Genomic DNA, 57671 nt, shown 5'->3' with positions numbered 1-57671 from the left:
GACATGCGCTTCATGCCCATACTTTAGGATTTATACATCCCACTACCAAGAAGGAATTATATTTTGAAAGCCCAATGCCGAAAGATATGGCGGATGCTGTAAAAAAATGGAGAAATTATTTAGAAAACTAAAAATATATTGAGAATTTTTTTATATTTGTTGAATTGAAATCAAGATTTGTTATGAGAAAACTATATGCTATCGTATGTTTAGCTCTTTTGTCAAATGCATACAAAGCACAAGAAACTTTACCGTACTATCAACAATATCTTTTAGACGGTGAGTTTTTGTTCAACCCGGCACAATACGGAAAGACCGACTATGTGCAGCTTAATCTTAACTATCAGCAGCAATTTTCGAAGTTCAGTGAGTCTCCAAACGTTCAGTCGGTAGGGATCAACGCGAACATTTTTGATAGAGTGGGAGCAGGTTTATCTGTATTCAGAGACAGCAACGGCCCTATTTCTGCAGGTGGTATTACAGCGGGTGCTTCATATTTTATTCCTCTTAGCAGCGACGGAGACAGAAAAGATCAGTTCTCTTTCGGTACAAGCGTTAGCTTCTACAACATGAATTTTGATTATTCAAAGATTAACACGCAGGATGCTTCAGATCCATTATTGCAGGGAAGTGAAAGTAATATCTTCATGGCTTATGCAAACTTCGGAGCACAGGCAACTTACAAAAATATTTTCGCAGGAGTTTCTGTTAACGATATTGCTCTTACCAATGATGAAGCGATCGTAAACGGACGTGAGCCTTCTCCAATTAAGTTCTTCTTAAACTTAGGGTATGACTGGCATGTAGGTGATAACATCTATTTCACACCTTCAGCTTTAATCAACCTGAACACAAACTCTACAAGAACGATTGATTATAACTTAATGGCAACGTTCTTTAACGATATCAATGCTTTCTCTTTCGGGGTAAGCTACAGATCTGTTCAGAACAGATTCGACAGTCAGCAATTACAAATCGCTCCGGTTGTAAAAGTAAGATTCAACAAATTCATGATTGGAGCTACTTACAACTTAGGTTTGTCTGATATTCAGGAATATGGAGGAAACAGCTTCATGATCGGGTTAGGATATAACTTCGATAACTTCATTAACCACAGAGGTTATAGATATTAATTGATTTAATTTAAATAAATTTGAGCTCTGAATTTTTTCAGGGCTTTTTTTTATGATTTACATTCACATTCCGTTTTGCAGGCAAAAGTGCAGCTATTGCAATTTCCACTTTTCAACATCTTTAAATTTTAAGGATGAAATGCTGGCTGCGATGAAGAAAGAAATCTTTCTCCGAAAAAATGAATTGCAAAACAAAAACTTACAGTCACTCTATTTTGGTGGCGGAACACCTTCCATTCTTTCGTCGGATGAAATCAAATCTTTAATTGATGAGGTATTAAAACATTTTACTTTTGAAAAGGATATCGAAATTACTTTAGAAGCGAATCCTGATGATCTGGATAAAAACTTCCTGAAAGGACTGTCGGAATCTCCGATAAACAGATTATCAATCGGGACCCAAAGTTTTTTTGAAGAAGATCTGAAATTAATGAATCGGGCACACACTGCAAACGAAGCCGAAGATTCCATCAAAAGAGCGCAGGATTTTGGTTTTGAAAATTTAAGCATTGATTTAATTTACGGTTCGCCAACTTCCAATCTGGAAATCTGGAAAGAGAATTTAAATAAAACCATTGCGCTTGAAGTTCCGCACATTTCTTCTTATGCTTTAACGGTTGAGCCAAAAACCGCTTTAGAAAACTGGATCTCAAAAGGAAAAGTAAAAAGCCCGAAGGAAGAAGAACAGAACAGAGAATTTTACTACTTATCGGATTTTCTGAAAGATAATGGTTTTGAACATTATGAAGTTTCCAATTTTGCCAAACCCGGATTTTACTCAAGACACAATTCTTCCTACTGGAAATATAAAGAATATCTTGGAATTGGTCCTTCTGCACATTCTTATAACGGCTTCGATGTGAGAAGCTGGAATGTCGCGAACAATCAGCAGTATATCAAAAAATTAAACTCAAATCTACTGGCAAAGGAAGAAGAATTCCTCTCGCAAAACGATCAGTTTAATGAAATGATCATGATCGGCTTGCGAACAATATGGGGCGTTGATCTGGGAAGCTTAAAGGAAAAATTTAATGACAGCATTTTAGAACATTTTCAGAATGAAATCAAATCAAAGCTTGAAGAAGGAATTCTGGTAACAGAAAATAACCACCTGAAAATTCCGGAAAAACACTGGTTTATGGCAGACGGAATTGCTTCGGATCTGTTCATCGTCTAAAATGGAAATCTAAAGTCGGGAGTCGGAAGAACGGTTTGTGAAAAACTTGTAACATCCATCTTCCTGCATCCAACAATTTCACTATTTTTGTATAAAATTTCAGCTCAATTTTGAAAACTAAAAAGCAGGATTATTCGCATCTTTCCCCAAAACAGCCTATCGGAATTTTCGATAGCGGAGTGGGCGGACTTACGGTTGCCAAAGAAATAAAAAGACTTCTTCCAAACGAAGATCTGATCTATTTTGGTGACACCAAACATCTTCCGTATGGTGAAAAATCGAAGGAAGCGATTATCGAATATTCTACAAAGATCACCAATTTTCTGTTGGAGCAAAACTGTAAAGCCATTGTTATTGCCTGCAATACGGCAACGGCAAATGCGCTGAATGAAGTGATGCAGTCTGTTGCAGGAAAAGTTCCTGTGATTGACGTAATTAATCCGGTTGCAGAAAAAGTTTCCTATGAAATCCATAACAATGTGGGCGTCATTGCAACGAAAGCTACTGTGAATTCGGGGTTGTATAAAAAAAGCATCAGAAAGCACAATAAATGGATCAAGGTGGATGAACTGGCAACACCTTTATTGGTTCCTGCTATTGAGGAAGGTTTTAAAAATCACCCGATTACCCACGCAATTATATACAATTATCTGAGCAATAGTAAATTAAAAAATATTGAGACTTTAATTTTGGGTTGTACGCATTATCCGTTACTGATAGATGAAATCAAGCAATATTACGGAAACCGTGTCCGTGTGATTGATTCTCCGAATATTGTCGCCAATCATTTAAAAATCATTCTGGATAAGTATCATCTGCTGAATGAGCAGAATCCGAAACCGAATTACCATTTCTATCTTTCGGATTTAACGAAAAACTTCGAAAAAATCTCAAAAAAATTCTTCGGGAAAACCATCGATTTGGAATTAAAAGTATTATAAAAAACAAAAGCTGTCTCAATTTGAAACAGCTTTTTCTATAGAAGATTCTTTAACGCAAAGATTTATTTTTCAAAGTTTATTTTTAGTGAGCTAAGAATTAATCAATTGAAAATTGATTTTATAAAGCATACTTCATAAGCGACTTTGTCGCCACTCTTTGCTCTCTTAAATAATTTCGGGGATTATATTAATCTTTGCATTTAAATAAATTAAATTTCCAAAATTACGTGCTGTCTTTCCAGTCTTCTTTTCGGGGTATGAACCGGCTGGTTTTTATCTTCTTCAGACTTTACGCCAATCACTACTGCAAAAACACTTTCGTATTTTTCGTTCTTTAAAATCGCATCATATTTTTCGGTTTCAATTCCTTCCATCGGAGTAGAATCTATTCCCATATCTGCACACGCAGAAAGCAAAACGCCCAATGAAAGATAAACCTGATGTTTCAGCCACGATCTGATCTCCGCTTCTCCTTTCGGTTTTACAAAAGTTTTATAATAAGTTACCGAACCTTCCGGAAGATTTTCTTCAATCTGCTTTTCAAAATCTTCAGGATTTTTAAGTGCCTGAAAAACGATAAGCTGACTTCCGTCCAGAACTTTTTCTTTGTTAAAATAAGAGGCTTCGGCAAGCTTTGATTTTGTTTCCGGTTCCGATACAAACACAAAATTCCATGGCTGACTGTTAATGGAAGATGGACTTAAATGCAGAATTTCTTTAAGCTGCTGAATCTGCTCTTCACTTATTGTACCTTGAGGATTATACTTTTTTACGGTATATCTCGATTTCATTTTTTCTAAAAAGCTCATAATTTTTATACTATATTTTTTATAGTTGCAAAATTAATGTATGTTTGATATATTTGCAATAACGGTCTAAAATGATAGTATGAAAAAAATGTATTCCATAGATAATAAAGAATATCCGTGCTGTACAACAGTTACCATGAGATTTATCGGCGGAAAATGGAAAGCTGTGATTTTGTTTTATCTGATTGATGGGGCAAAAAGATACAACGAGCTAAGAAAATTAATTCCCACAATTACAGAAAGAACGTTAAGTTTACAGTTGAAACAGCTTGAAGAAGATCATATTATCGACAGAAAGGTGTACACAGAAAAGCCGCCTTTAATGGTGGAATACACTTTAACGGATTTTGGGAAAACGTTGCTTCCTCTTTTAAAAGAAATTGCAAAATGGGGTGAAAGTGCGGTTGTTTCTTCTGAAAAAGTAAAAATTATTTAAAACAAAAAATCAGGAAAATTATTCCTGATTCTGTATTTCTGTAGTCTCTTCTTTATTCGGTTCAAAAAAGCTGAAGCTTACATTGCCGTATTTTCGGGTGTCGATTAAATTCGGGTGATCAAATTTCATTCGGCTCTGGTGTTCTATCACTAGAATTCCGTTTTCCTTCAGGTATTTATTGTTTAAAACCAGAGAAATAATTTCCTGATATTTCTTTTCTTCCATTTCGAAAGGAGCATCAGAGAAAACAATTTCAAAAGATTTTTTGTTTCTGAATTTCTTCAGCCAGTCGAAAACATCACCCCGCTGAACATTCACCTGCAGACTGAATCCAAGTTCAGAAGCGGTAGAATTAAGAAAAGACGTATGTTTCGGATTCATTTCTACGGACGTAATATCCTGACATCCTCTTGAGGCAAATTCAAACGAAATAGAACCGATTCCCGCAAAAAGATCCAGCACGGAAACCGACTGCATATCGTAGGTGTTTTCCAGAATACTGAAAAGTGCTTCTTTGGCAAAATCCGTAGTCGGTCTTACATCAAAATTCTTCGGAGCGGCGATTTTTTTGGCTTTCCATTTGCCGGATATGATTCTGTACATAATTGATAGATTTTAGATTGTAGGTAAAAGATTGCAGATAAACTAAAACCTGCTATCTGATCTTCTGCAACCTAATTTAATATAAAATTTTTAGAAGGAATATTATCAAATACAATTTTCAGATTCTTTACGAATTTCTGAAGCTCCGAAATAAACGTCTCATTTTCAGTAGTTTCTCCGTACGCGTAGAAATTGGTCTCATTGATTCCGAAACCGATCTTGCTTAACGTAAACATCACGAAATAAAGAAAATCCACTTCAGAATTAACGTCCAGATTGTTGTATAAAATAATTTTTTTGTTGTCTATCGCGAAAAACTCACATTGGTTATGATACAGGTTGATGTGAATTTCTTTGCTGTTTTTATTATTGATGGAATTTAAAAACTTTTCACCGGAAAAATTAAACTGAACAGGCAGTGCGAGTTCTTTAATCTTTTTGTAAAAATGCTTCGGGAATGTATAATAAAACTGAATTTTAAACTTTTCATTAATCGAAAGCATCAGTTCTTCTTTTTCTTTATCCACAGGAGCGTTGAAAGCGATAAGATCGAATCCGGCTTCATGCTCGGAAAAACCTTCCGGCATTAGCGTGAAATGATTGAGTGCGGAAATCACATGGATCTCATCAAATCTCTGCAGAAGAAGCACTTTATCCAGCATATCCGAAATAAAGTTTTCCGGAGATTCTTCATCCACGAAATACGATTTCTCTTCCACAATGCTCTTATTTTTAGCAATCTGGTAGATTAATCCGTCTTTGGTAAAAAGTAAATTAAGTATATTCATAATTTGATTCCTGCAAATTTAGTGAAATTCTACCATTACCGCACCCGATTGATGATGAAGTATTTCCTTATTATAAAAATCCACATTTGTCTGGCTTTCCAATGTATCGAATACCATTTTCTGCAAAACTCCGTCTCCGATTCCGTGTACGATTTCCAGCCTTTTCAGATTGTGTTTTCTGCAAAAATTGATGGTTTCCACCAGCCTTTCCTTCTGGATGAAAAGTCTTTCAAAACTGGTGTAATCATTTGGATTTTTAACTAAATTATGAAAATGAAGATCAAGAACCAAATGATTTTTCTGATGTGCTTTGGAAATTACCTTTTTCGGCTCCGCTTTTTTTACAATGGGAGTATTTTCATAAAAATCCGAAATTTTCGGAACAAGTTTCTCCTTTGGATATTGATGCGTAAAACCGTACTCATCTTTAAAAACCACGATATTTCCCTTCACGGAAGTAACCACCCCGCTCAAATCTTCATCTACCACAGAAACTTTATCACCAATTTTCATAGTACTGTCATTGCGAGGAACGAAGCAATCTCTTATTATTCTTAACTCCTCAATTTTTTTCTTAATGGTTTAAAAATTATTTTAAAATTTAGGTCCCAATTCAATAACTTCCAAATCCTTTATTTCCGTATCATCGATTACAAAACGCATCATCGTCCGCATTTTATGCCATCCCTGCTTTCCGCACGCTCCCGGATTCAGGTGGAGAAGATTGTTTTTTTCATCAAACATTGCCTTCAAAATGTGTGAATGTCCCGAAATAAAAAGTTTCGGAGCTTTTTCAGCAATCTCCTGCTTTGCCAACGGTGTGTATTTTCCCGGATAACCGCCGATGTGGATCATCAGAACTTCTACTTTTTCGCACATAAAACGACTCACTTCCGGAAATTCAGAACGGATTTTAGCATTGTCGATATTTCCGTAAACTCCTTTCAGCGGTTTTATCTTTTCAAGCTGCTCAATTACATCCATGCTTCCGAAATCTCCGCCATGCCAGATTTCATCCGCCTGACCTGCATATTCTAAAATGCGGTCGTCGATGTATGAATGAGAGTCGGAAAGAAGCAGGATTTTCGTCATTATTTAAAATTCTCTGCAAAGATAAGATTTGAAATTATTTTTTCTTAGGATTTACAAACATCTTTAATGTTAACTGTTCTTCTGTGAGATTTGAAATGATATAGTTTCCTTTTAAACTTACATTTGTGGTGAAATTGATATGAATGACAGAGTCTGAAATCTTTTCCCAACTTCCTTTTATCTTTTTAAATTTAAACTTCGGTTTTTTATCTCCTGAATAACAAATATTTTCAACCCAGTTGGCAATAACTTTTCCATCTTTACTAAGTCTAAAGTTTAATGTGTTCTTATCAGAATATTTGCTTTTTTCATAAACAGCATTTAGGTGTTCCGTATTCTTAAATTTCCATGTTTGAAATAAGTATGGATTATCGACCGTATTTTGACTTTTAATCAAATTAAAAGGAAGTAATGCTAGTAGGAAAATATAAACTGAAGTTTTCATCACAATAAAAAAAAGTATTTTAACCGAAAATAAAGAATCTTTTTTTGAATTGATGAATCTTTACATTTAAATTTGAAAAGAGTTTAAACCGCTTTATTTACTACATTTGAAAAAAATTAAAAATGAAGCAGAAACTTTCTTTTTTCCTTCTTCTTTTATCGGTTGGGATTGCGAATGCGCAGGTTGAAGAGAAAAAACTGGACGAATTGGTCCAGAACACTTTAAAAACTTTCGATGTTCCGGGAATGTCGGTTGGTGTCATCAAAGACGGAAAGGTAATTTATTCCAAAGGTTTTGGGGTACGTTCTTTAACTTCCAAACAACCGATGGACGATACTACATTGGTCGGAATCGCCTCCAATTCCAAAGGTTTTACCTGCACCGCTTTGGCAATTTTAGCAGACGAAGGAAAACTGAGCTGGGACGATAGAGTTTCAAAATACATTCCGGAATTTCAGATGTACGATCCGTATGTTTCGCAGAATGTTACCATTAAAGATCTGGTGACACACAGAGCCGGATTAGGTTTGGGACAGGGAGATTTGATGTTCTTTCCGGAAGGCGGAAATTTAACGGTAAACGACATCGTTCACAACGTAAGATATTTAAAGCCTGAAAATCCTTTCAGAACAACTTTAGACTACAATAACATCATGTTTATCGTAGCCGGAGAAGTAATCCACAGAGTTTCAGGATTAAGCTGGGCAGAATTTATCGAGCAGCGCATTATGAAACCTGTAGGAATGACATCCAGTTTCGGAAGCTATAACAGAGCCAAAGCCGTTGCCAACAAAATTGACGCTCATGCACCGGTAGACGGAAAAGCCATCGCCGTTCCTCACGACTGGAACGAAACAGCCAACGCAGCCGGAGGAATTATGAGTAATATTAAAGACATGACGACTTGGGCAGAATTCCTGTTGAATAATTTCACAACGAAAGACGGTAAAAAATTAGTTTCAGATAAAAATGTTCAGCAGTTGTGGAGTTTACAGATTCCGAGCGGAGTGGCGGCGAAAAATCCTTATGATACCAGTTTCTACGGATACGGAATAGGTTGGTTTTTAAGCGATGTGAAAGGTCATAAACAAGTTCAGCATACAGGAGGACTAATCGGAACGGTAACGCAGTTTACGCTGATTCCGGATATGAAACTGGGAATTGTTGTCTTAACGAATCAGCAGTCGGGAGCGGCTTTCAACACGATTACCAATACCGTGAAAGATTCTTATCTGGGAATTGCAGACCGCAACTGGCTGAAAACCTACGGCGACCGGATGAAAAAAATGGAAGAAAGTTTTGATAAGCAGAAAAAAGAGGCTTTTGCAAAATCTGAAACATTTAAAAAAGATAAAAATTTACAGCCAAAACCGGAGCAGTTTGTAGGAATGTACAACGACCAATGGTTTGGTGATGTGGAAATTGCGCAGCAGGGAAGTATCTACAGAATCTCATGCAAAAGTTCTCCACGTTTAAAAGGTGAACTGCTTCCGTATTCCAACAATTCATTCATCATCAAATGGGACGACAGAAGCTACGATGCCGATGCGTATATTATTTTTGATTATGATGAAACCGGAAAAGCACAATCCGCAAGATTAAAACCAATCTCAGACGTTACAGATTTCAGTTTTGATTTTGATGATCTGGATCTGAGAAGAAAATAATTCAGGAAAAATCATTCAATATGATTGTCAATAGGAACGGGCTTTAGCCCGTCTTTTTGTTTGAAGTGGAGAAAAAGGCTTTAGCAAAATTATTGATTAAGTTTATTTAGGCTTTTTTATAAAGGTTCAAAAAGTTTTTAACACTTAAGTCACAGAAGATTAAATAAAAAAAATGCGAATATTTTAGAACACATTAGTTTTTAAAAATCTTTGATTTTTTTTTCTTTTGAGGACTTTACATATTCTAATTGATTGTCCGTCTATTAACCTAAAGCTTCGACAGGCTCAGCTTGACATCGCTAAAAATCAAGCGTTTAGTATTAAAGGTGTCACACTGAGCTTGTCGAAGTGCCTGTTATAAATAGTTGATTTTCATATCAGTGCATAGTAATAGGCTGTTTAACGGATATTCAATTATTCTAATAACGCTTTAAAATCTTTTGCGACTTTTGTGGTTAAATTCACCATTCACAAATTCACTTATCTACATTCTAAAACCACCCCGTCAAAAATTCTTTCGAATTTTCGCCACCCCTCCAGAGGAGGGGAATTTTTTACAGACGATTTATTTAATCTTTCCCGGATCGTAGAAAAACAGCAGTTTCTTTTTGGCTCCGTCGAATTCCGACCACGAATTGCAGTCGATCTCGAAACCGGCAACACCGCAGGTTGGAAAATGGAAAATATCTTCGGAAATAGAATTCGCAAAATTGGAAATTCCGTTGTTGTGAGAGAAGAAGGCAACCGATTCGTGGCTGTCGTCCAGATCGTAGATTACGGATTCGAAATTGCTTTCGGAAGGATTATAAAGTTTCTCATTCGTATTAATGCTGATCTGGTAAGTCTGGTTGAAAATTTTGCACGTATTCAGTGCGCGTACTGCGGGGCTCGATACAAAGTAATCGATCGCTACGTTATTGTTTTTCATGAATCGGGACATATGCATTGCTTCTTCTAAACCCTTGTCTGCCAATGGTCTGTCAAAGTCTTCCGTTTCTTCCGGCCAGTCGCTTTTAGCATGTCTTACGAGGATGAGTTTCTTCATAATTTTGTTTTTGAATAATTAAAATTATAAAAAAATTAGCGGATTAAAACATTGATTTATAAAAAAAACTGTGTTTGGAATAAAATCATTAAAATTTACTAAATTTGCAAACCTATGGGACAAATCCTTGCAATAGATTACGGAAAAGCTCGTTGCGGCATCGCTGCAACGGATGATATGCAGATTATTGCGAGTGGTCTGGAGACGGTGCAGACTTCATTAATTATTGATTTTCTGACGAAATATTTCGGTGAAAATCGGGTGGATGAAGTGGTAATCGGTCTTCCGACAGATTTAAAAGGGAATGTATCCGAAGTGGAAACAGATATTTTAAAATTCATCGAAGTTTTTCAGAAAGAATTTCCGATGATAAAAGTACACCGCTTCGATGAGAGATTTACCTCCAAAATGGCTTCGTTTTTTATCTCCCAAAGCGGAAAGAATAAAAAGAAAAGACAGGAAAAAGGATTAATAGATAAAGTAAGCGCAACCATCATATTGCAGAATTTTTTAGAACAAAGAACAAGATGATTTTACCGATAAGAGCCTTTGGTGACCCAGTTTTAAGAAAAGTAGGGAAGGATATAGACAAAGATTATCCTGAGCTACAGGAATTGATAGGCAACATGTTCGAAACCATGTACAGCGCCAACGGAATTGGTTTGGCTGCTCCACAGATCGGACTGGATATCCGTCTTTTTGTGATCGACGTAAGTCCTTTGGCAGAAGATGAAGATTATGAGGATATTAAGGATGAACTGGCAGAATTCAAGAAAGTATTCATTAATGCCAGAATTCTTGAAGAATCCGGCGAAGAGTGGAAATTCAACGAGGGATGTCTTTCTATTCCGGATGTAAGAGAGGATGTAAAAAGAAAAGGAACCATCGTGATCGAATATTATGACGAAAATTTTGTAAAACATACAGAAACTTTTTCCGATATTAGAGCCCGCGTAATTCAGCATGAGTACGATCACATAGAAGGAATTTTGTTTACAGACCATTTAAGCGCCTTGAAGAAGAAGCTTGTAAAAGGAAAACTGTCTAAAATTACTCAGGGTGATGTAAGCATCGGTTACAAGATGAGATTTCCAAAATAAAGTTTGAATTAAAATAAAAAGAATATTAAATAGCAGAAGGCGGAATGCCGATTGCAGAATTTACAAAAAATAAAATTATGCTGTTAGAAAAAATAATTTCAATTTCAGGAAAACCAGGACTTTTCAAATTAGTTTCACAATTAAGAAACGGATTTATTATTGAAGACGTTACCACGAAGAAAAAAGTAAGCATTGGAAACTCCAGTCAGGTAAGTTTGTTGGATAACATCGCGATGTTTACCTTTGATAAAGAAGTTCCGTTGTTCGAAGTTTTTGAAAATATTGCTAAAAACTACGATTACAAAGAAGCGATCCACCATAAAGCAACAGATGCTGAACTGAAAGAATTCATGACGGCTTCTCTTCCAAACTACGATACCGAAAGAGTATATGCTTCAGACATCAAAAAACTGGCGCAGTGGTACAACATCCTTCAGAAAGCGGGATACATTACGCCGGAAAGCTTCGTAAAAGCAGAGCCTGAAACTTTAGAAGGTGAAGCAGCAACGGAAGAAGTAAGCGTAGAAAAAGAAGCGCCTAAAAAAGCGCCAAAAGCAGAAAAACCAGCAGCACCAAAAGTAAAAGCAACTTCTGCCGCAAAATCTGCTCCTAAAAGCACCCACAGAAAGCAGGGATAATTCATTTACTTGAATTTAAAATATAAAACCTCGTCAGAAATGATGAGGTTTTTTGTTGTTACGATGTAGTGAAAAATGTTTCATTAAAAATTCAGTATAAATACGGATTGCCGTAAACGTTGATAATTTCTTATTATTACATTTATGAAATTAAATTCAAATAGATTATAGTACTATTTGATTCACTAAAATTCAAAAGAATTACAATTTGTATGAATAGAATATTACTAATTGGAAATGGATTTGATTTAGCTAATGGAATGAAAACTAGCTACACTGATTTTCTTAATGATTATTGGAAAAACAGTTTTTTAGAATATCAAATGAAAAAAAAGTCATTTGAGCCTTATGAATGCGATAATTTTTTTATTTCAGCAACAAACTATTTTTTGGATAGAAATTGTGAAAATTATCATGATGTAAAAGAATATCTCAAAAATACAAGATCTAATTTTAAAATTAAAAATAAATTTCTTCAACTAATTAGTGAAAAGTTACAATTAAAAAATTGGGTAGACATAGAACAAGAATTTTATTCTAATTTACTCTCCTTACTAAACTCAAAAGAGATTAACGAAGATAATCTGATTAAGGAACTTAATAATAATCTTGATAATATTAAGAGGTATTTAGAAAGATATTTACTGAATATATCTCAATCTTTTACTATTATTACTGAAATTCAAAATTATATTTCTCAGGAGATTTCTTCCCAAATAGTATTTTCAGAGATATCTGAAGATGCAAAAAATAAGTTGTTTGAGCAGGCTTGGAATTCTGTGCAATATGCTTTTAGAAATCAATTGCCAGCTTTACGTAAATCCTCTTTAGAACCTTTGCCTCCATCGGTTCTAAAATTTTTAAGTACTGAAAATATACGCAACAGAAATTTATTTTTCAAAAGTTTGCATGACAATAGTAATAATATTTTAGATGATATTTCGCAGACTGTTTTTGTTAATTTCAATTATACAAAAACAGAGGATTACTATATTTCTCCTGAAAATCATGTAATCCATATTCATGGTGAGCTTGATAATAATGCAAACCCAATAATTTTCGGTTATGGAGATGAATATGATGAAAACTATTCAGAGATTGAAAATTGTGGTAATGATAGATTTTTAGAAAATATGAAATCAATAAATTATTCTCAAACGGGAAATTATAAAAACCTACTTAGTACTTTGAATGAAGACTTTTATCAAGTATGCATTTTAGGGCATTCTTGTGGAAAATCTGATAGAACATTACTAAAGACAATGTTTGAACATGAAAATTGTGCATCAATAAAGATTTATTATAGAGAGTTTGAAAGAGATGGAAATTTATATGACAACTACTTAGATATTTATAAAAGTATTTCGAGAAACTTTGATGATAAGACAAAATTAAGAGATAGAGTTGTGAATAAAACTTTGTGTAAACCAATTGTTCCTATAGATATCCAGAAAAGAAATTTATCATAAGAAGTTAAATGAAAAGATAACAAAAAAATAAATAATAGTAACGAATGACAAATTTTTTACAACAAGAATTTAAAATCCATCCAGTAGGGCAAGGGTTATTTTACAGTGGTAAGATCACCCATGATAATAAGGTTAAGTTTCGAATGGTTTTTGATTGTGGAAGCATAAATAAGAAAGATTGTAACCAAGAAGTATATATTTATCGTGATAGTGATTTTTTAGACGAAAAAATTATTGACCTCTTAATAATATCTCATTTCGATGGGGATCATATTAATATGATTGAAAATTTATTGCATGAAAATATAAAGATAAAGAAATTGGTGATGCCGTTTTTAACTTTTGAAGAACGGTTATTTTTAGTATTGCGATACTTTAGTGATGAATCTCCCAAAGTAGAAGATGATTTTTTTATAAGATTTGCGTTAGATCCGCTTAATACCATTAGTGATAATCTTGATGATGATTCGCAGGTCTTTGTAATTGAGTCCGGTCCTAATGAGCCAATTAATGATGATGGCTTTATTCAATCAGAAAATAATGATTCGAAGAATAGATTTAAATTTGGTTTTAAAGACGCAGAAAAAATTAGTCCTAATAGAGATGTATTCACTTCTAACACAGAAATGGGAATTTTTAAAACCAATGATTCAAAAAAAGGTATTTTGTTTAATGGGATGCTGAAATTGATGGAGTTCATTTTTTATAGAAAAAAAGTACATGATGACGAAAAATTTTGGTATGATAAAATTACCGATATTTTTTATGAGGATTTTAAAATAGATAGGAACTTGCCAGATCAAGAATTATTGAATGTAACGTTAAATGAGATCAAGAAGATTAAATCTTCAAGTAAAATAAAAGAAATATTCACAAAAGCAAAGAAAGCAGTGGGGAATATCAAGGGAGATCTCAAGAATCTAAATACAACCGCACTTTGTATGTTACATAAAAATTTACCTGATATTTTTGAGTTGGGACACAATGCGGGTAGAAATTTTTATCATAATATAATCGTAAACTCAATTCATAAATTTGAATCTTCAAGAATAGAAAATACTGTTTTGAAATATTCTGATTACTACTGGAATTTTCATGAATATGATCGATCAAGTATTTTCCCAAATGTATTATTGACTTCTGATATTTTCTTATTGAAAAAAAATGATGTAGATCAATTTATGAGACACTATAAAAATTATTGGAATAATTTTTGGCTCTTCCAGATTCCTCATCACGGATCGGAAAAAAGCAGTGATGATTTACTTTATTCAAATTTGGTGCATACTAATCATTGTTTTATAAATTATGGTATTGGTAACAGAGATAAACACCCTAATACTAAGGTCATCCAAGATTTAGTTAAAACAGGAAATTCCTCAAAGATTATACCTGTAAATCAAATTGTAGGTTTGTGTTTTGCCTTATCACTATAGATAATTGAAACTCTGATTATGTAATTAATAGAATATAGTTATTTAGAAAAAAAGTAAAATCATATATTTTAAACGAAAAAATATAACCAAAAACTCCTGAAAACTCAGGAGTTTTTACATTTTGATTGAGGAAATAATGAATTTTAACTTTTTAAAAGCTGCTCAATATCAATATCCAAAGCAGTACAAATTTTCAGTAAAGTAGAAAATAGAAAATCTTCTTTTCCATTCTCAATGTCACTAATTTTAGATCGATCAATTTTACCTGCTAAATCTGCCAATTGTTGCTGAGATAAATTTTTTTCTTTTCGTTTATCTCTCAAATTTTTACCTACTGTTTTATAGATATTCAAAAATTTATCATCCATGCTAAAAAAAAATATTGTGGTTTTATTGCCACAATTAAAAATTGTTACTATATTTGTATCAGCGAATTAGCAAAAGCCTCAAAAGCCTTATTGAAAAGACGCATTCCGAGCCGACAACAAAAAGTTCAGCACTTTTTCGTCGGTAAAAATGGGGTCTTTGGATAGGTTTCAGGTACAAATTTTCAAAATACACAGATGATGAAAAAGAAGATCTCAACCCTGCTGTTTTCAGCACCTCCCGAATAAACGGAGTTCTGCTGCAATACCAACAACAGCGCTACACCGAGACTGCCCGCAAAAGCAGGAAGTCGGAGTACAGTTTTACCCAAAAACCTTTACCCTTCGAAATTCCTTTACGCCTAAAGGAAAGCCGAAGTACGCTAAAAATCCCCCTTAAAAGTACTGGCTTTCTTTTAATTTTCCAAATTATTTTCATCCCGAAAGGAATTTAAAAAATGCAGAAGGTTTCTCTGCCAAAGATCGGGAAGCGCTGTTGTTCCATTTGGCAAACTTTTGTCATCAAAACAAACGGATTTTAGTATTTTTTAAAGAGCTTGTTTAAGCTTTTTTATAAATAAGAATATTCTTGTTGGAAAACGCTAAGGCGCAAAGTTTTTTTATACATATCAAATATTTTAAGGCGCAAGAAAATCAAAGATTTTCAATAAAGGATTGGTGTTTAAGCTTTTTATAAATAAAAATATTCTTGTTGGAAAACGCGAAGGCGCAAAGTTTTTTTATTCATATCAAATCTTTAAGGCGCAAGAAAATCAAAGATTTTCGATAAAGGAGTGATGTTAATTTTATCGCAGATAAAATCCTTGCGTCTTAAAATAAGGCTGTATTTAATGAATATTTTGCGCCTTTGCGATGGTTTTAACTATTAAGGTAAATTTTAAGAATAAGAATCTATATAAATATTGGAAAAACGCTAAGGCGCAAGATTTGATAAAAGTCCTATTCTTTTAAGACGCAAAGAGAAAATCAAAGATTTTCTTTTATAATGTTGATGATAAATTTTATCGCAGATAAAATCCTTGCGTCTTGAAGCATACTATTTTAAAACAACTTCGCGCCTTTGCGAAAATCCAACCTATTAAAAACCAACCTGTTGAAATTCATAAAAAACGATAATCCAAAACAGACTCATGAAAAAGAAAAAAACAGATTTCGAAGCCAAATTCTGGTCAGGAACGAGAAAACATACCGCCATAAGTTTACTGGAAACCTTTTTCCAGTTCAATGATCTTGCTGCAACGAAAGAAACCCTCAATGAAATGGTACAATCTTCAGTACAGAAAAACACCCGAATCGCAAAAGAACCCGCCGAAATTTTCCATTTGTATCAATCGTTGCGGTCATTCATTCTCGTCTCTCATCACATCGCTAAAAAAGCTAAAAAAGGGAAGTTTAAAAATTCAACGGAAATCAGTTTTCCCAAAACAGCAATGAGCCTTTCAGAAAAAGAACAACGGAATCCGCTGCGCGTATTTCAGAACGCTTTTAAAGTCTGCACTTTGCCGGATTTCGATGATTTTCTGTCGGCAACAGCTTATTTCTCGTTGGGAAATTTCAGTTGTGACACGGAAAACAAGATCATTATTCCTTACTTCCAGCTCATAAAATTACTGGAAGCCGCCCCGCTGATTGTGGAAAATTGCCAAAAAAGATGAAGGGATAAGGTTGGCTGAGCGGAGTCGGTTGGCTGAGCGGAGCCGAAGCCAACCGCAGACTGTAATGACTTGTAATGTTGGCTTCGGCTCCGCTCAGCCAACTGCAATGGTCTGTAAAATAAAACGAAGAATCAAAATGGAACGAGTAAAACCGTTGGCTTCGGCTCCGCTCAGCCAACTATGATGGTCAGTAGAATAAAACGAAGAATTAGAATGGGATGAGCAAAACCGTTGGCTTCGACTTCGCTCAGCCAACTATGATGGTTTGTAAAATAAACTCAAAATCATAATGGGATGAGCAAAACTGTTGGCTGAGCGGAGTCGAAGCCAACCAGAAATATTTGTATAACGAAACCAAAAATAAAACGGAACGAGCAACACCGTTGGCTGAGCGGAGCCGAAGCCAACAACCACCCTCATTTATTTCAGGACAAAAGAACTTTCACAAAGATTTCCCGTAAATTTGTAAGACTTGAATTCTCAATTATGAATACCAAACAGGAAAAACTGGAAGCTTTCGGAAGATTATTAGACATTATGGACGATCTGCGCGAAAAATGTCCGTGGGATCAGAAACAGACGCTGGAATCGCTCCGCCATTTAACGTTGGAAGAAACTTACGAACTTTCGGATGCCATTTTGCAGAATGATCTGCAGGAAATAAAAAAAGAATTGGGAGATGTGCTGCTTCATCTGGTTTTTTATGCTAAAATAGGTTCTGAAAAAGGCAGTTTCGATATTGCGGATGTCATTAATTCTTTGAACGAAAAATTAATTTTCCGCCATCCTCACATTTACGGAGACACGGAAGTGAAAGATGAAGAGGAAGTAAAACAGAACTGGGAAAAACTCAAACTGAAAGAAGGCAACAAATCTATTCTGGGCGGCGTTCCGAAAAGTCTGCCGAGTCTGGTAAAAGCCTACAGAATTCAGGATAAAGTAAAAGGAATCGGTTTCGAATTTCATGATGCTGAAGATGCGTGGAAAAAAGTGGATGAAGAAATTCAGGAGTTTCATGCGGAAACCGATCTGGATAAAAAAGAGCAGGAATTGGGTGATGTATTTTTCTCATTAATCAATTATGCCCGAATTTCAGGAATCAATCCCGATTCTGCACTCGAAAGAACCAATCTTAAATTCATTTCAAGGTTTCAGAAAATGGAAACTTTAGCTTCGGAACAGAATCTGAATCTTGCCGATCTTTCTCTGGAAGAAATGGATGTTTTGTGGGAAAAAGCTAAACGTTTACAGTAAATGAAGGTACAGAACCCGGTGCAGAACAGATTTCAGTATCTCTTAGAGTTTAAGCAGACGGAAAGGAAATGGCATTTTCCTTTTCTTGCCGCGCTGTGCATCGGAAGCTGCCTTTTTATCGGATATTTTTTAGGAAAACCGAATTACGGCGCGCTTTCGAGTTTGGGCGCTTTAACGATTTTATATTTTACTTCGGCGCCGATTACACAGAGAATGATTCATCTCGCGATATGTGCTTTCGGAATTGTTTTCTCTTTTACGGTAAGTTCTTTTTTCGGGTTTAATATTTATTTTGCCGCGCTGTCGGTTGCCGTTATTTCTTTTCTGGCGCATTTTATTTCTTCGTATTTTAAAATTCCGCCGCCGGGAAATTTTTTCTTCATCATGGTTGCAGCAATGGCGAGTACCTATAAGTTTGATCTGGAAATGATTCCGACAAGAGTAGGGCTGGTTGCAATGGGAGCGATACTTTCCTGTTCCTTTGCTTTTCTGTACTCCGTTTTTATTGAAAAAAGCAAAGTGGTAACCGTACCGAGAAGAAGTTTCAACAAAAGAAGATATACAAAATTTGTAGAAAGCACCATTATCGGATTTTTTATGGCACTTACTTTAATCATCGGTCATCTTCTGGAATTTAAAAACACTTACTGGATTTCCATTGCGGCAGTCGCCATTATGCAGGGAAGGAATTTTGAGCACGTCCGACAGAGAAATATGCACAGAATTCTGGGAACTTTCATTGGAATTGGTTTGGCATGGGTGATTCTTTTGTTTAATCCAGAAAAGATCGTCATGATCGTTATCATCACCGTTTTACAGTTTATTATTGAATTGTTAATTGTAAGAAACTATGGTTTTGCGGTGGTTTTCATCACGCCTTTAACGATTCTTCTGGCGGAAACGGCAAGTGAAATTCATCATGATGTGGAAATTTTAATGAAGGCAAGATTATTGGATACCATTATCGGAAGTCTTATTGGTTTGGCGGCAGGATTTTTCCTCCATCATCAGCAGATTATTAATAAATTAGAGAAAAATATAAGGTTCTCTTATTTTCAGTTTAAAAAATTAAAAAAATAAATATGTTGCGCATCGTCGTTTTATCGTCATTTTTACTGTTGAGCTGTAATCCCAAAGCTCAGGAAGCTCCCAAAACCGATGATCTGAAGGTTGAATTTTCTTTGCCTAAAAAACTAAAGGAAGTTTCCGGTATTACTTTGTCTCAGGATAGCAATACAATCTGGGCAATTGAAGATCAGGGAAATAAAAACGTTATTTACGGAGTAGACCGAAAAGGAAACCTTACGAGTGATGTTCTGGTAGAAAACACAGAAAATCACGACTGGGAAGATATTACCAAAGATGCAGCCGGAAATATCTACATCGGCGACTTTGGAAATAATGAAAACGACAGGCAGAATTTATCGATTTTAAAAGTTGATTTAAAAGATGCCTCCCAAAAATCCACAAAAGTTACCCAAACCACAACATTTCATTACGAAGGACAGACGGAATTTCCGCCAAAGAAATCCAACTGGCTATACGATTGCGAGGCTTTCGTAGAGATCAATGGAAATTTCTACCTTTTCACCAAAAACAGAAGCAAAGGTTTCGACGGCACTTTTTTAGTTTTTCAGGTTCCTAACAAAGCAGGAGATTTTGAAGCAAAACTGATCGGGAAATTAAAACTTGACGGAGGATACAGCGATGCCGCCATTACTTCTGCAGCGATTAACAGCACGAAAGATAAACTTGTTCTCCTGAACCATAAAAATATCCAGATCCTCACTGGTTTTTCAGCAGATGATTTCAGCAAGACCAAGATTGAAAAAGTTTCACTCAACCACAATTCTCAAAAAGAAGCCGTTGTATTTGCTGCTGATAAAACACTGCTTATCGCCGATGAAAAGGATGGGAAAGAAGGCGGAAATGTGTATCAATTTAGTTTAAAATAAATGAATTTAGACGGATACGTCATGCAGAATGATGTCATACTTAAAGGATCTCATCAACGCATTTTCAATAATGAACACTATATTTTAATTGCCTGTTTTTATCAAAAAGACTTCGACAGGCTCAGTCTGACACAGCCATAAAACAACAGTTAGTATTAGGAATGTCATGCTGAGCCTGTCGAAGCATCTTTCAAATTATAATGAAGTAAAAGATCTTTGCTCCTTTAGGAGCAGAATCTGTGTAGAAATAAGAATAAGTCTATCAATCAATCCGTAGGATTGATATCTGTAATACGATAAATGTTCTAAAGATAGCGTTCCTACGGAACGCTGAATCTACTCCTAATATGATTTCTACACAGATTCTGGCATTTTACTGCAAACTTTAATAACAAAATCCGCAGAAACTTTCTGCGGATTTTTATCTCTATAATTGTATAATTTTTAAAACGTCATTCCCACACCTCCGGAAATTCTTCCTCCGTCGCTTCCGTAGAAATAGTTCAGTCTTGCAGAGAACATTTCTACAATACTCAGCCAGAAACCTGCGCCTACAGACTGATGCCATTTTTTAGAGTCTTCGTTGTCATTCCACACTCTTCCGACATCATATCCCAGTAAAACGCCCATGTTTGCCGGAACAATATTGTTTTTTACCCTTCCGAAATCCCAACGGATCTCCGAGTTATTGGTAAAATAGGATTTTCCTGAGAATCGGTCGTTTCTGAAAGCTCTCATTCCGTTGTTTCCACCGATGGCTGCAGCCTGATAAAAATCAAAATTGTTATTGTTGATCCACATTCCGTTGCTGGAGTTCGCAAATACAAAATTTCCGCGGCTGTCTAACCTGTGATCTATGGAAAGCGTTCCTTTTAAGATCAGAAAATTTCTTTTGGTATCGGCAAGATTGGTTTTCCAGTCTGCATTTACTTTAAATTCCATTCCCATGGTCGGGAAAGCATTGTTATCCAGATTTTTATAGCTGAAGGTGTAATTTCCTCCTGCAAACTGCTGATTATCGAAAACTTCAGGTCTTACGTCGGGTGAAAGATCCACGAAACGGTCGCCGTTTCGCTGTACTTTATTATTTTCAAAAGTCAACTGAAACTGGTTGAAAACATTCGTCCAGCTTTTTTTGGAAACGGAAGGTGCAAAATTAATCTTTGAAATTCTTGCCCTGTTGAATCTTCTGTCTTCTGCTTCCTTATCGTAAAAACTTTCGTTAGATAATCCGAAGAAATTTTCGGCGAAACGCGGTGTGGTAAATCCTGCATCGAGATTAAAATCCCAGCTTCCGATGGCTTTTTTAAAGATCCCCTTATAATAGGCATTAAAACCTCCGGTTGCCGTATAATAATTAACTTTCAGGCTGTGCTTTTGGGTAAAAGGAGAGCGGATAAAATTGTTGACCGTGTAATTAACCAACGCACCGAGAATCACTCCGTCATCCGGATTGAAATCTGCATTCGGATATCCTGCTACAAAGTTGTATTTCGGATGTTTGTAGTTGTAAGTATTGATGTCGTAATCGTCGGAAATGTTTTTTGTCGCACTGTTTGTATTGTACGTGTTTTTCTGCGATTTAAAATCGTAGATCTTTACTTTGTTTCCATTGGCAACATTGTACGTATCGTGATTGTATCCTCCGATAAGACGGATATTCATTTTAGGTCTTCCGTCTCCGGAAACTTCGTAGATATCATCATCTTCCAGTCCGTAAATCCACAGTTCCTTTGTTTTGGAATCGTCATATGTTTTTTCGAAAACCAGTTCCGGATTTTCTTTGTTTTTGTCTAATTTATATTGCTTTACATTAACGGTGTTTGCCGTTTTTGTAATCACAAATTTATCAGGATTCACCGTTCCGGCAAGAGGAACTTTTTCCTGAAGTACATCATAATATTGCGAAGCGTAGGTTGCTAATTTTGTCTTTCTAAGTTTCAGTTTTCGCTGAATATCTGCAATGGTTTCATCCTGAACTTCTTTCGGAAGATTGGCAAATGTTTCATCAATATCTTTATCCGATAAATGTTCCTGAATGTATTTCGCCTGTGCAATCCAGTCTTCCTGAGTAGAACCTTTCAGGAATACCAGATCCAGAGGATAAGGTTCCATAGCAAGCCATTTTACACTTTTAATATCATCTTTAAAGGTTTTCATGTGGCGGATTGCCGGAATATTCATAATGATTTTAAAAGCAGCACCGTCGTATTTACTGAAAGCCTGATCTCTGTCTTTGGCAATCGGTTTGTAAATTACCTTATCACCTTCTTTGTATTCCGCCCATTTCCACTGATCAGAATGTCTGTCCCAATCGCCGATCAGCATATCAAAAATTCTTGCCCTGATGTAGGTTTCTTTGTCTACCGAGTATTTATAATTTTTACCGAAATTCTTTAAGACATCATCTGTGGAAAGAATATCCGTTGCGTTATCTAGTGAAGCGAGTGTTTTAGGATCGGATGAAAAACGTTCTTCCACCATATAAAATTCGTCCCCGTAGTTCAGATTGTATTCTCCCAGAGCTTTTTGCTTAGGAATGTAAAACAACCGCGGATTGCTGTGGAAAAGATCAATCTTATCTGCCATATTTCCGATGGCAAATGGTGTAAATGGATGATTGGTTGTATAAAAATCCAAGAGGAATTTCTCAGGAAAGGTATTATTCAGTTCATTTCCGAATGTACTTTTCTTAAAAGCCATATTGTTCAGAAAACGCACGGCACTTTTTTTAACGCCTCTCATCACAAATTCCTGTCCGTCCTGTGCTTTCAGTCTTAAACTGTTAGACTGGTTTCCGCCGCCTTCACGAAATGGTGTATAACCCCCGTCAAGTGTTGAAATATTTGCGGTCGGAGCTTCAATAGGCATTCCGTAATATTTTCGGTAATGTTCTCCCCAGAGCCAAGTATAAAATTTTCTTTTTTTCGTTAATTTTTCAGGATAAATGGTTGAGGTTATTGTGGAAGGAAAAGAATTCGGATAATTATTAACAAATTCTTTTGGCTTATCGATCACCTGAATGTGCGAAAGCTGTTCCAGCGCATTGTTTTTTGTTGAAAAATATTCTACATCCGAGCTTTTGTCCTTTCTGATATTCAGAACTGCAAAACCGCTTCCTCCATAAGAAAAATCTGTTTTCTCGCCAATTGTTGCAGGATCTACTTTAGAACCGGCTCCGCTTACGATCTGTCTGATGTTTCTGAATTCGTGATACTGCAAATTATGATCGTGCCCGGAAACAAAAATGATGTTTTCCTTTTCCTGAACAATGCTTTTTATTCTGTTGGCTAAATCTGCATAATGTTGGTTATTGAGATCTTCCGGACTTACTCCCGATGAACTTCTTACCACATTAATGAGACTGGCAACTCCCGGAGCCGGAATTTTACTTTTCAGCGGAAAAAGATGAGATTTTGCAGAGGTGTATCCTGCATGAGTTCCGGTGCTGATAATCGGGTGATGCAGCGCAACGATAATTCTTTTGTCCTGATTTTTATTAATTAAATCTTTAAACTCTGTGAAAAGATCTTCCCGCGTTTTAATATCGCAGTTTTTATTGATTCCCGGATAATTGTTCCAGTTGACCAGAGCCCACTCTGTGTCGATTACGATTAGTTTAATGTCCTTGGTAAGATTAATATCATCAATCGGGCATGAATTTTTAGGAAGAAATGCTTTTTTATCGTTTAAATAATTTTTTACGAGTTCTTCCTGCGCTTTTAAACCGTCCAATCCGTTGTACCAGTCATGATTTCCCGGAATAACAAGCGTTTTTCCTTTAAAGTTTTTTACAATGGATAATTGATCTTCTAGTTTCTGTTTTGCCAGTGGATAATTTTTATCAGATTCTTTTGGCATTCCGGAAGGATAGATATTGTCGCCCAAAAAGATCAGCATCGAATTGCTGTCGGCTTTTTCAAGCTGGCTTTTTAACAGATTCAGGGTGTTCTGAGCCTGTGCTTCGTCTGCATTTCCGGCATCGCCTACAAGAAATATCTTAAAATCGTTGGAAGATTGTATATCAGAATTTTTAATTTCAGATAAGTTTTTACCCTTTTTTACGTTATATGTTGCGCAGGAGTAGAGAACTCCGGCAGACAATGCTACTCTGATGACAACAGACGTATTTTTTAAATGAGTTTTAAAGGATAAATTCATAAATTTACAATAATAAAATTTCGGTGATGAATATTTTACAAAAAGCCAAAGACTATGTCGAAACCTTATTCAAAGATAAACTATCTTCAGTATATTCTTATCATAATTTTATACATACTACCTTCACAGTAAATAAGGCTGAAGAAATTCTTAAAAACACTCAGGTTTCTGAAGAAGATCAGGAGAAAGTAGTTCTGGCTCTTTGGTTTCATGATACAGGGTACATAGAGTGTGCCAAAAATCACGAAGAAGCAGGGGTAAAGATTATGAAAGATTTTTTGCAGCAAGAAAATTATCCCGAAAGTTATATTGAAGAGGTTTCTAAGCTGATTCTGGCAACAAAAATTACTTATGTTCCCCAAAATCTTCTGGAAAAAATTGTAAAAGATGCAGACTGCAGCCATTTTGCAAGCCACGATTATAACGATATTTCCGATGCCCTCAGAAAAGAGTGGGAGCTTACCAATGTACGCTGCTATTCTAACGACGAATGGAACGCCGGAAATCTGGATATGCTGAAAAATAAACATCAGTTTTACACCGATTATGCAAAAACTGCGTGGCAGCCTCTGAAGGAGAAAAATATTAAAAAAATTGAAAAGAAGTTGGAAAAAGACGAGGATAAAAAAGAAAGTTCTGAAAATAAAAAGTCGAAAGAAAAAGAACCGAAATCCGACAGAAGTGTAGATACGCTTTTCAGAGTGACTTTAAGCAATCATACAAGACTGAGTGATATTGCCGACAGCAAAGCGAATATTCTTCTTTCTGTAAATGCCATCATAATATCAGTTTGTCTTTCTGTTTTGGTTCCGAAACTGGATACGCCTAAGAATTCTCATCTTATTATTCCAAGTTTTATTTTGCTGGCTTCTGCGGTTCTTACCATTATTTTTGCCATTTTATCCACAAAACCAAATGTAACCAAAGCAAAATTCAGCTTACAGGATGTTGCCGACAGAAAGGTAAATCTTTTATTCTTCGGAAATTTCAACAGGATGATTTTTGATGATTATCAGAATGCAATGAATGTTCTTATTAAAGACCGCGATTATATTTACGATTCTATGGTGAAGGATTTGTATTTTTTAGGAAAGGTTTTAGACAGAAAATACAGGCTTTTATCCATTACGTACCAGATTTTTATGGCAGGAATTGTAATTTCTGTTCTGTCTTTTGCGTATGCGTTTTTAAGTCTTTAGATAAAATATCAACTTAATAGGAAAGCTCACCCGATTGGATGAGCTTTTTTTATTGTACTAAAGATACTCTTAAAGCTAAAAGTCCTGTAATTCCCTGTAAATCTTCTACTTTCAGGAATTCTATGTCGTTTTGGAGAATTCCTTTCTTTTGCAGTTTGTTGATGTAATCGAGATATTCTCTCTGATTTTCCATCCCGAAATAAACGATGGTTATTTTTCCGGGGCATGTAATTCTGTCGTCTGAATCTTTTACGTGGGCTTTATCCAGACGTTTTTTAATGATTTCATAGTAAGAATTATAGGCTCCGTCTACATCAAAACGTTTTTCGTCCATTCTGAAGCGGATGTCTATTTTTTCATTATATACAAAAATCAGCGAAGCAATATCAAGACACACCGGAAGATCTTTTTTGAAATTTCGGAATTCAATTTCCATATTGCAGATGGTTTTTAACTGCCAGTAACGAAGTTTGTTAACAATTTTTGGATGGTAATGAAGATCCGGCGCAATGTTTTGTCCGGTGTACAAATTATGCTCTACCCCGTCTGATTTAAATCTTTCATAATAATGCGGAAAAATCTGCTGTGCCTGTATCTGCGCTTCATCCAGAACGTCTGCCAGTTTTCTGTTGACTAACGTTATCGAATCATCCAGGCTTTTTCTATGGGTATAAAAGAGATCGGTCTGACTGAAAACCTGCGCAAAATAATCTTTTATTTTTGCCTTTACTTCACTGGAGGATTTTACTTCCAGCTTAGCCTGAAGATAGGGATGAATTTCATCTCTCAATAATCCCTGAAACCTCTGTTCGCTGTCTGCTTTGATCTCATTATTTAGTTCGTTTTCGAAAATATCCAGAGCCGGTAAAAATTTTTCCGAGTCTGAACGGGTTAAATTAAAAATCTCGTAAAGGGATTCAATCTGTTGGTTGAGATCTTCGAGCATTAAATTAAAACGTTTTTCCGAAGAAGAACGGATGTCTGAAAATCCAAAGAGCGGGGTAAGGTTTTTAAATGAAATTTCTTTTAAAGAATATATTTTATTGCCAAGAGAAGCGTTGAAATATTTTTCGGCTTCATTTCTGAATTTCCATACCACGCTGTTGTGGATGGTGGTATATTCACGCTGAATGATGGCTTCAATCTGATAATTTTTTTCAAAGCTGAATCTGCTCAGCGAGAAAATAATCATGTTGCTGAACGATTCCATTTTTTTCAGTTTAAGACCATTGAAGCTGTTCGCGATAGGAGAGGTAAACTCCATGATAGCCAAAAGCTCGTTGTCTTTCACGATTGGGATAACCATAAAACTGTTGATGTTGTTTTCCTTTAAGATACTGAAAGAAGGTTTCATTTTTGCTTCTTCTTCAAGATGATTAAGGTTTGAAACAACAATAGGTTTCGGGTTGTAGTGAAGATTGATGATGGTGCTTTTTCTTGTATCTTCATCTATGGCATTGATCCAGAAGTTCAATACATGATTGGTGAACATATTTTCATACACCGGCATTTTTTCCAGCCGCTGCTCTTTTTTATTGTAAAGCATCAGTCCGAAATTCAGCTCTGGAATATCAAAATACGATTTGAATATTTCAACAAGGTTTTCATCCTGCGAGAAGTTTTCAGAATCTATTTCGATCATGGTAGATTTAAGATCGGAGAGGGCAATTTCACTGGTACAGTCTACAAGGGAAATAATAGTGAATCCTTTTAAAATCCATGATTCCGGCTGAAAGTGTTTCTTCCACAGTTTAAAATCATCTAAATTTTCCAGCAAGATATCCAGAATTTCATCGGAAGGAATTTTTGTTCCTTCAGCAGGAAAAATTTCGGTAAAATCTGCATTTACCGTAATTTTATAATGCTTCATGATTCCCTGTGCATTGGGAATATCATAATAAAAAGGAATGGTACTTTTTATATCTTTTTTGAAGTAGCTCTGCAAAATAAGACAGCAGCAGAAGACATAAAATTCGTCATCATCAATACCACGCAATCCGATCTCGAAATCTTTTCCGGCATCTTTTAATATTGCTTTGAAACGGTCTGTATAATTAAAGGTGATATTGGAAAGCGGAACACTTGCCGCTTTTATTTCGTTATTGGTAAGTCCGGTAGGGAAGAGGTCTGCAAGAAGAAGTTTGATGAGGTCTTCATTTTTTTCAAGCAAAGAAATATCCTGAAATCCGTTGCGGAATTCGTTGAAATTTTTGGTTTTCTCAATTAAAGATTCAGCATAATTGGCTCGGTATTCCAAACGGTCATTATATCGAATGTGTTCCAACACATCCAAATATTTTTTGAACGAAATAAAAACCTGAAATGGAGTGTCTTTTTTATATAGCTGTGACACAAAAACTGAAATTTAGAGTAAAGGTAAAAAAAAACCACAACTTAAAGGTTGTGGTTCTCTATTTTAATATGATTTTTTATAATCCGAAAAGTCTTGCAAACAGATCCGGGAAAACTCCAAGAACAACAATGGATGCAATAACAAATACTCCTACGATGTTGTACGTGATCGTTACTTTTTCTGAAGATTTAAATGTACTTTCTTTGAAGAAGAACATGGAAATAATCAGTCTTAAATAGTAAGCAATGGAAACTGCTGAACCTAAAACAGCGATCAAAACAAGGAAAACTCCGTGCTGAGAATTCATTGCCTGAGAAAATAAAGAGAATTTTCCCATGAAACCTGCAGTTAAAGGAATTCCAGCCATTGAAAGCATGGAAACTGATGCAGTAGTTGCCAATAAAGGTTCTGTTTTTGCCAATCCTTTGAACGCTCCGAAAGACGTTTCTCTTTTCAGTTTTTCAACATAAATCAGACACATGAAAACTCCTACTGTCGCCAAAGCGTATGCAAATAAATAGAACGCCAGATTATAAGTAGAAAGACTCGTCATTCCAAAGAATACCAAACCGATGTATCCTGCGTGAGAAACTGAAGAGTATGCCAACATTCTTTTCGCATTTGTCTGAGCCAATCCCATAACGTTTGCCAAAAGCAATGTGATGATTAAAAATACTCCGAAAACATTGATCCAGTTTTCTGTAACTCCGCCAAATCCTATCGTCATTAATCTGAATAATGCGAAAAATCCTGAGATTTTTACCACACTCGCCATGAAAGCCGTGATTAATGAAGGCGCTCCGTAATAAACATCCGGACTCCACATGTGGAAAGGTGCCAATGCAACCTTAAATGCCAATGCACAAAGAATCAGAAGAACACCTAAGATGAACATTAAATCTTTCGGGTTTGAAACTCCGAAGTCCTGAATTTTATATAAATCGAAACTTCCTACACTTCCATAGATGAATGCAATCCCGAATAATAGGAAACCTGTTGCGAATGCACCCATAAGAAAATACTTGATGGAAGCTTCGTTGGATCTCAGATCTGTTTTGTTAGCACCCGCCATTACATATAAAGGAATAGAAAGGATTTCAACTCCTAAGAACAGCGTTACCATATTCTGATATCCGAAAAGGATAATCCCGCCACAAAGAGCGAAAAGCATTAAAGCATACAGTTCAGACTGGTGGCTTCTGTGGTTGCTGAATGCAAAACCGCCCAGAAAGAATAACAATAATGTCGTTACGATTGATATTTTTGTGAATAGCGCAGTATTAGCGGTGTAGTCATACATATGTTTGTACTGTCCGAAGAAAGCACATTCCGGCATGAAACTTACCCATAATGCGATGATTAATCCCAAAATCCCAATGTATCTTGCGAATTTCCCTTGTTCAAAAACTCCTGAAAATAACGCAACAACTGCCGTTAGGAAAACAATAATTAAAACACTCATTTCTTAAAATATCAAATTAGCTTACCATTGATTGGTAGATAAACTTCAACGAACTATTCACCATTTCGATTATCGGTTGTGGGAAAATACCAAATACAATCACAAAAACCGCTAAACTTGCCAATACAGAGAATTCTGTTGCGGAAAGATCTTTTACTGTGCTTAAAACAGCTTCATCACCCTGTCCGAACATTGCTTTTCCGTAGAATCTCAATAGATATACCGCACAAAGAATTACGGTAAGACCTGCAATTACTGCTGCCAATCCGTTAAAATCGTACACCGATTTCAACAGAATAAATTCTCCGATGAATCCATTGGTCAACGGAACTCCCATTGAACCTAATATAATGATCAAGAACAATACGGCAAACTTAGGAGCAACTTTCGCCAAACCTCCCATCTGTCTAATGTCTCTTGATTTAAATCTCTTGTATAAAATATCACAGCAGTAGAACAGACCTACAACGTTAATACCGTGAGCGAAAGTCTGCACCAAAGCTCCTTCAGCACCTTCGATATTGAAGTTTCCTCTTAAAGTTATTACCGCCGAAGCAAAAATACCTGCCACCATTAATCCAACGTGAGAGAAAGAAGAATATGCAATAATTCTCTTCATATCAGTCTGGATGATCGCGATTAAAGCTCCGTGAACAATTCCCACAATAGCTAAGATAATCACAATCTGTCCTGAAATTCCTGCAATCGGAAGGGGAGTGATCGGTAAAAGATAACGCATAACTCCATAGATCGCCATTTTCAGCATGATCCCTGATAAAAGCATGGAACCTTGTGTTGGCGAATAGGTATATGTATCCGGCTGCCACGTGTGGAAAGGGAAAACCGGCAATTTCACTGCAAAAGCAAAGAAGATAAACCAGAATACAACGGTTTGTTGTGTTTCGTTTAACTGGGCATTATAAAGATCTGTCAGCGCAAAAGATGCAGAGTGATTGTATACATAAATCAATCCTGCTAACATGAATAATGATCCAACGAAGGTATAAACGAAGAATTTCGTAGTGAATTCAAATCTTTTATTTTCCTGACCCCAGATTCCGGCAATAAACCAGATCGGAATCAAAGTAACTTCCCAGAAAATGTAGAACAGCAAACCGTCCAGCGAAGTGAAAACACCTACAAGACCAAACTGCATTAGCAGAATTAAACCATAGAATGTATTTCTGTAGCTTACATTTTCATTAAATGAAGATAAAATAATGATTGGCGCTAAAATATTAGTCAGCAATAAAAGAAGTAAACTCATCCCATCGATACCGAAGTGAATTTTACTCTTAATAAATTGTGACCAAGGGTAATTGATCTCGTGTTGTAATGTACTATCTACGGTTAATCCAAAATTAAAATCCGATACGATATAAAACGTTACAAGCATCTGAATCAAAGCAATTCCCAGTGCCAAATATTTGCTGGATTTATCTTTCCATGCAAAAACTAATCCCGAACCTACCAGAGGTAATAGTAATAGTGTTAATAATAAACCAGACATTATTGTAATATAAAGTTAACAATCAGTATAATTCCCACAGCCAAAGACATGATTAAGATGTAATTCTCAACATTTCCGTTCTGGATACGCTTCATGGCTTTTCCGCTGTCTTCAGCGCCTTCACCTACGAAGTCCACAAAACGATCAAGAATCCCTTTATCAAACATCTTTCCTCCGCGTCCTAATCCTTCAACAGTTTTTACAATTAATGCATTGTAAATTTCGTCAATGTATAATTTTTTAGCAGACAGTTTTTCCCATCCTGTGTACTGCTGTTCCGGTAACGCCTGTTTTTTCTTATTCACATAAGTATTTTTAACAAGGAACCAAACGCAGAAGAACATTACAACTGTTGCTCCTAAAAGTATCATTTCAGTCCCAAACGGAACTCCCGAAAGAGTTGCTTCCATTTGTTTAAAGCTTTCCTCGGTAAGAACCGGCTTCAGCCATTCCATTAATTTGGCATAATGACCGTGACCGATGAAGTGAGGAAGGTTAATTAATCCACCCAAAACAGAAAGAACAGCCAGTACGATCAATGGTAATGTCATATTCGAAGGGCTTTCGTGTAAGTGGTGTTTTTGTTCTTCTGTACCTCTGAACTCTCCGTGGAAAGTCAGATAGTACAATCTGAACATATACGTAGCCGTAACAGCCGCTAAAACAAATAAAATTACCCAGTATACCGGATTTTTAGCAAAAGCTGCCACTAAAATTTCGTCTTTGGAAATCATCCCTGAAAGCAAAGGGAATCCTGAGATTGCCAATGTTCCGATAAGGAATGTAGCGTGTGTGATCGGAATGTATTTTTTCAGACCTCCCATGAAACGCATATCCTGTTCGTTGCTCATCGCATGGATTACAGATCCTGCTCCCAAGAACAATAATGCCTTGAAGAAAGCATGTGTCATTACGTGGAACATCGCTGTTGTATAAGCTCCAAGACCTAAAGCGATGAACATGAATCCTAACTGGGAAACGGTAGAATACGCCAGTACTTTTTTGATATCGTTCTGACGAAGTGCGTAGAATCCAGCTAAAGCTGCCGTTAAGAATCCGATGAATAAAATTACTCCCTGAACGGTAGGTGCCAAAGTGAATAAGAAGTTGGATCTTACCACTAAATAAATACCCGCCGTTACCATTGTTGCGGCGTGAATTAACGCTGAAACCGGAGTAGGTCCCGCCATTGCATCTGGCAGCCAAGTATATAATGGAACCTGAGCAGATTTACCGGTAGCACCGATAAATAAACTTGTTGTAATGAAAATGATTACCGTTCCGTCTAGTTCAAATTTTCCTGCATTTTCTTTGATTGTTAAATAATCTACAGCATTCGTCTGTGAAGCTAACATGAAAATACCGATCAATAAAGCAAGGTCACCAATTCTGTTCATGATGAACGCTTTTCTTGCCGCTTTACCATATTCTTCGTTGGTGTACCAGAATCCGATTAGTAAATAAGAACACAATCCTACACCTTCCCATCCGATGAATAAGATTAAGTAGTTGCTTCCCATTACCAATAGTAACATGGAGAATATGAATAGATTTAAATAAGTGAAAAACTTATAGAAACCTTTATCGTGGCTCATATATCCGATAGAGTACAGGTGAATTAAAGATCCGATTCCTGTGATGATCATCACCATCATTAATGATAACTGATCGATCTGGAATCCGAAATTAATCTGAACTCCGTTTATTCTGAACCATTCAAAAGCTTTTACAATGACAGGCTGGCTTTCAGAATCAAAATTCATGAAAATACTTACTGCGATGCAGAAAGATGCAAAAACCATTGCCGTAGCTAAACTACCGACAACTATTTTTGGAAGATTTTTTCCGAAAAGTCCGTTTATAAGAAAACCTAAAAGTGGTAAAAGTATTATTGCATACACTAAATTTTCCATTCTTATCCTCTTAATTTATTAAATATACTTACATCAACAGAACGGGTATTTCTATACAGCATAGCAATAATTGCCAGACCTACCGCTACTTCCGCAGCAGCAACCACCATAATGAAGAAAACTAAAAGTTGTCCGTCGCCATTACCTTTGTATGCAGAAAACGCAGCCAGTAAAAGGTTTACAGAATTCAGCATAAGCTCTACACAACCCAAAATAACAATCGCGTTTTTTCTCAGCAATACTCCCAAAACTCCCAAACAGAACAGTACTGATGAAAGTATGATGAAATAATTCAGAGGGACGCTTTGTATAAATGTATTTACTTCTCCCATAATTTTATAGATCTTTTTTACCGATTAATACCGCACCTACAATACCTGCCAGAATAAGGATGGATGCAAGTTCAAACGGCAAAACATATTCATTAAACAAAAGTCTTCCCAGATTTTTCGTCAGACCAACTCCGTTGTCTACATTTTCAACAACGATCTGTTTTTGCTGAACGCCTCTGAAAACGCCTAAAACTCCGATAAGCAACAGACATGATGTAAAAACTCCGGCAAATTTTAAAGTATTGCCCTTCTTACTTTCGTCTTGTTTATTAAGGTTAAGCATCATCAGAATGTAAAGGAACAATACCATGATCGCTCCGGCATACACAATAATCTGGATAATCGCAAGGAACTGTGCATTCAGAAGGATGTACATACCCGCAATAGAAAACATCGTAACAATTAATGACAAAACAGCATACAGAGGATTTCTCGCAAAAACGAAGTAAACCGCACTTGCCACTGCTAAAAACGCCACCAAGAAAAATAAAAACTGATCCATTATTTTACCGCATTTTTTTGTTTCTCGGATTGTCTTTCTGTGATGTCAATCCTTTCATTTATTTTTTCCACCAATTTATCTTTTCCGTAAATGAAAGAACCTCTGTTGGTTTCCACGTCCACCAATCTGTCGGTAAGATAGATCGCAGATTTCGGACAGGCTTCTTCACACATACCGCAGAAAATACATCTCAGCATATTGATTTCATATACTGAAGCATATTTTTCTTCTCTGTAAAGATGCTTTTCTTCCTTGGTTCTCTCTGCAGCAGTCATGGTAATTGCTTCTGCAGGGCATGCTACCGCACAAAGTCCGCAAGCCGTACATCTTTCTCTGCCTTCCTCGTCTCTTTTCAAAACGTGCTGACCTCTCCAGATATCTGCTCTCGGTTTCTGTACTTCCGGATACGCATATACTGCGGGAGCACCTTTCAATACGGTTCTTACAGCATGCTTAAATGTAATCCCCATTCCTGTAAAAATCGCAGGTAAGTAGATTTTTTCAGCAAGGGTCATTTCTTTATTAGAAACAACTTTTGATCTGTTCGTAAGTTTCATTTTTTTTATTATTAAATGTTAGAAGATGGAAGCCGGGAGATGGAAGTTGGTCGCATCATCACATTTTCACATCAGCTCATTTTCAAATTAATTAATTTCCAAATGCTAAAATTACAGCTCCTGTAACCAGCAGGTTAACCAATGCCATTGGAATTAAAGTTTTCCATCCTAAGTGCATCAATTGATCATATCTGAATCTCGGAAGTGTCCATCTGATCCACATAAAGATCAGAATTCCGATGATGGTTTTAATTAAAAATGCCACAATACTCAAAATTCCGGCAGTATTTTCTCCCCAGTTCTGCGTAACCCATTCAATTCCGGGATAATTGTAACCTCCGAAGAACAGAACAACCATGAAAGCATTCGAAATAAACATATTCACATATTCGCCGAACATATACAGTCCCAATTTCATGGAAGAATACTCCGTAGAATATCCTGTTACCAATTCAGATTCACACTCTGGTAAATCGAAAGGGTGTCTGTTGGTTTCTGCCAAAGCGGCTACGATAAATACTAAGAAAGCAATCGGCTGGTAGAAAATATTCCAGTTAAGTCCCGAAACCCAAGGAATAAATCCCCACAGTTTTCCGTTTGTCTGGCTTTCCGTAATTTCTTTTAAGTCTAAACTTCCTGTCATCATAATGATGGAAAGCAAAGCCAATCCCATTGCCAATTCATAAGAAATCATCTGAGAAGAAGCACGGATCGCTCCTAATAATGAATATTTGTTGTTAGAAGCCCAACCTCCGATCATAATTCCGTAAACTCCGATGGAAGCCATTCCGATGATGAATAATACTCCGACATCGATGTTTGCCACCTGAAGATCGTAAGACGTACCTGCAATATTTAAACTTTTACCCCAAGGAATAACAGCTCCTGTGATTAATGAAATAAACATCACCAAAGACGGCCCCAATACGAAAAGAAATTTTTCTGCATTGGCTGGAGTAAAATCTTCTTTAAAGAAAAACTTTCCACCGTCGGCTAAAGGCTGAAGCAATCCGAAAGGTCCTGATCTGTTGGGACCAATTCTGTCCTGCATAATAGAAGCTACTTTTCTTTCTGCCCAGGTAGAGTAGGCTGCAATCGTTAACGAAAGCAGGAAAAGCGCAAATACAAGTATAAGTTTAAATGTAAGTAAATCCATTTTTTATTTTAAATGTTTTGAAGATGGAAGCTGGGAGCTTGAAGTTTATCACATCGTGGCATCAACTATTCATCACATTACCAATTTATTTTATTTTTTAACGATTTTAAAGTTAAAAGCAGAAGCGGAATATTTTACGGTTATAAACCTCCATCTTCCATCTTCAGACATCCAACTTCTTATTTTTCGTCTTTTTCACTGATTTCCTTTGCCATCGGATTGTCTAAAACTCTCAGTTCATCTTTAGGCTTTTCGTAGTGGTTCAATGAAATTACTGAATGTCTGTCGATGTGTCTCGGACCTTCAATATTCCAGTCAGAAAGTTCTTTTCTGTCGAAACGGCAGGTGTCGCAGATGAATTCTTCAACTTCTCCCCATTGGTCTTTTCTTGCGGTAACTCTCACGATTTCGTCACCTTTCATCCAGACTACGGCTTTTCCGGAACATTTATCGCATTTGCAGGTAGCGTTCATTGGTTTTGTAAACCAGACTCTGCTTGAAAAACGTGCTGTTCTGTCGGTTAATGCTCCTACAGGACAAACGTCGATTACGTTTCCGATGAAATCATTATCCAAAGCTTTATTTAAGTAGGTTGAAATTTCAGCGTGATCTCCTCTGAACAAAATTCCGTGTTCTCTTTCTCCGGTTAACTGGTTTGCAGCGAGTACACATCTTGCACAAAGAATACAACGGTTCATATTCAGTTTGATGTGCGGACCCAAATCGTCTGCTTCATATGTATTTCTTTCGAACTCCGTTCTGGTTTCAAGATTTCCGTGTTCATACCCTAAATCCTGAAGATGACATTCTCCAGCCTGATCGCAGATAGGGCAGTCTAACGGATGGTTTACCAAAAGGAATTCCGTAACTGCTTTTCTTCCTTCCTGAGCTTTTTCAGAAGTAAGATTTTTTACTTCCATCCCATCCATAACGTTGGTTCTGCAGCTTGCCACCAATTTCGGCATAGGACGCGGATCTGCTTCAGATCCTTTGGAAACTTCCACAAGGCAGGTTCTGCATCTTCCGCCGCTGGTTTCCAGTTTGCTGTAGTAGCACATTGCAGGAGGTACAGATTTTCCGCCGATTTGTCTTGCAGCTTCCAGAATAGAAGTACCCGGCAAAACTTCAGTAGTCTGTCCGTCTATCGTTATTTTGAATTTTTTAACCTCTTCGCTCATATTCTATGCTTTTCGCTTAATAATTAAGCTCTATAAATTTTTAAATCTCTCTAAATTAAAATTATAAGTTTCTGTAAGAAGATAATCAATATGAATTTTAAATTCTTTAATATGATTATCAAAATCTGGATAAGTTTGAATAATATGTTTAACCAGATTTTTATACTTACTTTCCTTATCTATCTGTTCACTTTTAGTTTCTTTCTTGAATGATTCAAAATCAATATAATCGAATTCAATTAGATCTTTACTCTGAAGTTTTAAAAATTGACAAAGCCAATCTTCAAAGGCTTTAGGACAAAGTGCAAAAATAAACTGATATTTTGTTTTATCCTTATAAATCTTGAAACTATTTCCTTCTTTAATTTTCTCGAAGCTTTTTAAATTAGGATTAAGCAATAAATCTTTTCTATCCTCATCTACAATTCCGATAAGAAATTCTCCTTTTACTCTCTCAAAAGCTTTTATAACTTCATTTTTATTTTTTTCTTTTCGAATGCGTTTTTCATTTTGTAATAACTTTCCGAAAAAATATTTATCTGCAAAACATTCAACAGCAACAACCCTTTCCATGATTAATTATTTTCCCAAAGACTGTCGAAGTTGAAAAATACGTTCATCCCATATTCATAAACATCATCATTAGTTTCTTTATCTAATTTTTTGACTTCTGTTTTTCCGTCAACATTATTAACAAGATAAATCTGTAAGTTGTTTCTGCTTTCCTCGTCTCTCAAAAACTCCTGTATTATAAAATCACTGTGAGTAACCATGAAAAACTGGTTATTGTTTTCATTGTACTTTACTTCATTAGTAAATTCTAAAATATAAGGTTCAAAACAATGAGCTTCTGGTTCTTCAAATAATAAAACTGAATCTTGATTGCTCATAATTGCAGTTTTGTAAAAAATTAACCTTTGAAGAGTGTCTGCAATCATATTATAAGAAAGAGAGAATACTGTTCCATCCTCATATTCTTTAAATATTTTTAAATTATTTGAACCTCTTTCAATTAATAATTTTAAATTATTTACAGATAAAAATTGATTAACAAAATTTCTTATTTCAGGATTACTTGAAATTACTGTACTAATATTTTCGCCAAAAGGAGAAATTAGAAAATTAGAAAATTTTATTATATTATTTTCTATTTTAAAAAAGTACTTTCTAATTTTCAAATCCCTTTTTACAAGGTCTGGAACAGTAGATGTCTCTTGATGTCCCATAGTCGAAAATTCTTTTAATTTAGTTTTCTCAATAGAGTTATTTTCTAAATGAATTTTTAATCTGTCGTTATTAAAATTGTAAAATGAAAAAATTTTTTCTTTGTTTAACTTTATTTGTGAACTTTTGCTATAGTCTCCTTCAAAAAAAAGATCATTTAAGTTCTCATATCTTACAAAATTTTTAAGGTTCTGTGGATTTAAAAGACTAAAAAATAAATCAAATATTCCCACAGCCTCCAAAATATTACTCTTTCCGGCATTCGGCTTTCCTGCAAAAATATTTATTTTCTTGCAACCGTCTATTTTTAAATCTTTAATTGATTTAAAATTGGAAATTTCAATATTTTGAATGTGTTGATTCATTCTTTAATTATACTTTTTTGTATTAAATGTATACCCGATTCCGGCGAGAACCTGTCCGAAAACAAAATCCTGTCTGGCTTTATCCGGTTTATTATTTAATGTCGTTTTAATGTCCCACATATTGATGTATCCGGCTTTTACTTCTGCTCTCAGCATCCAGTTTTTCCAGAATACAAGGTTAAGACTGGATCTTAAATCGGTTCCCATTCCGGCAACGTGAAAACGGTCGCTTCTCTCGTTACCAAAAAGCTTTACATTACTTTTCGGAAACATAAACCCGATTCCGGCTCCGTAAGACCATACCAAATCGATGTTCTTTTTATGAACCAGATTTTTATATTTTTCAAGCCCTACGTTTTCATAATTTAATCCGTCTGTATGCTCAAAAGTAAGGAACTTTTCATCGGCAAGATTTACCTGCCCATTCTGTACCATGGCTGCATATTTCGGATCTGAAATATTTCCTGAAAAACCAACTGTCTGATCCTGGTTCATTACATATTTCATGTGATCAATTCCTAAAACCAGAGCTAAATTATCTTTAATAAAATAACCAAGTCTGAAATTATACTGGGTCACTGTAAACCAGCTTGGATCGAAATAAACAATTCCGAATTTCGTTGGTCTGTCTTTCGCAGAGACATTATTTAACTGAAAATCATAACCGTTTCCCGAGAAATGAATGTCAGAATTGCTGTAAGCCGCTCTGTTCCATCCGTAGAAAACGAAAACCTGACCTTTTTTGCTTAAGGGTAAAGGTTTTTCTTTTTTTTCAGCTTTGTATGGAGTCGCCTCCAGTTTATATTCTTTTTCTTCTAATGTATCTTTTTTTACCTGTCCGAAAACAAAACCCGACATCATTAGACCTAATGCCAATATTTTTTTCATCTTAAGCATTCTTCTCAACTGCAGGAATCGGATCTGCATAATGTGCCAATCCGTAGTTCTGAGTCTGTGATAACTCAGGGTTTTTAATGTGCCATTCGAATTCATCTCTGAAGTGACGAATAGCCGCTGCAACAGGCCAAGCTGCTGCATCACCCAATGGACAAATTGTATTTCCTTCGATTTTTCTCTGGATGTCCCAAAGTAGATCGATGTCTTCCATTTTTCCTTCTCCTTTCTCGATTTTCTTTAAAATCTTGTACATCCATCCCGTTCCTTCACGGCAAGGGGTACATTGTCCGCAACTTTCGTGATTGTAAAATCTCGCTAAAGTCATGGTATGTTCCACGATACACTGATCTTCATCCAAAACAATGAATCCTCCTGAACCCATCATGGTTCCGGTAGCAAATCCACCATCAGCCAAAGATTCGTAGTTCATGTATCTTGGTTCTCCGTTTACGGTTTTTAATAATAAATTAGCCGGAACAATCGGAACAGAGCTTCCTCCCGGAATACAGGCTTTTAATCTTTTTCCGTCTTTAATGCCTCCGCAATATTCTTCAGAGTAAATGAATTCTTCAACCGTAATGGTCATGTCGATTTCATACACTCCGGGTTTGTTGATGTTTCCACAGGCAGAAATCAATTTTGTTCCTGTAGATCTTCCAACTCCTATTTTAGCATATTCAGCACCTGTAATTTCAATGATCGGAACTACTGCCGCAATAGACTCAACGTTGTTTACTACCGTTGGTCTTTCCCAAAGTCCTTTTACAGCCGGGAATGGCGGTTTCAGTCTCGGATTTCCTCGTTTACCTTCAAGAGATTCAAGCAATGCGGTTTCTTCACCGCAGATGTATGCTCCACCACCTCTCTGAACGTAAATTTCACAATCGAAACCGGTTCCTAAAATATTTTTACCTAAAAATCCTGCTGCCTTTGCTTCTTCAATAGCTTCTTCCAAAATATCGGGAATCCATGAGTATTCTCCACGGATGTAGATATAGGAAACATTTGAACCTAAACAGTATGATGAAATAAGCATTCCTTCGATCAGTAAGTGAGGAAGAAACTCCATCAGATATCTGTCTTTGAACGTTCCCGGTTCAGATTCATCGGCATTTACAACAAGGTGTCTCGGAACACCTTCCGGTTTTGCAAGGAAGCTCCATTTCATTCCTGTTGGGAATCCTGCTCCACCACGTCCACGAAGTCCTGAAGCTTTTACTTCTTCAAGAATTTCGTCAGGAGTCATTTTTAAGGCTTTTTCAGCAGCTTCGTAACCTCCGTTTTTACGGTAGGTTTCAAAGTAGCGGATGCCTTCAATATGTGCGTTTTTAAGTAAAAGTTTTTTACTCATTGTTATTTGCTTCTTGCAATAGGCTTTTGGCTTCTTGCATTAATTATGATTAAACGTTAAGTGAATAATTTAAAATCTAAAATGTAGAATTTAAAATTTCTATTAGTCTAAAGCGATCTGTCCTTCTCTGCAAAGATCAAGGATCTCGTCTACTTTTTCTATCGTTAAATTTTCATGGAAAAATTTCCCTAACTGCATCATCGGAGCATATCCACAAGCTCCCAGACATTCAGCTGGCTTTAAAGTAAACATTCCGTCTTCCGTAGTCTGTCCGTCTTTAATGTTCAGTTTTGTACGGATGTGGTCTAGGATTTTTTCACTTCCCGAAACCATACAAGGTCCGGTTCTGCAAACTTCCAAAACATATTTACCTACCGGCTTCATGTTGAACATCGTGTAGAAAGTAGCTACTTCATAAACTTCGATAGGTTTGATACTCAATAATTCTGCAACATAATCCATTACCGGAACGTCTAACCAGCCTCCGAATTCTTTCTGTGCCAAATGAAGTACAGGAATAAGGGCAGATTTTTGTCTTCCTTCAGGATATCTTGCGATGATTTTGTGTACCTGTGCTAAACTTTCCGGTTTAAAAGCTATTGTTTCGCTCATATTTAAAGATTTTAGATTTTAGATTTTAGATTTTAGATGAAAATCTTAGTTCTAAAAATCTTATCAATTTTGATATTAATTTATATTTAAAGAGTTTAGATTAATTTAAAATTTATAATCCAAAATCTATAATTTCTTTTATGCGTCTAATTCTCCCGCAATAATATTCATACTACACATCGTAACGATCGCATCTGAAATTACAGAACCTGTAATCATTTCAGGATACGCCTGATAGTAGATAAAACAAGGTCTTCTGAAATGCAGTCGGTAAGGGCTTCTTCCGCCATCACTCACCAGATAGAAACCTAATTCTCCGTTTCCGCCTTCTACTGCATGATAAACTTCTCCTTTCGGTACATCTGTTTCTCCCATTACAATTTTGAAATGGTAAATCAGTGCTTCCATTTTCTTGTAAACATCTGCCTTTTCAGGAAGATAGAAATCCGGAACATCCGCGTGGAATGGTCCTTCAGGAAGATTTTCGTATGCTTGTTTGATGATTTTTATAGATTCCCAGATTTCCTGCTGACGAACCATGAAACGGTCGTAAGTATCTCCGGAAGTTCCTACCGGAATGATAAAGTCGAAATCCTGGTAAGAAGAATAAGGCTGCGCAACTCTCACGTCATAATCCACACCTGTTGCACGTAAATTCGGACCTGTGAAACCATAGCTTAATGCTCTTTCCGCAGAAATAGATCCTGCTCCGATGGTTCTATCCATGAAGATTCTGTTTCTTTCTAATAATGTACAGAATTCTTTGAATCTTGGCGGGAATGTTTTAAGGAAATCCTTTAATAACTCATGGAATTTTGGAGTGAAATCTCTTTCAAAACCTCCGATTCTTCCCATATTGGTCGTCATTCTCGCTCCGCAGATCTGCTCATACATATCATAGATACGTTCTCTTTCGATGAACATATAGGTAAGACCGGTAATTGCTCCGGAGTCCATTCCCGTTACACCGTTGCAGATCAGGTGATCTCCGATCCTTGCAAGCTCCATTAAAATAACACGCATATAGTCTACACGTTTAGGAACTTCAACGCCGATCAGTTTTTCAACCGTCATGTGCCAACCTAAATTGTTAATCGGCGCAGAACAGTAATTCATACGGTCGGTAAGGGTAGTGATCTGAGAGTAGTTCCTTCTTTCAGAAATTTTCTCAAATGCTCTGTGGATATATCCCACAGTCTGCTCTGCATGAAGGATTCTTTCTCCGTCCATCGTTAAGATATTCTGGAAAATACCGTGCGTTGCAGGGTGGGTAGGTCCTAAATTGAGGGTGTATAACTGTCCGTCAATCTGTTCCTTACTTTCGTATTGGTTGAGTATATTAGATAATGAGTTATCTTTCATAATGATTGCTTTTAGCTATTTGCTTCTGCCTATTGGCTAGCTGCCATTGGCCATTGGCTTTTTTATCTTCCGAACATGCTGTCGTTCTTGTCTGTTCTTGTTCCGTCTTCCAGACGATATTCTTTCAGCATCGGGTGGTAACCAAGATCTTCCATATTTAAAATAGGTCTAAGATCCGGATGTCCTTTAAATTTGATCCCATAGAAATCATACGTTTCTCTTTCCATCCAGTTGGCTCCCGCATACAATTCCACTAAAGAATCTACTTCGATGTTTTCTCTGGACATGAATATTTTCAGACGTAATCTGAAGTTCGTCATCATATTGTGCAGGTGATAAACCACGCCGATTTCCTTTTCCGGAAACTCAGGATAATGGATTCCGCATACATCGGTAAGGAAATTGATTTCCAGTGATGAATCTTTCAGATAGTGAACGATTTTTTTCAGATCATCCTTTTTTACCTCAATCGTCAGCATTCCATATGGCTCTGAATTTGCAATAACAGACTCCGGAAATTCTCTTGTAATTGCTTCTAATACAAATTCGTTTGTCATTTCCGTTAGTTGCTAATATTGTAAGAATCTAGTAATTTCTGATATTCGGGCATGTCTCTTCTTCTGATGCTTTCGCTTTCCGCCAAAGCCTGAACCTGCATTACGCCTTCAATAATCTGTTCCGGTCTCGGAGGACATCCCGGAACGTAAACGTCTACCGGAATAATTTTGTCAATACCCTGTAAGACAGAATATGTATCAAAAATACCACCGCTGGAAGCACAGGCTCCAACTGCAACCACCCATTTCGGTTCTGCCATCTGAGTGTATACTTCTTTCAGGACAGGTCCTAATTTTTTGGATATTGTTCCGCAAACCATCAACATATCTGCCTGTCTTGGAGAGAAAGAGTTTCTTTCCATACCAAATCGGGAAGCATCGTATGTTGGATTCAGCGTAGCCATAAACTCAATACCGCAACAAGAGGTTGCAAATGGTAACGGCCAAAGAGAAAATTTTCTTGCCATCCCGATTACACTGCTCAGTTTCGTTGCGAAAAACCCTTCTCCTTCAAATCCTTCCGGAGCCGGTGCATCTGTTCTTATTACTGGTTTGTTATCTGACATTTTAGTAGATTTTAGATTTTAAATTTTAGATTCTAAATTATTGTTAATGTTAACTTTAATCGAAAATCGCCATCTAAAATTTGTAATTTAAAATTTATAATTTCTTATTTATCCCAATCTAAAGCGCCTCTTTTCCAAACATAGAAAAATGCCATGAAGAAGATTGCCACGAATGTAAGAACGGCAAGGAATCCTTCCATTCCGAATTCTCTGAAGTTTACCGCGTACGGATAAAAAAATACGATTTCAATATCGAATAATACGAATAATACCGCCGTCAAAAAGTATTTAATGGAAAACGGTGTTCTTGCATTTCCTTCTACCGGGACTCCACATTCCCAGCTCTGGTTTTTTACAGAATTTCCTTTTTTCTGTTTCGGACCTAAAAAATGCGCTCCAAGCAAAGAAATGGCTACGAAACCGATCGCAACACCTGCTTGTATAAGGATTGGAATATAACTTTCAGGTAAATTCATTTTTGCATTATTATCTCAATTTGCAAATTTAGCGAATAAACAAGAAAGCATGAAATTTATGAGGTTAAAAGTGGCTCCAAAATAGGCAAAACAGGTAATTTAGAATCATTAAAAATAACAATTATTTTTTCATTTTTCTGATGAGAGAATACGCCATAAAGGAAATATAGGCAAAAAGGAGACTTGCGTAGATAATATTCACCGCCGTATTGGTTCTTTCATCCGGTAACTGAAAAAATAGATTGAAAACAATGAATCCGGCAATTAAAATTCCGAAAATGATGAGTTGTGGCTTCATATTTTAAAACTTACAATAAGTCTACTTTTTGATGATGAAAAATTATTTGATTTCCAGAGCGTAGGTTCTCCTTCTTTTATGGTTCACGGGATTGTAATCCTGCCAAAGAAGCTGAATGCTTTTGTTCTCTTCCAGTTCCGGATTCGTTTCCAGATATTTTACTCCTTTTTTGTTGAAGATATCCCAGATTTCTTTAAAAATAATGGACGTAACACCACGTCTCTGATAATCGGGGTGAATGCCGATCAGGTAAAAATTAGCCCTGTCGTTTTTCTTTCCTGCCTGTAAAAAATGCCACCATCCGAAAGGAAGCAATTTTCCTTTGGATTTTTGCAGAGCTTTTGAATAGGAGGGCATTGTAATGGCAAATGAAATCAGATGATTGTTTTCATCGGCAATACATACGATGAAATCTTTATCGATTAAAGGGAAATATTTTTCTTTATAGGTTTTCCTTTGTTCGTCTGAAATAGGAGTGTATGTGGAAAGATGCTTGTACGTTTCATCCAGCAGATCAAACATCGCATCCACATACTGCAGAATTTCTTCTTTAGATTTAAATCTTAAAACTTTCAGATGATATTTCTGGGAAATCAGTTCGTTGAATTTGTAAATTTTCTCCGGAAGGGAATCTGGGAACATAATTTCAAATTCCACCCATTCCTTTTCTTTGGTTAAACCCAGTTTTTCCAGATGTTGAGGATAATACGCATGATTGTAAATTCCGATCATCGTTGCCAGTTTATCGAAGCCCAAAGTCAGCATTCCGGCTTTATCAAGATTCGTGAAACCCATTGGTCCTTCAATCTTTCCGATGTTTTTTTCTTTGGCGTACTCAACTGCCTTTCCGATGAGTGCCTGAGAAACTTTTTCATCATCAATAAAATCAATCCAGCCAAAGCGTACTTTCTTTATCCCTAGTTCGCGTTCTTCCTTATGATTGATCATTAAGGCAATTCTTCCGACGATTTTATTATTCTGATAGGCAAGAAACTGTTTGGCTTCAGAGTATTGCAGTGCCGGATTTTCCTTCGTACTCCATATTTTAATCTCATCATTAATAAGAGCCGGAACGTAATACGGATTGTTTTTGTACAGATCCATGGGAAATCTTACGAATTGCTTTAGCTGATCGCTGTTTTTTACCTCAATAACTGAAATTTCTGACATGATTCTTTCGTGAAATTATGGAACAAATATAGCTAAATTAATACAATACTTTGGCACAGTTTTTACATCATATCGGATGAAAAGTATATTATAAAGATTACAGAGATGAATGGTTATTATTTGATTATTATTGTTTCGATGGCGGTAAGCTGGTTTGTTTCATGGAGGCTGAAATCGAAATTCGAAGAATATTCTAAAGTCTATCTCAGAAACGGGCTTTCAGGAAAAGAAGTGGCGGAAAAAATGCTGAGAGATAACGGAATTAACGACGTTCAGGTAATGTCGGTTCCGGGACAGTTAACAGATCATTACAATCCGGAAAATAAAACAGTTAACCTATCCGAAGCGGTGTATATGCAGAGGAACGCAGCGGCAGCGGCTGTTGCAGCTCATGAATGCGGTCATGCCGTTCAGCATAAAGTAGGATATTCCATGTTGCAGTTACGGTCAAAACTGGTTCCGGTGGTAAGCATAAGTTCCAATCTGATGCAGTTTGTCATTATGGGAGGACTTGTTATCATGGCATTTAGTGGAAGTAAACTTGTTCTTACAATAGGGGTTATTATGTTTGCTTTTACAACGCTTTTCGCATTTGTGACGCTTCCGGTGGAATATGATGCAAGCAACAGAGCAATGAAATGGCTTCGTGATACGGGAACGGTAACAACAGAAGAGTATGTAGGCGTAAAAGACAGTCTGAAATGGGCAGCAAGAACATATGTGGTGGCTGCAATCGGCTCTCTGGTACAGCTTCTTTATTTTGCTTCCTTATTAATGGGTGGAAGAAGGGATTAATCTTCAAATGTAAACGAAACATATTGCATCTCGGATCGTTTTTCCGAGATGTTTTTTTGTGCAATAAATGATGTTCTATATTCAATTGAAATTAATATTTTTATGAAATAATCAGGAAACATCAATGCGCGACAATTATGAATTAGAAAAGCAAACCAACTATTTAATCAAGGGCATTGCTTTTTTCTGGTTTTTAACTAAAGTAGGGAGTTACAAAACTTGGATTACAGAAAGAGTATATCCTGTAATCCCTCCAATAAGTAGTTTAGAAAACATTCCTGCTTTTGTCCATCGGTTTTTATTCGGAGCTTCTTTGTCTGCATTATTACTTGTTGTATGTATTAAACCTAACAGATGGTTTCTTGCTGTTTTATTTTTATTAGAAGTAATGAGCTGTTTGTTAGATACGGTGAGATGGCAGCCATGGGAATATATGTATCTGTGTTTTTTACTCCTGATTATTATTAATTTCTACAAGCGAGAAAATATTTTGATTTTTGGTCATTTATTTTTAGTGTCGGTCTATATTTTCAGTGGTCTTCATAAATTCAGTCGCAGTTTCCTTTCTTTGGTATGGCTCAATATGTTTTTAAGGGATTTTCTTGGCTTGTCGATGGATTTTATTTTAAAGTATAAGCTTTTTTTTGTGGGCTTATTCATTCCTTTTGTAGAAGTTCTTTTAGCATTACTGTTATTGGTTTCAAAGTCAAAGAGAGTAATTAGTTATCTGTTAATAGGTATGCATTTAAGTATTCTTATTTTTATCGGACCATTCGGGCTGAAATATAATTCAATAGTCTGGCTCTGGAATTTTGCCATGATATTTATTTTAGGCATTATCTATTCAAAACCCATGGAAGGTCTTAATAAGAAAACCATTGCCACAAATGCATTGTTTTTGGTACTGTGGTTTGTACTGCCTGTTTTTAGTTTCTGGGGGAGTTGGTATCAGTATTTTTCATTTAATTTATATTCCGGAAAAGGCTATCAAATGAATATCTGTATTTCACAAAATGTAAAAGAATTAAAACCGTATTTTGAAGCTGAACCCAATAATTTTTGTAAAGGAAGTCGGTATATAAATTTACAGGAGTGGGCGTTTAAAGAAATAAAATCGGCACCGATTCCGGAAATTGAAATTCAACGGAAGATCGCAGTTTATTTGAAGAAAAAATATCAGAAAAAGAATATTCAAATTATACTTTATAACAGGGAAGAAAATAAAATGATAAAACTTTGATCTTAATTGATCTGAGTATGATATAATAACATTACAAAAATATCAATACGAATTGCCTTTACCTAAACTTATCATCAATTTCAGTTGAAGCCATTTTTTGATTTGCAATCTTTACGTGAATTCCTTTTAATTGAGCACTTTATATTCCACAAATTGCATATTGATTAAGGATTCCAAAATTTCATCTTTGTGTCTTAATTTTATTTTTGCTGAAATTATTGCTCTTTCCTGTGCATCAAAATTGATGATTTTCGCATCATACTTAGACAGCAAAGTAAAAATTATATTCTGCTGATTAAAATTAAACTGAATCTCAACAGTAGTTTCAAGCTCTTTCGTTACAATATTTGCTTCTTCCAGTGTAATTTTTGCCGATTCTTTGTACGCTTTTACCAGACCGGAAACGCCCAGTTTTGTGCCTCCATAGTAACGGACGGAAATAACCAGAACATTGGTGATTTCATGGGCTAATAACTGGTTGTAAATGGGCAGTCCTGCACTTCCGGAAGGTTCTCCGTCGTCATTTGCGCGATAATTTTCTCCGTTAAGTCCTATTCTGAAAGCATAACAATGATGCGTTGCCTTCGGATGTTCCGCGCGGATTTTTTCCAAAGCATTTTTCAGTTCTTCCTCATTGTTCACGGGAAACGCAAAACCCAGAAATTTGCTTCCCTTTTCTTTTAACAAGGTGTTTTCTACCGGAGATTCTATCGTCTTAAAATTGAACATATGTAATGAGGAAAGATATTTTTTCGAATTTTAGAATAATTGTTCAAAGGTAAAATTTTTTTAAGAAAGTCTCGTAAACAGACAACAAAAAAGAGAACCGTTGCAGTTCTCTTTATTCGATTAACAAGGAAAGCTTCCTTCCAACCAAGGCGGAGGACAGCTCATACTTGAAGGGGTTTTACAGCATCTTTGTAGATTTGGCGGATAATAAGAACAGCAAACCGGTGCGATTCCTCCGACAAGATCTTTAAGTTCTTTTCTGGGTAGCTTTTTTAGATTTTTCATATAGTTTGAATTAGTTGCGGAGATGATTAAAATTTCTAATCAGTATTAAACCGGCTCTCCTGGATTTCCGGGACCATTATTACTGGTACATTTTGTGCCGATCGGAAGACAATAATATCTCTGACGCGGGATGCAGCATTTGTAATATCCTGTTATGCAGTTTTGATCACAGGTTTCGATTCCTCCCAGGACGCTTTTCAGTTCATGTTTTGATAATTTTCTTAAATTTTTCATGATGATGATTTTTAGTTCATCATAAAGCTACATATTTAATTTCAAAATATGGTGAAAAATTATAAAATATTTTTTATGTTAAATTTTTGACTGTTAAATGTTTAAATGTTTTCTGAAAGGAAAAAATCAATGCGGTTATCTCGGGTAATTTCAGTTTTGAAAGGATTTAACCAGTCAAAAACAGGAGCTTGGGTTCCGTTCCCAAGAAGAAGATGTTCATTGGTAATAACAATCGCTTCGTCCCAGAGATTAGCATCTATAAACTGCTGTAAAGTGAATTTTCCACCCTCGATAATCACAGACTGAATTTGCTCTTTATACAGAGCTTCCATAAGATTCTGAAGGAAATTGTCCTTTTCGGTTTTAATAAAATGAACATGATCTGCAATTTCTTCTTTTACAGAATTAATCACGATGGTTTTCGCTTCTTCGTTGTAAATTTTAAAATTCTGAGGAACTTTCAGATCAAAATCAATTAAAATTCTCACAGGATTAACGCCTTCCACATTTCTTACCGTTAAACTTGGATCGTCATTCAGTGCGGTCTGTGTTCCGACCAAAATAGCGTGTTCATCGGCTCTCAACTGATGTACGAACTGATTCACTAAAGAATTTGAAACCGCAGTCGGTTTAAAATCCTTATCCAGAAATCCGTCTCCCGATTGCGCCCATTTCAGAATAATGTAAGGTCTTTTCTTTTCGTGGTAAGTGAAAAATCTTTTATTAAGATCAATACATTCTTTCTCCAGAACGCCTGAAACCACTTCAATTCCCGCATCCTGAATAATTTTTTTTCCTTTTCCGTTCACTTTGTCATGAGAATCCATTGCTCCCACTACGACTTTTTTAAAGCCTAATTCCTTAATCTTTAAAGCACAGGGCGGCGTTTTTCCGTAATGTGCACAAGGTTCTAATGTAACGTAAATAGTGGATTCGGGAATTAAAGATGGGTCTTCAACAGAATTAATGGCGTTAATTTCCGCATGAGGTTCTCCTGCTTTCTGATGATAACCTTCGCCGATAATTTTACCGTTATGCACAATCACACTTCCCACCAAAGGATTCGGATATGTTTTTCCGATGGCTTTCTGAGCCAGTTCGATGGCTCTTTTAATATAAAATTCGTCCTGCATACTGAATGAAAAAAGCGAAGTCAAATTGCTTTGCTCCGCTTCCTAATATTTTAAATAGTTTTATTCTCCCGCAATAATGCTGTGAAGATTTTGTTTTAAAGTTTCCAGATGAGCTTTTTTCTCGTCGATAGAATTATAAGTATCTCTCAACATAGGATTCTCTCTCGAAGGGTTTTTAAAGAAAGCGAGATTGTTTTCCAGCTTTACGATTTCGGCTTCAAGATCAGAAATCTGGCTCTTGATTTTTCTTGCTTTGTCCGTAAGCTGATTTTCAGATAATCCTTCTTCTTTAAGTTCCAGCTCGTTGATTTTATTTAATTTCAATTTTTCTTTCAACGTTTTGTTGAATTCTGTATTGATGGAGATTTTATCTCTCGGTACTTTTCCGATGTTGTTCCATGCGGTTTTAATGGCTTCAATTCTTTCGATACTTCCATCTTCGTTCCCGATTGTTTTTAACTCATCAAGAATTGCCTTTTTATGCTTGTAATTTTCCTTCCAGTTATCCGTAGAAGCGTTGCTTTTTTCACGGTAATTGTTGAAGAAAGCATTACACGCATCACGGAATTCATCCCAGATTTTATTCGTCATGCTTTTCGGAACGTGACCGATTTTTTTCCAGTCTTCCTGAAGTTTTTTGAACAAAGGAACAGCGATATCCCACTCTTCGTTATTCTGGTTGTCTTTCGCAGTCTGGATCAGTTTTAATTTTTCTTCCAGATTCGCCTGCTGAGAACCTTTTAATGATTTATAATAGGTATTTTTTGTCGTGTTGAATCCTCTCAGAATCGTTTTGAACTCGTTCCAGTTCTGGTTAGAGAGCTTTCTCGGAACGCTTCCTGTTTTCAGAAATTCTGAACGGAGATCTTCCACTCTGCGGATAGCATTCTGCCAGTAATTATGATTAGGATTTTCTCCCGGCTCAGAAAGTTTCTTGATTTCCGCGATGATCTGATTTTTCTTTTCCAGATTTTCGTTCTGCTCTGTTTCAATGGCAGCCGAAAGTTCAGATTTTCTTTCGTGGATTTTATTTGAAATTTCTTTGAATTCTTCCCATGTTTTCTCACGGAATTCTTCGGCAACCGGTTCTGCTTCTTCCTTCCATAATTTGTGAAGATATTGCAGCTCATTCAGCGCTTTCTGAATTACAGGTTCATGTTCAAGCTGTTTTGCACGCTCAATGATGTGTTGTCTTTTTTCAAGATTGTGGCTGTACTCCTGCTCCAGAAATTCCTTATTCAGATCAAGCATCTGATAAAACTGGTTCAGATGATGAAAATAATTGTTGTTAAGAATCTTGAACTCAGATTTTGCAACCTGTCCTGCTTTAGACCATTCTTCTTTAATCTCTCTTATCGATTTGAAAAGATTGGTTCCCGGTTCGGAATTCGTATACAGATTTTTAAGCCTTTCAATAATAGTTTGGCGGTGTTCCAGATTTTTCTTCTGCTCTTCTTCCTGCCCCTTTTGGTATGCATCGTGCTTTTCTCTGAAAATATTCACCAAAGCAGAGAATTTTGCCTGAGAAGGATGCTCATAGCTGAAATTTTCAGGAGCATTTCCCGCTTCGGAATATTCATGCTTTTTATCTTCCACTTCATCATGGATGTAATGACTTGCTTTTTCTTTGAGCTGATTGAATTTTTTGAAATCTTCACCTGCGTTAGGCGAATTGATGATTTTTTCCATTTCCTTCAGGGCATCGCCAAGAGAAATTTCTACTTCTTCGTGCTCTTCTTCATGTTCCGTTTCCTCATGATGAATGCTTTCATCCTGAGGTTCTGCAGGTTCTGATGTTTTTTCCTGAGGGACTTCGTTAGAATTTTTGTTTTCCTCGTTTTCAGAAAGGTTGTTTTCTGTAATCATAGCAAATCGTTTATGTGAGTGGCATTAAAATATCCTCTAAATATAGAGCTAAAAAGCTAAATACAGTACTAATTTATGTTATTTTTTTTGAAAATTCCAAATTTCCCAGGCTTTTTCTGCTTGTTGTTCCAGCATATAATATCCGTTCACTGTTTTGGCTCCTTTTTCAGAGGCATTGATGATGAATTTGGTATAGTTTGGGTTGTAAATTAAATCGATAATCAAATGGTCTTTTGAAAGCCCTTCGAAAGGGAAATTCAGGCAGTCTTCCACATTCGGGAAAGTTCCTACCGGAGTACACTGGATAATGAGTTTATGATTCTGTACAAAAGCAGCATTTAAATTGTCATAATTAATTTCCGTGCTTCTGGAAACCGTAACCGATGGAATTCCGTGTTTGTTCAAAACATATTTTACCGCTTTTGCAGCACCTCCGTTTCCTAAAATGATGGCTGAATCATGGTGTGGTTTTTTGTGAAGCAGCAAAGTCTTTTCAAATCCGAAAGCATCGGTATTATAACCTGTTTTCTTTCCGTTTTCAATCAGTACACAATTTACGGCTCCGATGTTTTTCGCTTCATCGCTCAGCTCGTCCAGATAATCGATGATTTTTTCCTTGTAGGGAATCGTTACGTTAAAGCCCAGTAATTCCGGAGCTGAAAAGATATCTTCCACTTCATCAATTTCGTTTAAATCAAAAATGTTGTAAGAATAATCTTTTAACATCAGTTTCTGGAATTTATCTTCAAAGTATTTTTTCGAGAAAGAGTAGGAAATATTTTTCCCGATCAAGCCTAATTTTTTGTTGGAATCCATAGGATAAAATTAAAAAAAAAGACCGGAAAAGACCGGTCTTTGAGATAAATATTTTTTTTGTTTTATTCTACGATAAATTTTGCTGAAGAAGAATCTGTTTTCAGAATGTAAGTTCCTTTGGACAAACCTTTCAGGTTAATTCTGTTAGAAGTTTTAAAAGGATTTTCAATCGTTTCGATCAGTTTTCCTGAAAGATCATAAATCTGAGCTTTTGAAATCTTATTCAGATTTTCTCCTTTTACAAACAATTCATTGTTTTTTACAGGATTAGGATAGATCGTAAACTGAGATTTATCTTTAGAAACTTCCGCGGTTGCCAATGTAGTGAAGCAGGTCCAGCTTAAATCATCAATAGAAATTCTTTTTCCTGTTTCAGAATTGATTATTTTAATAACCACATTGTTAGGAACATTGATGTTGCTGATTGTGGTAGTGGTAGCTGAAGTAGTAAAAGGAATAGTTCCCGCATTAGTTCCGTTAATCTGTAAAGTCAGATTACCTGCAGAGTCAGAAAACGGTAACTTCGTAGTTACTGTTAAGCTTCCGATTCCGCCTGAAATTGTAGAGCTTGTCAGGTTACCATTCTTAATAGTAATAGCTCTGCTGTTAATTGTCTGATCGGTTCTGGCATCTGTTGCAGTCCATGTAATGCTATTGCTCGTCCATGTTTGCGTTGTATAGTTTGAAGCTGCCGCCGGAATATTAGAGAAATCCTCTGTTCCGCAGCTTCCGCCCGGCTGTCCTCCTGCAAGAGTTGTTCCTGAAGCGGTATTGCTCACTGTAGAAGCATTTCCTGCTGCATCTTTAGCAATCACATAAAAATTATAGGTAGTAGAAGGATTCAGCCCGGAAACCGTAGCCGTTATTCCCGTAACCGTACTGTATAAAACGCCGTCTTTATAAATTTCATATCCTACAACACCGATGTTGTCTGTAGAAGCCGTCCAGCTTAAAGAAATGGTGTTGGAAGTAGGGTTGCTTGTTGCTAAATTGGTTGGAGCAGTCGGAGCCTGTGTATCAGCAACCGGAGTTCCCCAAATTTCAGCAACGTATTCAGGATGATCGATGTATGGATTTCTGTTTCCCTGATAAGTATAAGAAGCGTTGTTTCTTGCAATCTCGGTAGCAGAAACAGGATCTGCGATATGCCATGCCAATAATTGGTTCAGTTCCCAGGTCTGTAATCCCGGAAATGCGGAACCTCCCAACATATTTCCTGTTCCGAAACCTGAAAGCTGAGTTTCATATCTTGTTACGAAATATAAAACCATTCTCGCGATATCTCCTTTAAAAGCATCAACAGGCTCAAAAACCGTCCCCGAATATCCCGGAGAAACAGAAGTCCCCAGTTTTGATCCGTTTTGAGAAGTGAAAGAAGCCGATCCTACTTTTCCGAAAGGAAAGTTTGATCTCATTCCGTTTACTTTTCCGTCGGTCGGTCTGATGAAATGAATATCTGAAACCATCGGAGCATTGCTGTTGAATAAACTTTGAGGAACGATATGCTCTCTGTTGTAGCAGTCGCCTTCACTGTTATAATTTCCGCACTGTGCTCCCGGATAGCTGTATGAGTAAGGATCTGTTCCGTTAGGATTCTCGGAATACATGTCTAAAACCGTATTGTCGTTTTCCAGTCCCGGAATTCCTGCAATATTATCGCGATCCGTTGTTGCATAACCACTATATAGTGCACTATATCCATTGTCTACGTGACCGTTGGTAATAATCTGTTTCAGTTTGGTTTTTAAAGCAGCTCCGGAAAGACCTGCAGTTCCGTCGTAATATCCCGTAGGAATCTGAGCAAAGGTACTTATCAAGACAAAGCTCAATAAAAAAGAGAATAATTTACGTTTCATTTTTAAAAATTGGGATGCAAAGATACGAAAAAATGAAAGCTTATGTATTAATTTTTAGTAATATAATCTTTGCTGATCTTGGAAAATGCCCATGAAATTCCAAAGCCGAATAAGGATGCGGTAACCGCAACAGTGATGTAATTTTTACCCACTATTTTCACCGGAAAAGGTAAAGTTTCGTTGGCTTTAAAGAACTCTGTGAACTGCTGGAAATAGCAAAGTCCGGTTCCTATAAGTAAGCCTGAAATAATTCCTAAAACGACAATCAAAACTCCGGTATAAAAATAAACCTGTCTTAAATGACTTAACGGAAAACCTAATGAAATAAGGGATTTTGCCTGTTCTTTTTTATCCAGTTGAAGAATGATGATGGCTCCTGCTAAATTGAAGGTGGTAATAAAGATTACCAAAGCAAAAATTAAATAGATAAAAAGTTTCTCGGTATTGATCATTTTCCAGAATGCCGCATTCTCTTCCTCTTTGGTTTTTACTTCAATGTTTTTTCCAAGGGAAGAAATAAGCTGTTGCTTTACGGAGTCTGTATTTTCAGGATTCTTTAATTTAATAACGATTTGATAAGCCGAATGTTTTGGAAGATTTAAAAGTTCTTCAGTCAATTCAACAGGAGCAATAATATAATTGTCCAGTTGGTCTTTTCCTGCAAAAACTCCGGAGACGAGGATATCTTTTTTGTTGTAAATATCTTCTTCTTTATTAATGATTCCTGTTCCCGGTTTCGGCATAAAGATCGTTGCATAATCCGAACTGGACGGTACAGGAATCGAAAGTCTGTTATCCAGAGAGTTTTCCATTAAAACTTCATTGGAATATTTGAAGCTTGGATATGCACCATAGAAAACATCTTTATTGATGGGATTTACTTTTGTGTAAGCAGAATCCACCCCTCTTAAATAAGCAATATCTCCTTTTCCGTTATAGCTAATGTATACCTTTTCTTCAATAACTCTCGAAAAGTTACTGATCTCTTTATTGTTTTTGAGAACGGAATTAATTTTATCGAAATCTTTCAGCGTTTTTCCGGAAGAACTTTTAAGGGTAAGATCGGCATGAAGATTTGAAATCAATTCTTTATTGAGGTCTTCAAGCCCCGAAAAAACGGAGATGATAACGAACATTGCAGTTACGGCAACCGTCATCGCACCAACCGCCAACCACGTAATGAACGTAACGGCAGTGCTTCCTTTTTTAGACAAAAGGTATCGGGAAGCGATATAAAATGCAATGTTTTTCAAGGGTTACAGAATAGGGTTGTCACCTTCACCTCTCAATTCACGTTCCAGTTTTTCAACGTCGTCCAGAGAAGTGTCTAAGTAGAAATTAAGATTAGGGATTACACGAACCTGCTTCGCCATTTTCTGACCGATGAAGTTTCTGTATTGTGCTTTATTTTCTTCAATTTCCTTCATCACAGCTTTGCGGTGCTCCTGCGGAAATATGCTTAAATAAATTTTGGCAATACCCAGATCCGCCGTTACTTTTACATCCGAAACCGTTACCAGAATGCTTTGTTTGCTTTCTGAAGCCTGTTTGCGGAAAAGTTCTGCGAAGTCTTCCTGTATAATCTGTGCTACTTTTCTTTGTCTGTTACTTTCCATAATTTCTGCAAATTTAGTACTTTTGTTTGAATTGATACTTTGAAATTTGTTCGCTGTATCAAATTTACGACTTAATTTATTTAAATATTTATGAAATTAGAACATATCGGCATTGCCGTAAAATCTTTAGGCGTATCTGATGAACTTTTTGCAAAGCTTTTAGGAAAGGAATCTTACAAACAGGAATCTGTAGAAAGGGAAGGGGTAGTTACTTCTTTTTATGCTGCCGGAGATAGCAAAATTGAACTTTTGGAGGCGAGTAAAGAGGATAGTCCGATCTCAAAGTTTATTGAAAAAAAAGGAGAAGGCATCCATCATCTGGCTTTTGGCGTGGAAAATATTCTTGAGGAAGTGCAAAGACTAAAAAAAGAAGGTTTTGAATTTATCTCGGAAGAGCCTAAAGAAGGTGCTGATAATAAATTAGTTGTCTTCCTTCATCCCAAATCTACGAACGGCGTACTGGTAGAACTTTGCCAAGAAAAGCAATAAAAAATTTTGTAGTGAAAGAAATTTTACTATTTTTGCAAACACAAAATTTAACCAAGTTTTGAGGTCCTATAGCTCAGTTGGTTAGAGCACCTGACTCATAATCAGGTGGTCCCTGGTTCGAGCCCAGGTGGGACCACTACAAAAACTCGACAAGCCCCTATTTATGGGGCTTTTTTATTTCCCAAAACCACAACGCTGAAATATACGCTTAAACTTCCTCGGAAAAGCCTTGCTGGATTGACTTCGCAAGGATGTGGTACTATTTTAAAATAAAAATTAAAATGATTTTGTGATTATAAAATTGATGAAATCATTTCTCCATTTTATATCTCTATCCCTTTTGCCTAAAGAGATTGAGAAAATTTCCATTTTCGTCAATCTCCGATATTCCTTCAGATTCGATCAAATATTTTTATCTTAGTTCTTCCGAAAGTCTTTATATGAAAAGAAACGATCTTATTACTCTTGAACTAACTGATTTACCATTAGAATCACTTCCAAAAATATTTACATTTTTAGAAAATACCTTAGAAGAATTTCTCGATTTAAATGTGTTTGATCTGAAAATAAAGAGGTTTACCGTTTTAGAGCAATATTTTATCTGTAAATACGGTGTTGAATATTATTCAAAACCTAAGCTTACCTCGTGGTTAAACAAACAAAAGAAAGATCACGGAATGGAAGATGAAACTGTAAGAAGAATTCAGGAAAACTCGATAGAATTCTTATCCAGTGTCGAGGGAATGAAGAATTCTTTGGAAAGAATCGCCAAAAACCACAAAAGAAAATATAAAAACTTTAAGGATCTACAGTTTCCTTATGGAGAAGAAATTATTGATTATAGAATACCTCTCTATTTTGTTCCGCAAACCATAGAAGACTTTGAAAGCAGACATAAAACATTTTCAAAAAATAAAACAAGATTCAAAATAGAAGTATTTGAAATTTTTAGAGATATTTTTTCCGATCATGATTTAGAACGGTTTTTTAACAATTCTTTTGATTTTCAGTTCAACCCTTACCTTGTTTCGTTGCTTTATATAGAAGTTCAAGATGTAGGAGGTTTCAAAAGTAGGGCTTATACCCTTTATGATAGTTATAATAAATTCTATAAATCTGAAAAAGCAAAATATGAAAAGTATTTTGCCAATTACTGTGAAGATCTTGCAAAGGGATTAAAAAATGGTGTAATTAAAGAAAAACGCAGTGACAGCAGAGGATTACTTATTGAAACAGGCCGAACGATAGAAGTGAATGAAAACCGTAAGAAATTTTATCCCACACCCGAAAAATTAGAAGAGCTAAAAAAATCGGTATTGTTAAATTAAAATATATTTCATAAATTAGTATTATGAAATGTTATAAATGTCAATCATTAGATA

The 57671-nt window shown here is 36.0% G+C and carries 59 protein-coding genes and 1 tRNA gene (1 of these 60 running past the window's edge); 22 read left to right on the top strand and 38 right to left on the bottom strand.

Features of this window, described 5'->3' with window-relative positions; all coding sequences use genetic code 11:
- From H6W52_RS11455 to murI, 4 genes are all read left to right on the top strand, one after another.
- Window positions 1-131, top strand: partial view of an RluA family pseudouridine synthase gene (locus tag H6W52_RS11455; RefSeq protein WP_185144412.1) — the 3' end only. It extends 943 nt beyond the left edge of the window; 131 of the gene's 1074 nt are visible here — the last part of the coding sequence; the start codon falls outside the window, past its left edge; the stop codon is at window positions 129-131.
- A 51-nt stretch (window positions 132-182) separates the two neighbouring features.
- Window positions 183-1133: a type IX secretion system membrane protein PorP/SprF gene (locus H6W52_RS11450; RefSeq protein ID WP_076393081.1), complete on the top strand. Its 951-nt coding sequence runs from the start codon at window positions 183-185 to the stop codon at window positions 1131-1133.
- A gap of 52 nt (window positions 1134-1185) precedes the next feature.
- A complete protein-coding gene (gene hemW / locus H6W52_RS11445; protein WP_116098471.1) occupies window positions 1186-2310 on the top strand; it encodes a radical SAM family heme chaperone HemW in 1125 nt (374 codons plus the stop codon).
- Window positions 2311-2420: 110 nt separating this feature from the next.
- Complete coding sequence (murI, locus tag H6W52_RS11440; protein ID WP_108411039.1) at window positions 2421-3251, top strand: glutamate racemase; 831 nt, start codon at window positions 2421-2423, stop codon at window positions 3249-3251.
- Window positions 3252-3460: 209 nt separating this feature from the next.
- Here murI and H6W52_RS11435 read toward each other — a convergent pair whose 3' ends face one another.
- The gene (locus H6W52_RS11435; protein WP_116098472.1) at window positions 3461-4060 is read right to left on the bottom strand and encodes a nitroreductase family protein; all 600 of its coding nucleotides are present in this window, start codon (window positions 4058-4060) and stop codon (window positions 3461-3463) included.
- An 88-nt stretch (window positions 4061-4148) separates the two neighbouring features.
- On the opposite strand from H6W52_RS11435, the gene H6W52_RS11430 reads away from it, so the two are divergent.
- On the top strand, window positions 4149-4496 hold the full coding sequence (locus H6W52_RS11430; protein ID WP_116098508.1) for a winged helix-turn-helix transcriptional regulator: 348 nt from the start codon (window positions 4149-4151) through the stop codon (window positions 4494-4496).
- A gap of 18 nt (window positions 4497-4514) precedes the next feature.
- On the opposite strand, the gene H6W52_RS11425 is transcribed toward H6W52_RS11430, so the two are convergent.
- The 5 genes from H6W52_RS11425 to H6W52_RS11405 all read right to left on the bottom strand — a co-directional run bounded on the left by H6W52_RS11425 (window position 4515) and on the right by H6W52_RS11405 (window position 7427).
- Complete coding sequence (locus H6W52_RS11425; protein WP_087705788.1) at window positions 4515-5099, bottom strand: RsmD family RNA methyltransferase; 585 nt, start codon at window positions 5097-5099, stop codon at window positions 4515-4517.
- A gap of 71 nt (window positions 5100-5170) precedes the next feature.
- Window positions 5171-5887 (bottom strand): DUF3822 family protein, encoded by a 717-nt coding sequence (locus tag H6W52_RS11420; protein ID WP_087705790.1) that lies wholly within the window; start codon window positions 5885-5887, stop codon window positions 5171-5173.
- An 18-nt stretch (window positions 5888-5905) separates the two neighbouring features.
- Window positions 5906-6400 (bottom strand): Smr/MutS family protein, encoded by a 495-nt coding sequence (locus tag H6W52_RS11415; RefSeq protein WP_116098473.1) that lies wholly within the window; start codon window positions 6398-6400, stop codon window positions 5906-5908.
- Between the two features lie 81 nt (window positions 6401-6481).
- Window positions 6482-6979, bottom strand: a complete 498-nt coding sequence (locus H6W52_RS11410; protein ID WP_116098474.1) for a metallophosphoesterase family protein — start codon at window positions 6977-6979, stop codon at window positions 6482-6484.
- Window positions 6980-7013: 34 nt separating this feature from the next.
- A complete protein-coding gene (locus H6W52_RS11405; protein ID WP_123891967.1) occupies window positions 7014-7427 on the bottom strand; it encodes a hypothetical protein in 414 nt (137 codons plus the stop codon).
- A 119-nt stretch (window positions 7428-7546) separates the two neighbouring features.
- Between H6W52_RS11405 and H6W52_RS11400 the strand changes: the two genes are divergently transcribed.
- Complete coding sequence (locus H6W52_RS11400) at window positions 7547-9091, top strand: serine hydrolase (protein ID WP_116098476.1); 1545 nt, start codon at window positions 7547-7549, stop codon at window positions 9089-9091.
- Window positions 9092-9656: 565 nt separating this feature from the next.
- On the opposite strand, the gene H6W52_RS11395 is transcribed toward H6W52_RS11400, so the two are convergent.
- The gene (locus tag H6W52_RS11395) at window positions 9657-10136 is read right to left on the bottom strand and encodes a SixA phosphatase family protein (protein WP_076393059.1); all 480 of its coding nucleotides are present in this window, start codon (window positions 10134-10136) and stop codon (window positions 9657-9659) included.
- A 114-nt stretch (window positions 10137-10250) separates the two neighbouring features.
- On the opposite strand from H6W52_RS11395, the gene ruvX reads away from it, so the two are divergent.
- The 5 genes from ruvX to H6W52_RS11370 all read left to right on the top strand — a co-directional run bounded on the left by ruvX (window position 10251) and on the right by H6W52_RS11370 (window position 14779).
- Entirely contained in the window at window positions 10251-10667 is a 417-nt protein-coding gene (gene ruvX / locus H6W52_RS11390; protein ID WP_116098477.1) for a Holliday junction resolvase RuvX, read from the top strand.
- Complete coding sequence (gene def, locus H6W52_RS11385; RefSeq protein WP_087705801.1) at window positions 10664-11236, top strand: peptide deformylase; 573 nt, start codon at window positions 10664-10666, stop codon at window positions 11234-11236. Before ruvX ends, def begins: the two co-directional genes overlap by 4 nt.
- 77 nt (window positions 11237-11313) lie before the next feature.
- Window positions 11314-11874 carry a DUF5606 domain-containing protein gene (locus tag H6W52_RS11380; protein WP_116098509.1) on the top strand — a complete coding sequence of 187 codons (561 nt, stop codon included), beginning with the start codon at window positions 11314-11316 and terminating at the stop codon, window positions 11872-11874.
- 212 nt (window positions 11875-12086) lie between these two features.
- Window positions 12087-13343 carry an AbiH family protein gene (locus H6W52_RS11375; RefSeq protein ID WP_116098478.1) on the top strand — a complete coding sequence of 419 codons (1257 nt, stop codon included), beginning with the start codon at window positions 12087-12089 and terminating at the stop codon, window positions 13341-13343.
- A gap of 44 nt (window positions 13344-13387) precedes the next feature.
- Window positions 13388-14779 (top strand): hypothetical protein, encoded by a 1392-nt coding sequence (locus H6W52_RS11370; protein WP_116098479.1) that lies wholly within the window; start codon window positions 13388-13390, stop codon window positions 14777-14779.
- A gap of 143 nt (window positions 14780-14922) precedes the next feature.
- Here the strand turns inward: H6W52_RS11370 and H6W52_RS11365 are convergent, their stop codons facing one another.
- Entirely contained in the window at window positions 14923-15147 is a 225-nt protein-coding gene (locus H6W52_RS11365) for a helix-turn-helix domain-containing protein (protein ID WP_116098480.1), read from the bottom strand.
- Between the two features lie 1148 nt (window positions 15148-16295).
- Between H6W52_RS11365 and H6W52_RS11360 the strand changes: the two genes are divergently transcribed.
- The 5 genes from H6W52_RS11360 (at window position 16296) to H6W52_RS11340 (ending at window position 20170) form a co-directional block, all read left to right on the top strand.
- The gene (locus H6W52_RS11360; RefSeq protein ID WP_116098481.1) at window positions 16296-16820 is read left to right on the top strand and encodes a hypothetical protein; all 525 of its coding nucleotides are present in this window, start codon (window positions 16296-16298) and stop codon (window positions 16818-16820) included.
- A gap of 486 nt (window positions 16821-17306) precedes the next feature.
- The gene (mazG, locus tag H6W52_RS11355) at window positions 17307-18074 is read left to right on the top strand and encodes a nucleoside triphosphate pyrophosphohydrolase (RefSeq protein WP_116098482.1); all 768 of its coding nucleotides are present in this window, start codon (window positions 17307-17309) and stop codon (window positions 18072-18074) included.
- The gene (locus H6W52_RS11350; RefSeq protein WP_116098483.1) at window positions 18075-19154 is read left to right on the top strand and encodes an FUSC family protein; all 1080 of its coding nucleotides are present in this window, start codon (window positions 18075-18077) and stop codon (window positions 19152-19154) included.
- Between the two features lie 2 nt (window positions 19155-19156).
- Window positions 19157-20029 carry a hypothetical protein gene (locus tag H6W52_RS11345; protein WP_185216721.1) on the top strand — a complete coding sequence of 291 codons (873 nt, stop codon included), beginning with the start codon at window positions 19157-19159 and terminating at the stop codon, window positions 20027-20029.
- Window positions 20030-20170, top strand: coding sequence for a hypothetical protein (locus H6W52_RS11340; RefSeq protein ID WP_185216719.1), 141 nt, complete (start codon window positions 20030-20032; stop codon window positions 20168-20170).
- A 303-nt stretch (window positions 20171-20473) separates the two neighbouring features.
- Here the strand turns inward: H6W52_RS11340 and H6W52_RS11335 are convergent, their stop codons facing one another.
- Window positions 20474-24190 (bottom strand): metallophosphoesterase, encoded by a 3717-nt coding sequence (locus H6W52_RS11335; RefSeq protein WP_185216717.1) that lies wholly within the window; start codon window positions 24188-24190, stop codon window positions 20474-20476.
- A 26-nt stretch (window positions 24191-24216) separates the two neighbouring features.
- Here H6W52_RS11335 and H6W52_RS11330 point away from each other — a divergent pair, with 26 nt between their 5' ends.
- Window positions 24217-25389, top strand: coding sequence for a Pycsar system effector family protein (locus H6W52_RS11330; protein ID WP_116098486.1), 1173 nt, complete (start codon window positions 24217-24219; stop codon window positions 25387-25389).
- A 49-nt stretch (window positions 25390-25438) separates the two neighbouring features.
- On the opposite strand, the gene H6W52_RS11325 is transcribed toward H6W52_RS11330, so the two are convergent.
- From H6W52_RS11325 to H6W52_RS11230, 20 genes are all read right to left on the bottom strand, one after another.
- Complete coding sequence (locus H6W52_RS11325) at window positions 25439-27742, bottom strand: GAF domain-containing protein (RefSeq protein ID WP_116098487.1); 2304 nt, start codon at window positions 27740-27742, stop codon at window positions 25439-25441.
- Window positions 27743-27818: 76 nt separating this feature from the next.
- Window positions 27819-29204 carry an NADH-quinone oxidoreductase subunit N gene (locus tag H6W52_RS11320; RefSeq protein ID WP_116098488.1) on the bottom strand — a complete coding sequence of 462 codons (1386 nt, stop codon included), beginning with the start codon at window positions 29202-29204 and terminating at the stop codon, window positions 27819-27821.
- 16 nt (window positions 29205-29220) lie between these two features.
- On the bottom strand, window positions 29221-30714 hold the full coding sequence (locus H6W52_RS11315; RefSeq protein ID WP_116098489.1) for a NuoM family protein: 1494 nt from the start codon (window positions 30712-30714) through the stop codon (window positions 29221-29223).
- The gene (gene nuoL, locus H6W52_RS11310) at window positions 30714-32627 is read right to left on the bottom strand and encodes an NADH-quinone oxidoreductase subunit L (protein ID WP_116098490.1); all 1914 of its coding nucleotides are present in this window, start codon (window positions 32625-32627) and stop codon (window positions 30714-30716) included. Before nuoL ends, H6W52_RS11315 begins: the two co-directional genes overlap by 1 nt.
- A gap of 2 nt (window positions 32628-32629) precedes the next feature.
- The gene (gene nuoK / locus H6W52_RS11305; RefSeq protein ID WP_034703571.1) at window positions 32630-32959 is read right to left on the bottom strand and encodes an NADH-quinone oxidoreductase subunit NuoK; all 330 of its coding nucleotides are present in this window, start codon (window positions 32957-32959) and stop codon (window positions 32630-32632) included.
- 4 nt (window positions 32960-32963) lie between these two features.
- Entirely contained in the window at window positions 32964-33461 is a 498-nt protein-coding gene (locus tag H6W52_RS11300) for an NADH-quinone oxidoreductase subunit J (protein ID WP_116098491.1), read from the bottom strand.
- Window positions 33461-34018, bottom strand: a complete 558-nt coding sequence (locus H6W52_RS11295) for a NuoI/complex I 23 kDa subunit family protein (protein ID WP_116098492.1) — start codon at window positions 34016-34018, stop codon at window positions 33461-33463. Before H6W52_RS11295 ends, H6W52_RS11300 begins: the two co-directional genes overlap by 1 nt.
- A 91-nt stretch (window positions 34019-34109) precedes the next feature.
- Window positions 34110-35174, bottom strand: coding sequence for an NADH-quinone oxidoreductase subunit NuoH (gene nuoH / locus H6W52_RS11290; protein WP_116098493.1), 1065 nt, complete (start codon window positions 35172-35174; stop codon window positions 34110-34112).
- Window positions 35175-35353: 179 nt separating this feature from the next.
- Complete coding sequence (locus tag H6W52_RS11285; RefSeq protein ID WP_087705825.1) at window positions 35354-36352, bottom strand: 2Fe-2S iron-sulfur cluster-binding protein; 999 nt, start codon at window positions 36350-36352, stop codon at window positions 35354-35356.
- Window positions 36353-36382: 30 nt separating this feature from the next.
- The gene (locus H6W52_RS11280; RefSeq protein ID WP_087705827.1) at window positions 36383-36925 is read right to left on the bottom strand and encodes a hypothetical protein; all 543 of its coding nucleotides are present in this window, start codon (window positions 36923-36925) and stop codon (window positions 36383-36385) included.
- 2 nt (window positions 36926-36927) lie between these two features.
- The gene (locus H6W52_RS11275) at window positions 36928-37941 is read right to left on the bottom strand and encodes an AAA family ATPase (protein ID WP_116098494.1); all 1014 of its coding nucleotides are present in this window, start codon (window positions 37939-37941) and stop codon (window positions 36928-36930) included.
- A 3-nt stretch (window positions 37942-37944) separates the two neighbouring features.
- Window positions 37945-38829 carry a hypothetical protein gene (locus H6W52_RS11270; RefSeq protein ID WP_116098510.1) on the bottom strand — a complete coding sequence of 295 codons (885 nt, stop codon included), beginning with the start codon at window positions 38827-38829 and terminating at the stop codon, window positions 37945-37947.
- Window position 38830: 1 nt separating this feature from the next.
- Window positions 38831-40189 (bottom strand): NADH-quinone oxidoreductase subunit NuoF, encoded by a 1359-nt coding sequence (gene nuoF / locus H6W52_RS11265; RefSeq protein WP_076393023.1) that lies wholly within the window; start codon window positions 40187-40189, stop codon window positions 38831-38833.
- A gap of 102 nt (window positions 40190-40291) precedes the next feature.
- Entirely contained in the window at window positions 40292-40801 is a 510-nt protein-coding gene (gene nuoE, locus H6W52_RS11260) for a complex I 24 kDa subunit family protein (RefSeq protein WP_076393021.1), read from the bottom strand.
- Between the two features lie 138 nt (window positions 40802-40939).
- On the bottom strand, window positions 40940-42163 hold the full coding sequence (nuoD, locus tag H6W52_RS11255; protein ID WP_076393019.1) for an NADH dehydrogenase (quinone) subunit D: 1224 nt from the start codon (window positions 42161-42163) through the stop codon (window positions 40940-40942).
- Window positions 42164-42225: 62 nt separating this feature from the next.
- On the bottom strand, window positions 42226-42720 hold the full coding sequence (locus H6W52_RS11250) for an NADH-quinone oxidoreductase subunit C (protein WP_116098495.1): 495 nt from the start codon (window positions 42718-42720) through the stop codon (window positions 42226-42228).
- A 5-nt stretch (window positions 42721-42725) separates the two neighbouring features.
- Window positions 42726-43286: an NADH-quinone oxidoreductase subunit B gene (locus H6W52_RS11245; RefSeq protein WP_047397471.1), complete on the bottom strand. Its 561-nt coding sequence runs from the start codon at window positions 43284-43286 to the stop codon at window positions 42726-42728.
- Between the two features lie 104 nt (window positions 43287-43390).
- On the bottom strand, window positions 43391-43762 hold the full coding sequence (locus H6W52_RS11240) for an NADH-quinone oxidoreductase subunit A (protein ID WP_027380112.1): 372 nt from the start codon (window positions 43760-43762) through the stop codon (window positions 43391-43393).
- A 121-nt stretch (window positions 43763-43883) separates the two neighbouring features.
- Window positions 43884-44060 (bottom strand): hypothetical protein, encoded by a 177-nt coding sequence (locus H6W52_RS11235; protein ID WP_185144413.1) that lies wholly within the window; start codon window positions 44058-44060, stop codon window positions 43884-43886.
- A gap of 42 nt (window positions 44061-44102) precedes the next feature.
- Window positions 44103-45230, bottom strand: coding sequence for a GNAT family N-acetyltransferase (locus tag H6W52_RS11230; RefSeq protein WP_116098496.1), 1128 nt, complete (start codon window positions 45228-45230; stop codon window positions 44103-44105).
- Between the two features lie 105 nt (window positions 45231-45335).
- Here H6W52_RS11230 and H6W52_RS11225 point away from each other — a divergent pair, with 105 nt between their 5' ends.
- Complete coding sequence (locus H6W52_RS11225; protein WP_116098497.1) at window positions 45336-46025, top strand: zinc metallopeptidase; 690 nt, start codon at window positions 45336-45338, stop codon at window positions 46023-46025.
- A 124-nt stretch (window positions 46026-46149) separates the two neighbouring features.
- A complete protein-coding gene (locus tag H6W52_RS11220; protein ID WP_116098498.1) occupies window positions 46150-47265 on the top strand; it encodes a hypothetical protein in 1116 nt (371 codons plus the stop codon).
- 126 nt (window positions 47266-47391) lie between these two features.
- Here the strand turns inward: H6W52_RS11220 and H6W52_RS11215 are convergent, their stop codons facing one another.
- The 9 genes from H6W52_RS11215 to rbfA form a co-directional block, all read right to left on the bottom strand.
- Window positions 47392-47994, bottom strand: a complete 603-nt coding sequence (locus H6W52_RS11215) for an IMPACT family protein (RefSeq protein ID WP_116098499.1) — start codon at window positions 47992-47994, stop codon at window positions 47392-47394.
- A 120-nt stretch (window positions 47995-48114) separates the two neighbouring features.
- Window positions 48115-48279 carry a bacteriocin-like protein gene (locus H6W52_RS11210; RefSeq protein ID WP_157967246.1) on the bottom strand — a complete coding sequence of 55 codons (165 nt, stop codon included), beginning with the start codon at window positions 48277-48279 and terminating at the stop codon, window positions 48115-48117.
- A gap of 45 nt (window positions 48280-48324) precedes the next feature.
- On the bottom strand, window positions 48325-48513 hold the full coding sequence (locus H6W52_RS11205; protein ID WP_087705838.1) for a bacteriocin-like protein: 189 nt from the start codon (window positions 48511-48513) through the stop codon (window positions 48325-48327).
- 101 nt (window positions 48514-48614) lie between these two features.
- Window positions 48615-49646, bottom strand: a complete 1032-nt coding sequence (gene ribD, locus H6W52_RS11200) for a bifunctional diaminohydroxyphosphoribosylaminopyrimidine deaminase/5-amino-6-(5-phosphoribosylamino)uracil reductase RibD (protein WP_116098500.1) — start codon at window positions 49644-49646, stop codon at window positions 48615-48617.
- A 60-nt stretch (window positions 49647-49706) separates the two neighbouring features.
- A complete protein-coding gene (locus H6W52_RS11195) occupies window positions 49707-51512 on the bottom strand; it encodes a DUF349 domain-containing protein (protein ID WP_116098501.1) in 1806 nt (601 codons plus the stop codon).
- A 78-nt stretch (window positions 51513-51590) separates the two neighbouring features.
- Entirely contained in the window at window positions 51591-52328 is a 738-nt protein-coding gene (locus H6W52_RS11190) for a shikimate dehydrogenase family protein (protein WP_116098502.1), read from the bottom strand.
- A 62-nt stretch (window positions 52329-52390) separates the two neighbouring features.
- Window positions 52391-54184, bottom strand: coding sequence for an endonuclease (locus H6W52_RS11185; RefSeq protein WP_116098503.1), 1794 nt, complete (start codon window positions 54182-54184; stop codon window positions 52391-52393).
- Window positions 54185-54231: 47 nt separating this feature from the next.
- On the bottom strand, window positions 54232-55437 hold the full coding sequence (locus H6W52_RS11180) for an ABC transporter permease (RefSeq protein ID WP_076392999.1): 1206 nt from the start codon (window positions 55435-55437) through the stop codon (window positions 54232-54234).
- A gap of 3 nt (window positions 55438-55440) precedes the next feature.
- Window positions 55441-55800, bottom strand: coding sequence for a 30S ribosome-binding factor RbfA (rbfA, locus tag H6W52_RS11175; RefSeq protein WP_076392997.1), 360 nt, complete (start codon window positions 55798-55800; stop codon window positions 55441-55443).
- A gap of 90 nt (window positions 55801-55890) precedes the next feature.
- Between rbfA and mce the strand changes: the two genes are divergently transcribed.
- The 3 genes from mce (at window position 55891) to H6W52_RS11160 (ending at window position 57617) form a co-directional block, all read left to right on the top strand.
- On the top strand, window positions 55891-56289 hold the full coding sequence (gene mce, locus H6W52_RS11170; RefSeq protein ID WP_116098504.1) for a methylmalonyl-CoA epimerase: 399 nt from the start codon (window positions 55891-55893) through the stop codon (window positions 56287-56289).
- A 62-nt stretch (window positions 56290-56351) separates the two neighbouring features.
- Window positions 56352-56425, top strand: a tRNA-Ile gene (locus H6W52_RS11165).
- A 304-nt stretch (window positions 56426-56729) separates the two neighbouring features.
- The gene (locus H6W52_RS11160) at window positions 56730-57617 is read left to right on the top strand and encodes a hypothetical protein (protein WP_123891968.1); all 888 of its coding nucleotides are present in this window, start codon (window positions 56730-56732) and stop codon (window positions 57615-57617) included.
- Window positions 57618-57671 lie beyond the last annotated feature (54 nt).

This window comes from Chryseobacterium sp. C2(2020) (genome assembly GCF_014218915.1).
Classification (GTDB): domain Bacteria; phylum Bacteroidota; class Bacteroidia; order Flavobacteriales; family Weeksellaceae; genus Chryseobacterium; species Chryseobacterium mucoviscidosis.
Note: the sequence above shows the minus strand (reverse complement) of the source record. Positions and strands in the feature narration are given on the sequence as shown.

Excerpts from the sequence above, each read along its gene's own strand:
- H6W52_RS11450 (WP_076393081.1), top strand. The coding sequence starts at position 183 with ATGAGAAAACTATATGCTATCGTATGTTTAGCTCTTTTGTCAAATGCA.
- hemW (WP_116098471.1), top strand. The coding sequence starts at position 1,186 with ATGATTTACATTCACATTCCGTTTTGCAGGCAAAAGTGCAGCTATTGC.
- H6W52_RS11435 (WP_116098472.1), bottom strand. The coding sequence starts at position 4,060 with ATGAGCTTTTTAGAAAAAATGAAATCGAGATATACCGTAAAAAAGTAT.
- H6W52_RS11430 (WP_116098508.1), top strand. The coding sequence starts at position 4,149 with ATGTATTCCATAGATAATAAAGAATATCCGTGCTGTACAACAGTTACC.
- H6W52_RS11425 (WP_087705788.1), bottom strand. The coding sequence starts at position 5,099 with ATGTACAGAATCATATCCGGCAAATGGAAAGCCAAAAAAATCGCCGCT.
- H6W52_RS11420 (WP_087705790.1), bottom strand. The coding sequence starts at position 5,887 with ATGAATATACTTAATTTACTTTTTACCAAAGACGGATTAATCTACCAG.
- H6W52_RS11415 (WP_116098473.1), bottom strand. The coding sequence starts at position 6,400 with ATGAAAATTGGTGATAAAGTTTCTGTGGTAGATGAAGATTTGAGCGGG.
- H6W52_RS11410 (WP_116098474.1), bottom strand. The coding sequence starts at position 6,979 with ATGACGAAAATCCTGCTTCTTTCCGACTCTCATTCATACATCGACGAC.
- H6W52_RS11400 (WP_116098476.1), top strand. The coding sequence starts at position 7,547 with ATGAAGCAGAAACTTTCTTTTTTCCTTCTTCTTTTATCGGTTGGGATT.
- H6W52_RS11395 (WP_076393059.1), bottom strand. The coding sequence starts at position 10,136 with ATGAAGAAACTCATCCTCGTAAGACATGCTAAAAGCGACTGGCCGGAA.
- ruvX (WP_116098477.1), top strand. The coding sequence starts at position 10,251 with ATGGGACAAATCCTTGCAATAGATTACGGAAAAGCTCGTTGCGGCATC.
- def (WP_087705801.1), top strand. The coding sequence starts at position 10,664 with ATGATTTTACCGATAAGAGCCTTTGGTGACCCAGTTTTAAGAAAAGTA.
- H6W52_RS11380 (WP_116098509.1), top strand. The coding sequence starts at position 11,314 with ATGCTGTTAGAAAAAATAATTTCAATTTCAGGAAAACCAGGACTTTTC.
- H6W52_RS11375 (WP_116098478.1), top strand. The coding sequence starts at position 12,087 with ATGAATAGAATATTACTAATTGGAAATGGATTTGATTTAGCTAATGGA.
- H6W52_RS11370 (WP_116098479.1), top strand. The coding sequence starts at position 13,388 with ATGACAAATTTTTTACAACAAGAATTTAAAATCCATCCAGTAGGGCAA.
- H6W52_RS11365 (WP_116098480.1), bottom strand. The coding sequence starts at position 15,147 with ATGGATGATAAATTTTTGAATATCTATAAAACAGTAGGTAAAAATTTG.
- H6W52_RS11360 (WP_116098481.1), top strand. The coding sequence starts at position 16,296 with ATGAAAAAGAAAAAAACAGATTTCGAAGCCAAATTCTGGTCAGGAACG.
- mazG (WP_116098482.1), top strand. The coding sequence starts at position 17,307 with ATGAATACCAAACAGGAAAAACTGGAAGCTTTCGGAAGATTATTAGAC.
- H6W52_RS11350 (WP_116098483.1), top strand. The coding sequence starts at position 18,075 with ATGAAGGTACAGAACCCGGTGCAGAACAGATTTCAGTATCTCTTAGAG.
- H6W52_RS11345 (WP_185216721.1), top strand. The coding sequence starts at position 19,157 with ATGTTGCGCATCGTCGTTTTATCGTCATTTTTACTGTTGAGCTGTAAT.
- H6W52_RS11340 (WP_185216719.1), top strand. The coding sequence starts at position 20,030 with ATGAATTTAGACGGATACGTCATGCAGAATGATGTCATACTTAAAGGA.
- H6W52_RS11335 (WP_185216717.1), bottom strand. The coding sequence starts at position 24,190 with ATGAATTTATCCTTTAAAACTCATTTAAAAAATACGTCTGTTGTCATC.
- H6W52_RS11330 (WP_116098486.1), top strand. The coding sequence starts at position 24,217 with ATGAATATTTTACAAAAAGCCAAAGACTATGTCGAAACCTTATTCAAA.
- H6W52_RS11320 (WP_116098488.1), bottom strand. The coding sequence starts at position 29,204 with ATGAGTGTTTTAATTATTGTTTTCCTAACGGCAGTTGTTGCGTTATTT.
- H6W52_RS11315 (WP_116098489.1), bottom strand. The coding sequence starts at position 30,714 with ATGTCTGGTTTATTATTAACACTATTACTATTACCTCTGGTAGGTTCG.
- nuoL (WP_116098490.1), bottom strand. The coding sequence starts at position 32,627 with ATGGAAAATTTAGTGTATGCAATAATACTTTTACCACTTTTAGGTTTT.
- nuoK (WP_034703571.1), bottom strand. The coding sequence starts at position 32,959 with ATGGGAGAAGTAAATACATTTATACAAAGCGTCCCTCTGAATTATTTC.
- H6W52_RS11300 (WP_116098491.1), bottom strand. The coding sequence starts at position 33,461 with ATGGATCAGTTTTTATTTTTCTTGGTGGCGTTTTTAGCAGTGGCAAGT.
- H6W52_RS11295 (WP_116098492.1), bottom strand. The coding sequence starts at position 34,018 with ATGAAACTTACGAACAGATCAAAAGTTGTTTCTAATAAAGAAATGACC.
- nuoH (WP_116098493.1), bottom strand. The coding sequence starts at position 35,174 with ATGGATTTACTTACATTTAAACTTATACTTGTATTTGCGCTTTTCCTG.
- H6W52_RS11285 (WP_087705825.1), bottom strand. The coding sequence starts at position 36,352 with ATGAGCGAAGAGGTTAAAAAATTCAAAATAACGATAGACGGACAGACT.
- H6W52_RS11280 (WP_087705827.1), bottom strand. The coding sequence starts at position 36,925 with ATGGAAAGGGTTGTTGCTGTTGAATGTTTTGCAGATAAATATTTTTTC.
- H6W52_RS11275 (WP_116098494.1), bottom strand. The coding sequence starts at position 37,941 with ATGAATCAACACATTCAAAATATTGAAATTTCCAATTTTAAATCAATT.
- H6W52_RS11270 (WP_116098510.1), bottom strand. The coding sequence starts at position 38,829 with ATGAAAAAAATATTGGCATTAGGTCTAATGATGTCGGGTTTTGTTTTC.
- nuoF (WP_076393023.1), bottom strand. The coding sequence starts at position 40,189 with ATGAGTAAAAAACTTTTACTTAAAAACGCACATATTGAAGGCATCCGC.
- nuoE (WP_076393021.1), bottom strand. The coding sequence starts at position 40,801 with ATGAGCGAAACAATAGCTTTTAAACCGGAAAGTTTAGCACAGGTACAC.
- nuoD (WP_076393019.1), bottom strand. The coding sequence starts at position 42,163 with ATGAAAGATAACTCATTATCTAATATACTCAACCAATACGAAAGTAAG.
- H6W52_RS11250 (WP_116098495.1), bottom strand. The coding sequence starts at position 42,720 with ATGACAAACGAATTTGTATTAGAAGCAATTACAAGAGAATTTCCGGAG.
- H6W52_RS11245 (WP_047397471.1), bottom strand. The coding sequence starts at position 43,286 with ATGTCAGATAACAAACCAGTAATAAGAACAGATGCACCGGCTCCGGAA.
- H6W52_RS11240 (WP_027380112.1), bottom strand. The coding sequence starts at position 43,762 with ATGAATTTACCTGAAAGTTATATTCCAATCCTTATACAAGCAGGTGTT.
- H6W52_RS11235 (WP_185144413.1), bottom strand. The coding sequence starts at position 44,060 with ATGAAGCCACAACTCATCATTTTCGGAATTTTAATTGCCGGATTCATT.
- H6W52_RS11230 (WP_116098496.1), bottom strand. The coding sequence starts at position 45,230 with ATGTCAGAAATTTCAGTTATTGAGGTAAAAAACAGCGATCAGCTAAAG.
- H6W52_RS11225 (WP_116098497.1), top strand. The coding sequence starts at position 45,336 with ATGAATGGTTATTATTTGATTATTATTGTTTCGATGGCGGTAAGCTGG.
- H6W52_RS11220 (WP_116098498.1), top strand. The coding sequence starts at position 46,150 with ATGCGCGACAATTATGAATTAGAAAAGCAAACCAACTATTTAATCAAG.
- H6W52_RS11215 (WP_116098499.1), bottom strand. The coding sequence starts at position 47,994 with ATGTTCAATTTTAAGACGATAGAATCTCCGGTAGAAAACACCTTGTTA.
- H6W52_RS11210 (WP_157967246.1), bottom strand. The coding sequence starts at position 48,279 with ATGAAAAATCTAAAAAAGCTACCCAGAAAAGAACTTAAAGATCTTGTC.
- H6W52_RS11205 (WP_087705838.1), bottom strand. The coding sequence starts at position 48,513 with ATGAAAAATTTAAGAAAATTATCAAAACATGAACTGAAAAGCGTCCTG.
- ribD (WP_116098500.1), bottom strand. The coding sequence starts at position 49,646 with ATGCAGGACGAATTTTATATTAAAAGAGCCATCGAACTGGCTCAGAAA.
- H6W52_RS11195 (WP_116098501.1), bottom strand. The coding sequence starts at position 51,512 with ATGATTACAGAAAACAACCTTTCTGAAAACGAGGAAAACAAAAATTCT.
- H6W52_RS11190 (WP_116098502.1), bottom strand. The coding sequence starts at position 52,328 with ATGGATTCCAACAAAAAATTAGGCTTGATCGGGAAAAATATTTCCTAC.
- H6W52_RS11185 (WP_116098503.1), bottom strand. The coding sequence starts at position 54,184 with ATGAAACGTAAATTATTCTCTTTTTTATTGAGCTTTGTCTTGATAAGT.
- rbfA (WP_076392997.1), bottom strand. The coding sequence starts at position 55,800 with ATGGAAAGTAACAGACAAAGAAAAGTAGCACAGATTATACAGGAAGAC.
- mce (WP_116098504.1), top strand. The coding sequence starts at position 55,891 with ATGAAATTAGAACATATCGGCATTGCCGTAAAATCTTTAGGCGTATCT.
- H6W52_RS11160 (WP_123891968.1), top strand. The coding sequence starts at position 56,730 with ATGAAAAGAAACGATCTTATTACTCTTGAACTAACTGATTTACCATTA.